Genomic DNA, 57671 nt, shown 5'->3' with positions numbered 1-57671 from the left:
CGTTGGCCGGCACGGCCTTCTTGCGCCCTTCCGCGCGGCCCGAGGCGTAGAACCAAGGATCGCTTTTGAACCTCGTTTGGCATTTTTCGGAGCAGAAATGGAAGGTTTTGTCTTGGAAGTCCGCCTCACGCGTGTCCGTCTCAATCGCGACCGTCATCCCGCAGACCGGGTCTTTGGCCGTATCAGCCCCTTCAGGAATGACCGACTTAGCGTGTTGATGATCGTGATCCATGTTCTGCCGACTTTCTTTTGATTTATTGCAGTATGAAGTATGAAGTATCCAGCCACTGGAAGCTCAACCCCTTTTTCATTGGTGGTCGTGAAGGTCCTCGCGAACCGGGTTGCGTGCGAGAAAGACGCCGACAAACACGAATATCAGTGCCATGCCCATGACGCCAATTAGGACGATCAGCGGATCGGACTGCCATTTCAGGACAGTGAAGGCGATCAGAACCACGGCGTCGAGTGCTATCGCTGTCAACAGAACCCACCCTCGCGCGTCGATCTCTCGACAAAGATTGCGGTAAACGCCCACGTGAATGATAATGTCCATAACGAGGTAGAAGAAAGCGCCGAGCGAGGCGATGCGGCTGAGGTCAAAAAAGACCGTCAGAAAGCCCGCGATCACAACGGTGTAGATCAACGTATGGTCCTTGACCCCTCCCGGCATCCCGAAATGTCTGTGCGGGATCATTTTCATTTCGGTCAGCATCGCCAACATTCGCGTGACGGCGAAAACGCTGGCGATCAGGCCGGAAGCGGTAGCTACAAGCGCAAGCATTATCGTGAGATAGAAGCCGGTCTGCCCGAGAGCGGGCCGGGCCGCCTCTGCCAAGGCATAGTCCTTCGCCGCAATGATCTGGTCGAGTGGCAGACTGGAGCCTACGGAGAAGGCGACAAGCAGATAAACGATCACGCAGATTACGATGGACAAGACAATGGCCTGACCCACGTTGCGGTGCGGATTGGTGATCTCCGCACCGCTGTTGGTGATTGTCGTGAAGCCTTTGAAGGCCAGGATCGAGAGCGCGACCGAGGCCACAAAGCCGGTAGCACGCGTATCCCCGTCCGTTGCTGAGAAGGTGAAGCCACTTGCCCAGAGACCTGCCATACCGAACAGTGCAATACCGCCGACCTTCATCACGGCCATGATGATAGACAAAAGCCCGACCGAGCGGCTGCCGGCCACGTTCACGAGATAGGCAAGGATGATCAGAACAACACCGATGACCGGGACAAGGCTGCTGTTCGGATCACCGCCAAACGCCCGGATCGTGTAGGTGCCAAAAGTGCGCGCTACGAGACTTTCGGCAATGACCATCGACAATGTCATAAGGAGTGCGGCACCCGCCGCGACCGTCGTCCGCCCGTAGGCTTTCTTCAGGATCACGCCAATACCGCCCGCGGACGGAAACGCGTTCGACATCTTGATGTAGGTGTAGGCGCTGAACGCGGTCACGATCGCACCGGCGACGAAAGAAAGGGGGAAAAGTGGTCCTGCAAGCTCGGCAATTTGTCCGGTCAGAGCGAAGATGCCCGCACCGATCATCACGCCGGTGCCCATGGCAACCGCGCCGGGTAAGCTGATGCTGTTTTTCTTATAAGTCTCCGTCATTGCCATGCTTTCCTTAAGTCTCATCGCGTCAACAATCGGGGTCGTGTCGCGAAGGTGGTGGATCGGCGGAGCGTTGTCAGGATCATCCGGCGAATAGCGGCCCAAAGCGGGTCATTCGCGTGTTATCGCCGTGACATGATCTTCTTCATCAGGCTTCCTTCTTTGCTTGTTGTCTTGTCGCAATCCAGAGTAAGGGCAATCCGGTGATCAGGCCGAGACCCAGAACTGCCCAAGTGGCCCGGCCAAAGTCTCCGCTGACCGCCTCGACGCCGAAATGTGCGAGGGCGAAACTCGCCGGAACGATGCCAGCCAGCGTTGCAAGGGCGAAACGCCAGGCATGTAAGCGGCTGAGCCCCGCCGCGTAGCTGATGATGTCGAAGGACACGAAAGGCATCAGGCGGCTGGCAAATACGGTTCCGGTCAGCGCGTTCTGCGACCCAAGCAACCCCGCATCGACCGAGGTGCCGAAAACCCGCCGCAAGACATCATGCCCCAGAACCCGTGCGAGGCCGAACGCAATCAGCGCCCCCAGCTCGGCACCGATCACTACTTGAATGGTGCCCCAGACATGCCCGTACGCAGCCCCCGCGGCCAGAGCAATCGGCGCGCTGGGAATGGGGCTGGCGACCACCGCGACGGCCACGAGCCCGATAATCAGCAACGGGCCCCAAATACCCGCCCGTGCAACCAGCGCTTCAAGCGCTTCGCGGTCCAGAAGCATCCGGGCATCAACCAGCACCGATGGCGCAAACCACCACAGCCCAAGCCCGGCCAGCCCGAGACCTGCAATAGTCATGAGTATACCGGTGCGCAGGCCCATCTCAAATCGCTGCGACGGCTTTAGCCAATAGGTCGCGAACTTGGCCCGCGACGGCATTCAGTTCGGCATTATCGATCGCTTGCATCGAGGCCACCGGATCAATTGCACTGACCTCGACGCCGCCATCGACCTCGCGCAGGATCACATTGCACGGCAGCATCGCGCCCACACGCGGCTCAATCGCGATGGCCTCATGGGCCATTTTCGGATTGCACGCACCGAGGATGCGATAGGCAGGCATCTCAACATCCAGCTTCTTTTTCATTGTTGCTTTGACGTCGATCTCGGTCAGGATACCAAAACCCTTGTCGCTCAATGCAGCGCGGGTCCGGGCATCGATGGCGTCAATATCGGCGTCCACTATCAGGCGGTTGATCGTGTAGTCCATTGTCGTTCCTTTCGGTTCATTTGCGCAGGTATTTGACCAGCGCTGCGATCACAAGCCCGACCAGAACGATGCACAAGATCGCCCCGATCCAGCCGATGCCCATGCCGTAACCCATACTATAGCCGTTCATCATCGTTCCTTCACAAAGTTAACTTGAAGGGTGCCGAAGAGACGATGTGCCATTTGGCTCCCAAAGCGTTGACGCGGATCAGTTAACGAATGCAGAGTCAGGATAAGCGCGAAAACCCTTCGCCTGCCTTCGTTTCCATCAGCGACCTCGACCTCCATTCTTTAGCGCTATCATTCAACATCAGCGCGGGGTGTGCCCGCAGGAGCCTCGCCGTTTGCCTCGATGTCGATGATGTATCTTTTCATCTCAGCGATTTCGCTCCGTTGTGCCTCAATGATCGCGTCAGCCAGTGCGCGAACCCTGGGATCCGAGATCTCAGCGCGCTCGCTGGTCAGGATAGCGATCGAATGATGCGGGATCATCGCCCGCATCCAGGCGAGGTCGTCGACCGTCTCTTGGCTTCGCACAAGCCAGAGCGACAGGGTGAAGGCTACCGCCGCACCTGCGAAGATCGCGAAATTGACTCTTTGGTTGGAATACATGCCCAGCATGAACGCGAGCATGATGACTGCCATCGCCGCACCCATATACATCGCCATCCACATCCGCGTCTGCGAAAAAAAGATGTGGTCCAGTGCGTAGGTGTTCAGATACATCAAGCCAAACATCACGACCGTTGACGTCGCTATCATCGCAAAGAAGCGTCCATAGGTCATCGTTTACTCCTTTTCAAATGAGGTGTCTGGGTAAACTATGTTCGGGCGGCGAAGGTTCCGAAATCCAAGACACTTCCGGCTTTTCCAGCCTAGAGAAGCCCTTACTTGCGAAGGTATTTAACCAGCGCTGCAATAGCGAGACCGACCAGAACGAGGATGACGATCATCCAGAGCCAGCCAAAACCCATCCCCACACCCATACCATATCCGTTCATCATTGTTGCCTCCTGATCGTTGATACGTTTACCCCTGCCAAACGATGTAGATGCCGTTTGGCAGGGGAGCGGCATGCGTCAGTTGTTGCCCATCATGCCCTTGCCCGGCATGCCATCTGGTTGACCGCTCATATGGCTTTGCATCATTGTAGCCATCGCTGACATTTCAGCTTCTGTTACTTGCGCGTCGCCGTCTGGATCGTGCATCTGGAAGGCTCGTACCGTCATTGGCCGGGTATGCGCCGCGTGCATTACGGCAAACTCCTCCAGCGATAATGTGCCATTGGCATCGGCATCATACGTCTTGATCTCGGCTTGAATACCTGCCGTCATTTCTTCGGCGCTGAGCGTTCCGTCCTTGTCGGCGTCAAACTTGGCCATGGCTTGGTTTTGGGCGCCGCCCATCATTGTGGCCATTCCGCCACCCATCATGCCCTCATGACCCCCCATCATACCCATGCCGCCAGCGATCTTCCCGCCATGATGCGCCTCGGCTTGCTGTGCGAACGCGGGTATTGCAGCGGTAGCAAGACCAAGGGCGGCAACGGCTGCAAGGACAAATTTGGTTGAGCGTCTCATTCTGTCTCTCCTAGACTGGTTTGTGATGAGTTCAATCTGGGGGGAAGGTGTCGCAGAGGTTTGTCAAGCAGACCGCCATTTTGTATCAATCTGTCGCAAGCAGCATTATCAACACGGTTTGCGACAATTTTCTGTGCGTGCGGTCTGCGAGTTCCGCTAGGGTCAGAGCATCAGGAGACTACGCAATGACTCAGCCGCCCCACATTCTAATCGTTGATGACCACCGCGAGATCCGCGATGCATTGGTGAAGTATCTCGGAAAGAATGGGATGCGCGCAACTGCTGCCACAGACGCAGTAGCGATGGATGCAGCAATGAAAGGTGGGCGGTTCGCCCTCATCGTGCTCGATGTGATGATGCCGGGCGAAGATGGTTTGTCAGTTTGTCGCCGTCTGCGCGCGCAAGGCAGCATCCCGATTCTGATGCTGACCGCCTTGGGCGATGAAACCGACCGCATTGTAGGGCTGGAGGTTGGCGCCGATGACTATCTGCCTAAGCCGTTCAATCCGCGCGAGTTGTTGGCCCGGATCAAGGCGATCCTGCGTCGGTCCGAACGGGTCGAGGTAGCAGGCGGGCGTTTGTCGGGGCACAGGCTGGCATTCGACCGTTGGGTGCTGGATACCGACCGCCGGACCCTGACCGATGTCGACGGTGCTGAAGTGGCGCTCACGACCGCCGAATTTCGTCTGCTGACGGCGTTTCTCGAACGCCCACGCTTCGTGCTCAGCCGCGAACAACTGCTCGATCTGACCTCGGGTCGCGCCGCACAGGTATTCGACCGCACCATCGACAACCAGATCAGCCGCCTGCGCCGCAAGATTGAGGTTGATCCCACCCAGCCCACATTGATTGCTACCGTTTGGGGTGGTGGTTACAGTTTTGCAGCCGATGTGAGTGAGATGCAGTGAGCCTTGTTTTTCCCATTCTGCGCCGATTGGTACCGCAATCCTTGGGGGGGCAACTTCTGACCATGTTGTTGCTGGCACTGGCCATTACGCAGGGGCTTGGTTTGTTGTTGTTGACGGATGAGCGTAACCGGGCCGTACGGGCGGCTTTGGGGTTGGAGGCCGCCGGTCGCGCAGCAAATGTGGTCCTGCTGCTGGACACTGCCCCGGCCGATCTGCGCCTGTCGATCCTGCGGGCTGCGGATTCGCCACTGGTCAGATTTTCAGTAGGGTCAGAGCCGGAAGCGCCCCACGACAGCGCCGACGCTGACTTTGTTCTGAACCAGATCCGTAAAACTCTCGGCGAACCGGAACGGGAAGTTCGGGCGGATGTCCATACCATCGCGCCAGCATCACTCCAAATGCCCGCCGCGATGCGTCCGATGCACGAGGCGATGATGGCGGGGCAAACCGATCCAATCGAGATGACACTGTCGATCCGTTTGGCGGGCGGCGATTGGCTAAACGTGCGTACCATGTTTCATCGACCTTCCTTACAGTTTTCACCGCAGGCCTTGTTGCCGCTTCTGCTGATGGTGGTGGCAGTCGTTCTTGTGGCCTGGTGGACCGCGCGGCGAGTTATTGGCCCGATGCGCGTCCTCGCTGTTGGTGCTGATCGGCTGGGTCGTGGGCTTGATACGGACCCACTGCCAATGACAGGGCCGTCGGAAGTGCGCGACACCACGCGCGCCTTCAACCTGATGAAAGACCGTCTGACTCGTTTCGTGAACGAGCGCACCCATATGCTTGCGGCCCTGAGCCATGATTTGCGTTCGCCCTTGACGGCGATGCGACTCCGGATCGAAATTCTGGACGAAACCGAAGATAGTATTCGGCTGAAGGCACTGGTTAACGAAATGCAGGCGATGGTGGAGGCCACGTTGGAATTTGCGCGTGGCGTCGCGCGCGCGGAATCCACCGCACTGGTTGACCTCGCCGCCCTGCTTGGCGAATTGGTGGATGATGTGGGCGGGAACAGGGCCATACTTGTCCCGTCACCACCGCTGTTCGCCACTATTCGGCCGCAAGCCCTGAACCGGGCGCTGCGCAACCTCATCGACAATGCTGTCCGGTATGGGGAGGTGGCGACGGTGGATTTGGTGGAAGAGTCGGGTCAGGCCGTCATCACCATTGCAGACAGGGGCGCGGGGTTGCCGGACGATCAACTAGAGGCTGTGTTTGAGCCTTATGTTAGGCTCGAAGGCTCACGCAGCCGCGACACTGGGGGCGTTGGTCTGGGTCTGGCTATTTCTCGAACCATCATTCAGGCGCATGGCGGGACGGTGATGCTCCGCAATCGGCCCGATGGCGGCCTGAATGCAATCGTTTACCTGCCCGTTGGTGAGGGGTTGCCCGAGTGCGCAGTCGTCGCAACCCCCAAACAATCACAAAACTGAAAGCCTATTATAATAGCGGAATTGATGGCACTGGGCGGCACGGCGATGCCTGACGGGAATGAAATGCCGCGGGTTTGCCATCGATACTACCAGTAACGCTCGGGACCGCGGAGGCTGACCAAGTGGATGCGCTACGGCCAAGAAATGACGCAATTTTCACTGGTATGATGATGCGGCTTGTGGTTTCTGCATGATGGCAAACCAATTGGCATCTCAGCATCGCCGGGCAGGCACTTTAGCCAAAGGATACCGCTATGAACAGACGTTCAGTTATGTTCGCAACCTTGGCTTTGGGTCTGACGGCCAAATCGGCGTCTGCGCGCCCGCCGTTCAAGCTGACTGGCAATCCGGCACCATTGTTATCGCCGCCGTTTCAGGATGCTAAAGGTCAAAAGCTTACGCTTTCCAATTTTGCGGGTCGCGTCGTGTTGCTGAACATCTGGGCGACATGGTGCCCTCCCTGCCGCGCAGAAATGCCCGCGCTCGATGCGTTGCAACGAAAACTCGGCGGCCCGGATTTTGAGGTGGTGCCAATCTCGATTGATCGGGGTGGGATCGACGTTGCACGCAGCTTTTACCGTGAGATCGGCATCCGAAACGTCGGGCTTTACTGGGGTGAGGATTTGCGGGTGCAGCTGGCGTTCGCCGCATATGGCCTGCCTACGACGCTTTTGATAAACCGCAGGGGGCAAGAGTTGAGCCGAGCCTTTGGTCCCAAAGCATGGGATGAATCCGCCGCAATCGCGCAAATAGCGCGCGTCATCGATGCGGGGTGATCGTGCTGCTTGACGGTGGGAGGAAATGACATTCCTTGCGGCTTGTGGGCTTTTGCTCTTGTCGGCATTTTTGTCGGCGACGCTTTTGCCCGGCTCGTCTGAAGCCGTCTTGATTGGGCTGCTTGCAAGTGGCACGGGGTCGCCCGCGCTGCTCATCACCGTGGCATCACTGGGCAATATCGCCGGATCCGCCGTCAACTGGGGAATGGGCAGATATTTACTCCATTTCAAGGACAGGCCTTGGTTTCCATTGAAAGACGCCACAAATGCGAAAGCCCAGGCTTGGTTCGCCCGCTACGGAACGTGGTCACTGTTGTTTGCTTGGGTGCCGGTGATCGGCGATCCGTTGACGCTGATCGCGGGTATCATGCAGGTGCAAATTGGTCGTTTTTTGCTACTTGTGGCAGTTGGCAAGGTGCTGCGGTATTCTCTCATTGTGATGACCTGGCAGCTCTGGGCGACGGTGTAGCAAGGGGTGCGTTATAGAATTTACCACCGAGGACTGAATCGGAGCTTTGTGGATCCCAATACCTGCCGCTTGTCGCGCGCAATTGTATCTTCCTACAGCGGCCGCGTTTCGTTCCGGCAGAAACATGTAAAGTGCAATTTCTGAGGTGAAAGCCTGTGAGACACGCATCTGATCTGCAATATCTTTTACGACTGTTTCTGCTTTTGTTGGTAGAGGGGTGTTCACCGATAAACACGCCTGCTTCACAGCCTAGTTTTCAAATTGCCTTCCGTCAAAGGATCATTGCAACCTATGTGCAGCACAGACGATTAGCATTATTATTACAAATCTCTTGAAGACAATGTGACATTCCTCATTGAAAATGATCCGTCGCAAAGTTGTGACTTGAAGGTGACGACTGCGTTGCGATTATTATTTGAATGAAAGGATTGTTCCCGCCTGCTCTGTTGCATGCGGAAAATCGAACAGAGGGGTTAGGTCGCATGAACCGCAGAGGGTTTATTACCGGAATTACAGCTATGTTGGGACTGGCTCGTCCGATTTCCGCCCATCAGCAAGCTGCCTTCGCCCTGCCTGGTGATTTTCTTCCGACACTGGTCAATGTGCCTTCAATCCTTGCGGCAGGTGAAATTCATGTCTTTCCAAACGAGTTTCGGCTTTTTTTAACACTCCCGAATTCGCGGGCTCTGCGCTACACCGTTGGTGTGGGCAAGCCGGGACTCTACCACTCAGGTCTGTTCACTGTCGGAGCAAAGCGGAAATGGCCTAGATGGAAGCCCACGCAGGCCATGATCAAGCGCAATCCGAATGCATATGCGCAATATGCTGACGGGATTCCGGGGGGCGAGGATAACCCCTTAGGAGCAAGGGCGCTCTACCTTTTTGACGCTGAAGGCCACGATACCTATCTGCGTATCCATGGAACCAATAAGCCTCGCACCATCGGCACCGCGGTCTCAAACGGCTGTGCGCGACTGACGAATGACCACGTCGCAGATCTTTATGAGCGAGTACCCGTCGGAGCGCCGGTATTCTTGTACGATCAAGTTGTGGTCTGACTGGGGTCGCCTGCGCGTTCACGGAGAGTTTAACCTAAATCCCTTGCGGTTCCAGCGCTGGAAGGTGCGATCAATCGGATAGACATAAACGGGAAGAGCATCCGAATGATACAGGTCCAAAGCAGGCGGTGTTTTCTTATGGGTTCTCTAGGGATGGGAGCAGCGCTGGTTGCTGGGCGCACGTCGGCGCAGGCACTTGGCGAAGACCCTGTCCGTAACAATATCTCGGCATTTAAGCTGGCGAGTTGGCGCGATCATTTTGACAGCTTGAAAGGGGGCGTGATCCTTTCCGATACAAGCGCGCGGGTCGTGCAGTTCTGGTCAGAAGACGAAAGCATCTACAAGATATACCCTTCAAGCGTGCCGCTGAGCGAAGACCTGACACGGCTGGGCTACACGGAGGTCATTCTCAAAGTTGAAGGCCCAAGCTGGGCGCCAACACCAGCAATGCGGCTGCGCAATCCAGAATGGCCTGCCTTCGTGCCGCCTGGACCTGAGAACCCTTTAGGCACTCATGCGCTTTATCTTTCTTGGCAATACTACCGGATTCACGGCACGCATGACACGCGCAAAATTGGGCGGCGCTCGTCTAACGGCTGCATTGGCCTGTATAACGAACATATTTCGGAACTATTTGGCTATGCAAAAATAGGTACTCAAGTTAAATTAATCTGAAATAATAAAGAACCAGAACGGGCAAAGCAGGCATGAAGATCACGAACGTCGCTGGGGTTACCTCGGCCGCGGCCCATGTTGGGGCAGCGGGCAGGATCTATGCGCGTTCCCACCTGGACAAGTTTCCGGTTCAAACGGCTGAAACTGCGTTAAGGACGCTGCATACAGCGTTGGCCGATGCAAAGTTAATTGCGAGCGCTTCATCAAAAGTGATCGCAGACAAGACTTATTGTGAACGCGTTTGCGTGTCAGGTGACGGGACAAATACGATCAAGCAGGATGAGATCACGCCGCACCAGGTCAAAAAAACTTATAGGCTTTCAGATCATGGCTATACCGCCGTTTTTGTTGCGATGCAATAGGTCACTCGTCGGCATCACTGGTCATTCGCACCCATGATACCATCGGCGAAAAAGTTGACAGATGGCGAAATAGTGGCCGAAATCGGCTGCGCCCGCAAATTGGACAGTAAAGCCGGGATTGTGTGATGCGTAGCGAAGGGTGGTTCATCGGTTTAGCACGAAAGGCGGGCAGCTTGCTGTCAATGCTTTTTGTAATTTTTACGCTAGTTTTGTCGCCGATTACAGTTGCCGGGGCGCATGACGCTCCTCATCAAACGACTTCGGTTACGACCGTTGCGCAATCGCAGATTCCTGTAAATTGTCATAGATACGCGTCTTGCTCGGTTTATGTTGTACCGTCGAATATGTCGCATTTGGCCGCAGAGGCATTGCATTGTCTGAGATTTTTGCGGTCCGAAGCCATTTTATTGACGGGCTTGAATCCTGTGTTTGATACGCCTCCTCCTCGCGTCTGACGTTGTTCCATTTGGGCCATAGGTCCGACAAAGCAGCAATCAGACAGGTGAAGAATGTTCAAAAACAAAATATTGGGCGCAATAGCCCTATCGTCGCTTGGGGCAGCGGCATTGGCGCATAACGGGGCCACCGGCGTTGTGATGGAGCGCATGACGGGAATGTCCGCCATGCGGGACGTCATGAAAAGTTTGGCTCCTATTATGCAGGGGCAGGTCCCCTATGATGAATGGACGGTTCGCGATGCAGCGAGCGTTCTGCAAAGCCATGCGGGCGACAACATGGCGCGTTTATTCCCTAAAGAGCCAATCCCGGCATCCTCCTATGCCAAACCCGAGATTTGGAGCGAGTGGGGGCGCTTCGAAACCTTATCGGAGGAATTGCGTCTCTATGCGGAAGGTTTGGATATCGCCGCAGCCAATGGGCTCAATGTGCCTGCGCCTGTTGCCGTTCCAGATGTGCCGACCGCTGAAATCGTGGATATGGACGTCGTCACAATGCCGGAGGACATGCCGCCTCCTGCGTTTACAGTTGAAGAACTGATGGGTCTTGTTTCGCGCGCAGACAAGTCTCCCCCCACGATCGCCGCCGCAAAAGGCTATGGCCAATTCACGGCGATCGACTTCAAGTTGATGGCCGCAGATGACGTGTTCGAGCGGATCAGCCAGACCTGTGCATCATGTCATTCACTTTTTCGGAAGGGTAACTGATATGCGCGGTCTCATACGTGCGGTTTTCGCTTTTGGTGCGGCCGGATTTGTCGGCATTGCCATTATTGCGAGGTGGTCCATTGCTGAACCGGTCCATCTGGGCATGCAGGCTGGCGATGTATATCGAGGGGCCTATCTCGCGCGGTCTTCTGGTTGCATCGCTTGCCACACTAACACCGCGATGGGTGGTGCGGCTTTGGCAGGGGGAGCGCCACTTGACACGCCGTTTGGTAGTTTTGTGCCTCCGAACATTACCCCCGATCCTGTCAACGGGATTGGAAACTGGACGCTGGATCAGTTTGCAGTGGCCTTGCGGCAAGGGGTGCGTCCGGATGGCAAAGCCTATTATCCGGCGTTTCCCTATGAGTTCTATGCCGATCTGTCGGATCAGGATGTCGCTGATCTTTGGGCCGCCTTCCAGTCTGTGCCCACTGTGCAGGGGGCCGCTGCCGAAAGTGACATCAGCTTCCCATTCAATCTGAGGTGGGGTCTGAAACTGTGGCGCGCGGCATACATGTCACCCGTAAAGATCTCACCGGTTATGGGGCAAAGCCTGATGTGGAACCGAGGGCAGGAATTGGTTACAGGCGTCGCGCATTGTGCGGCCTGTCATACTGGACGGAACGTGTTGGGTGGCCTGAAGGAGAGTGAAGCGCTCGCAGGAAATGACAATCTGCCGGGCGGAAGCAAAGCCCCGCCGATCCGTGGGGCTGAGCTATGGGCCAAAGGATGGACGGTGGCCAACATGGCCTACGCCCTGCGCACTGGCATAATGCCTGACGGCGATGTCTTCGGAGGCAGTATGGCAGAAGTCGTCCATGCTGGAACTTCATTTTTGAATGATGCCGATCGCAATGCAATAGCCACTTTTTTACTCAATGAATCCGACGCCCCGACCGCTGTCGACACACCTGTCGCTGACGCGGGTATGGCAGGAATGGTTCACACATCAGGGATGCAAATGAATGATAATTAAAGCTGTCTGCGCCCTTATCGGGCTACCCGTACTTGCACTCGTGGGGCTGTTTGTATGGGGTGGGCTTCGCTCTGGGCCGGCCCCTCTGTCTGAAAGTGATGCGCTCATACCTGCCGCCATTCTTTCAGAACAACTCTCGGATGGCATGATCGAAGCGCAAGTTTATGTTTTGGGCAACCTTGGTTACCGCATCGAGATTCAGTTCTCGCCGAGTTTCACCTCGAATATCTCATCCACCATGCCACCAGAAGTAAGCTTGTCGATGGAGTCTATGCACATGGATGGGCTCAACCAACCACTTGAACTTGTGGGCAACGGGGCATGGCAAGGCCAGGGCGAGGTGCCAATGGCAGGCATGTGGATCGTGAACGTTGGCTACGGCGATGAGTTCGCCGAAGTACATTTCGCAGCGCGGTAGGAGGCGGACATGTGGAATAGTTATCAACTTTCAATATACCTTGACCGCGTCTATCCGCATAAAATTGTGCGTGGAGTACTGGTTGCAGGACTCAGTTTTGCCGTGATGGGAACAATTACAGCGGTCTGGCACAATCCGTTTTTTACACGAATGACGCCGACAGCAGGATGGGAGCTTCCCTACCTTTTCATCTTTGCCAGCATGGCGGGTATATACGTAGCTATTCGGCAGCCGAAGTGCTCAACCAAGAAAGCTGGAATAGGAAGCATTGCGTCGTTTCTCGGGATCGCCTGCCCGACTTGCAACAAAGTCCTTATGTTGATCTTTGGCGGTGAAGCACTGATGCGTTGGTTTGATCCTATCCGACCGTGGGTTACGGCTGTCGGCCTGATTTTACTGTTCCTAGCCATCCGAACTGAATGGCGTAAACGCAACGGCTCGCGTTCAATTATTGGAGGAAACTGATGCGCCGCTCTGTTCAGGCCACAGAACTTAGCCAGAAACGTATAACCAGACGCGCGCTTGTGATGGGCGGCGCGCAGATCGCGATTATTGGCGTTTTAGGCTTGCGGATGCGCCAGCTGCAAATCCGCGATGCCAAGCAGTATCGCATGCTTGCCGAAGATAACCGGATCAATCTTCAATTGATTGCTCCTGCACGCGGGCGCATCCTGGATCGCTTTGGCGATGTACTTGCCGATAATAGACCTACCTACCAAGTGACAATTGTGCGGGAGCAGGCGGGTGACCTAGCCTCGACGCTCCGCCAATTGCAGTTGGTCTTGCCTATTACTGATGATGATATTGCTGAAATCATGAAAAGTAGTGAAAAGACCAGCGCCTTTGTGCCATTGTCTGTTGCTGAAGACATTACATGGGAAGACTTAGCGCGGGTTGCTGTGAACGCGCCTGCGCTTCCGGGCGTCAACCTTGAAACGGTACTGCAACGCACTTATCCATTTGGCTCCGATTTTGCACATACGATCGGCTATGTCGGGCGTGTCAGTTCAGGTGATTTGGAGGCGGTTGAAACCACAGATCCGCTGCTATCGTTGCCGGGGTTCAAGATTGGCAAAACCAGCATCGAAAAGACGTTCGAGAAAGAGCTGCGTGGCGCGCAAGGCACTTTGGCAGTTGAGGTCAATGCCACCGGCCGCGTTATGCGCGACCTTAAACAAACGGCTTCAATCTCTGGCGAAGACCTGCATCTAACGCTCGACCATCATCTGCAAAACTTCACATTTGCGCGACTGGGGGATCAGAGCGCCGCTGCAGTTGTTATGGATGTTCGCAATGGCGACATTTTGGCGTCGGCTTCAGCACCATCCTTTGATCCGAACCTATTCGTAAACGGGATATCATCCCGTGATTACGGTTTGCTGCGCGACTCTGAATATCGCCCATTCGCGGACAAAACGGTGCAAGGGGCCTATCCTCCTGGATCGACCGTCAAAATGTCGCTCGCTCTTGCCGCGCTTGAAGCAGAAGTGGTGAAGGAACAGGATACCGTCGCTTGCCCCGGCTTCGTTGAAATTGCGGGGCGCAGGTTTCACTGTTGGAAAAGAGGAGGCCACGGTCGCGTGAACCTGCAAGCCGCGTTGCGCGAATCCTGTGATGTGTTTTTTTATGAAATGGCACAGCGTGTTGGTATTGAGGGCCTAAACGCGATGAATACGCGGTTAGGCCTTGGTCAGAAGCCCGACTTGCCGTTCTCGGGGATGTCAGCTGGTGTAAATCCGTCCCGCCTATGGAAGCAAGAAAAACAGGGAAGCGATTGGTTGATCGGTGATACAATCAATGCCTCAATCGGACAGGGCTTTGTCCTAGCGACACCAATGCAGCTTGCGGTTATGACGGCAAGGATCGCCTCGGGACGAGCTGTGATGCCGCGCATTGTAAAGCCAATGATCGGATCGGTTGATCCCGACATGGAACCATTGGGTCTTCGGTCATCTTCGTTGGCCTTGGTCCATCGGGGGATGTTTGATGTCGTCAATTCTGGTCGTGGAACGGCCAAGGCCTCTCGGATCGTTGCAGAAGGACAACCCATGGCGGGCAAGACAGGATCGAGTCAAGTCTTCAGCATCACAGCTGAAGAACGCGCAGCTGGCGTCAGAAGCCAAGCCGATCTGCCTTGGAAACGTCGTGATCACGCACTTTTCACAGCTTTCGCCCCGTTTGACAAACCCGAAATCGCAGTGTCGGTCCTTGTTGAGCATGGCGGCGGCGGCTCAACCGCGGCTGCCCCGATTGCCCGCGACCTAGTGCTGTTTTACCTGAACGGAGGTTTGCCAACTCCCGAGGCCTACCCCGCCGATCAGCGCGGGCGCATCAGCACTGATTTGCAACGGTTGAGCAGCCTGATCCTGCCCCCCGATACAGTAAACGGAGGGCATCAGAGGGGGTGAACAGCGCACGTCTTAGGCCGCCGTTGCTTCATAGCCAACCGTTTTGAGGGCCGCGCGCATCGCATCCGTGATGGCATCACTTTGGACGGCAACCGTGCGGGCGACCATGTCGAAATCAAGTACCGCCGTGGGATCGACCGACTTGATCGCTTTTTCAACACTAGCTTTACAATGAGAACACGACATTTCTGGGATCGAAAGGGTGGTCATGTTTTTTTCTCCAATATGACCCTGCCAAGATCGAGCCTTCCCAAGGTGGAAGGTCAAGTGGAATATTTTCACGAGTTGAATCTGAACTTCTATTCGTGGGCCGCTTGATCTATCGGAAATACTTGGAAATGGGGCCTGCGCGGGCTGTGGTCGAAACAGCCGCCCTAGTCTGTCCGAAGCATGACCTTCGCCCTTTGCCTTGATCGCGAAGAATGGGCGCGCGCACCGTTTGAATTGGCAAGGAATACCTTCCGCTTGCTCGACCAAGCGGGCGTGGTGATGCCCGCTGATCTCATCGCAAACAGCACGGCCGCATGCGGTGGATGCAATTCGTCACGCCTTGTTCATCGGCTGCGTCGGAAGCGAAAATGCAGTCGCCCGAATTCCGTGCCACATACCCATTGGGTCACTCAAGGATGTGCACCATTTCTGTGTAGCCGCGCAATGTCGCATGCTGGAGAGGGCTGACCCCATGGCAATCTCCCCCTTTTTAACGGGGTGCATCCGTAGAATTCACGCAGCCATTCTCAGTTTCATGGCGGGTGTGATGCCGCCGATGCCCATGTTGGGGCGGTCGTTGTTGTAGGTCCATAGCCATTGCGTGGCTTGATCCTGAGCCTCCTCGATGCTTTCGATGATGTATTGGTCCAGCCATTCATGCCGAACCGTCCGGTTATAGCGCTCGACATAAGCGTTTTGCTGGGGCTGGCCGGGTTGGATGTGCTGGATCGTAACAGCATGTTTCTCAGCCCATTTTCTCAGCGTTTCGCTGATGTATTCAGGGCCGTTGTCGACCCTGATCGTGCCTGGCTTTCCCCGCCACTCGATGATCCTGTCGAGGCTTCGTGTCACCCGTTCGGCAGGCAACGAGAAATCGACCTCGATGCCTAAGCCCTCGCGGTTGAAGTCATCAAGGACATTCAGCAGGCGGAACGCACGGCCATCGCCGAGGCGGTCAGCCATGAAGTCCATAGACCAGGTCACATTCGGCGCGTCTGGCACAGCCAAAACGTCGGGCTTCTCCCGTTTCAGCCGCTTACGAGGCTTGATCCGCAGGTTCAGTTCTAGCTCGCAGTAGATCCGGTAGACGCGTTTATGGTTCCACGGATGCCCCTTCACGTTGCGCAGATGCAGAAAACACAGGCCAAACCCCCAGGTCTTCCGGGCATCCGTCAGCCCTGTCAGCAGATCGGCGATCACCTCGTTCTCGTCCTTCAGCTTCGGGCTGTAACGATAGCAGGTCTCACTGACACCAAAGGCCCGGCATGCCAGCGCAATGCTGACACCCCGTCGTTCCACCGCCGTTTCGGCCATCTCGCGGCGCTGAGATGGCCGCGTTACTTTTTTCCAAGGGCTTCCTTCAGCAAATCAGCCTGCATGCTCAGGTCCGCATACATCCGCTTCAGCCGACGGTTCTCTTCCTCCATGACCTTCATCTGGCTGACCATGGACGCGTCCATGCCGCCATACTTCGCACGCCATTTGTAAAAAGACGCATTGCTCATGCCATGTTCACGGCAAAGCTCAGCCACCGGCACACCGCCTTCGGCCTGACGCAGGATCGCAAGGATCTGGGGTTCGCTATATCTGGTCATCTTCATTCAAAATCTCCTCGTTCATCTTGCCGAGAAAATTCTACTTCCGCAGCCCCTTACTTTCGGGGGGGATTACCCCATCGCGATCCGGGATGGATTTATCTGCACCTGCATCGACCAGGATTTGAAGCGTTCTAATGTGGTCGTTGCCGCCGTCACCCAGCACCACCGCCTCCATCAACGCGGTCCATCCGAGGTTGTTGACATGGTCAAGCGGTGCGCCGCCTGCAACAAGCAGTGCCACGACCTCATGATGTCCAAGATGGGCGGCCGCAATAAGGGCGGTGCCATCATAGACGCTGGTGATCAGGTCGGCGCCATTGCCAAGTTCCATCGCCAGAGACACCAATACAGGATTGTTCGCGACAGCCGCGATTGTCAGCACATCATAGACGCGGTTTTCCAAGCCATTCATATCTGCGCCGCCTTTGGCAGGCGCGCTTACGGCGTCATCGTTTGAGGCGAAAGCCGCAATATGCGCCGGGGTCCGGCCAACGCGGTCCCGCGCGTTCAAATCCGCACCCGAGGCGATCAGGCGCTTGATCTCGTCCACATGGCCTTCGTGGGCCGCAAGATGCATGCCAGTATAGCTTGCGATTTCTGCGGCTGACGGTGCGGTTTGTGCTTGGGATGCACCCGAAAATGCCAAGCTGGCGACAAGACATAGAAAGCGAAGCATGGGATCACCTTTCAAAAGCGGTACCCGCCCCAATCCGGGGCGGGCCAAGTCTGGATTATTCTGCGCCGATGGCGTCAAGGCCAGCGCGGGCGCAGGTCTCGTCAATTGCGCCCGAAGGCGCGCCACCGACACCGATGCCACCGACCAACGCGCCACCGATCTTGATCGGCATACCGCCGGCCTGGATCACCAGACGGCTGTCCATATCGCGCAGGCCGTCATTTTCAGGCGCGGAGCCGATAAAGCCCGCCAGGCCGGCGGTGTCGCGCCCAAGGCTTGCCGATGTAAAGGCCTTGCCGATGCCGGATCCAACTGTGTGCGGTCCTGCGTTGTCAGCAACAAGCACTGCTTTGGTCACGCCGCTGCGCGCCACAATTGCGACACTCACGTTATGACCTTCGGCGGAACAGGCGGCAACAGCGGCTTGTGCGGCTTTCGTGGCCAGATCAAGCGGAAGATAGGGAGCGGTAGGCAGGTCTTGCGCAAAAGTGGCAACGGGGAATGCGAGGGCGGCAATAAGTGTAACGGTGCGGATCATCAAAGAATTCCTTTTGTTTGACGGATGCACCATTTCTACAGCAAGCCGACTTGCCCCGATATTCGTAGGGTCCGCAGGCCGGTCCGTAGTTCTACGGATCCGCCTGCGCCTCCAACCAATAGCGGGTCAGTTCCGCCGCGGATGATGTCCCCGCTTTGGCAGCAATGGCCGCGCGGTGGCTTTCAACCGTGCGGGGCGACAGGTGCAACGCATCGGCGATTTGCTTTGTGGTCAGGCCCTTTGCGATCATCCCCAGCACTTCACGCTCACGGGCGGACAGGTGGTTGAGCAAAGTCGTCGCTTCGGCCCGCTCTGCCGATATTTGACGATCGGCTTCCAGCATCGCATGGCCTTTCTGGATCGCATCGATCAGGTCTTGCTCATCCACGGGTTTACTCAGGAAATCTATCGCGCCGTTGCGAAACGCCCGCCGACAGGCCTCGATATCGCCATGGCCGCTGATAATGACGGTGGGCCATGATATGCTTTGCTCCGCCAGTTTCTCTTGCAGTTTCAGGCCAGAGATCGCGGGCATTCTGATATCAAGGATAAGGCAGCCCGGCAGCAGCGTACCGGCCTGGTGCAGGAAGGTTTCGGGGGAGGCATAGCTGCGCACCGCCAACCCGACAGTCTCCAGCAATAAGGACAGCGCATTGCGGACGGCCTCGTCGTCGTCAACGAGATAGACAAGGTTGGTCATGGTGCATCCTGAGGGATAGAGAGGGGTAAAGACAGTCGAAACGTCGTTTCAGCTGCATCGGGCAGCAGTAAAATCTCACCGCCCATTTCCTCGATAAGGCGCTGACACAGCGCCAGTCCAAGCCCGGTCCCATCCGGCCTGCCGGTGACAAAGGGCGCAAATATCCGCGCCTTGATATCGTCTGGCACGCCCGGCCCAGTGTCGCTCACCTCCAATATCGCCACCGCGCCATTGGTCTTGGTCCGGATCGTGATGCGCGCACCGTCCGAGGCATCAAGCGCGTTTCGCACCAGATTGAAGACAACCTGCTCCAGCTCTACAGGGTCGGCATTCACCAAGATGGGTGCAGTCGACAGCGCCAAAGTGACCGAGGCCCTTGCGGTTGTTGCCGCCCGTGCCAGAAGCCGCTCAACACTGCGGGCCGCTTCATTCAGAGGGCAGGCAGTGGCGGGCGAGCGGTTCGGTTTGCTCCACCGCCGCAGCCGGTCCAGAATATCAGCCGCGCGTTGGGCCTGTGAAACGGTATCGTCCAGAACGCTGCCCAACCGCGCGACCTCACCCCGCCGCGCCAAATGACGCCCGGCCTGCGCCAGACTGAGGATAGCGGTCAAAGGCTGTGCCAACTCATGCGCCATGCCGCTGGCCATTTCTCCCAATGCATTGACGCGCGACGCATGGGCGAGCCGGGTTTCCTGCGCGCTCAGGTCGGCGCGGAGTTCTGCCGCTTTCGCGCGGGTTCGTTGCCTCAGCGTGTGGAATGTCAGCAAGAACAGGGCCGTCGCCAATAACGCTGTGATTAGGGCCATTCTTGGCGGCAAAATATCGGCCATGCCGATTGCCATGGAGGCTTCCAAGATCAATGGCTGGGACGCACTGCCCAGAGGTTTGGCAAAGCCCGGTTCAGCTGTCTCAGGGGTGCCGATCAATTGGCGCCCCTTCGGGGTCAGCAGCCGAAGGGATACGGAGGGGCGCGTCCAAAACGGGTCGTCGGTCTGGATGAGCGCGGCCGCGTCAATGACAAGCGCCAATCCATGTTGCGCCGCATCCGTGTTGGGGCTGCGCTTCACCAACAAATAGTGGTCAGGCATTGTCGGCATTTGCTCGATTTGCAACCCGCCTGTGGAACGGCGTGCCATCTGGCGGATAAGGGCCTCATCCTCGGCGGCAAGTCCGGGTGACGCTTGGATCGTTGGCTCTGCAGGGTCAAGCGCGGTCACCGTCACTGAGGCAATGCGTGGATAGAAACGCATGATCGTTGCCCCGACATCCAGCAGCAAATCCTGCCGTGCGGTGCCACCCGCGACGAAAATGGCCGAGAGAGAGGTCAGATGCGCGTCATGCTGATCCGCCCGCTGCGATGCCAAACGGTGCAAGATACCGCTTTTGACGGTGAGTTCGCGCACCAGGCTTTGCCGCTCAAACAGCGCCAATGCCCCAAGCGCCAATGCGACCATGAGAGCCCATAGCAGGACGTATCGCCAGATATGAAGATTGGTCACTTTTGAAGGTTTCATCCGCCTTCATCGCAGGCGGCACGTGAAACGCCAATCCGTATTTCTACGGTCACATTGAAATGACCCTACGACGCGGATCCCAAATTCGTCTGCCTGAATAGCCCCTACGGCAGCGATCCGAGGTTGTAAGTCGAATAACAGTTGGGAGATATGCAGCGCCGAAATAGGCGGATAGCGCGCCACAGAGGCGCGCATCCATCGACTCCGTCACCTTCCCGCTCACTATTCTCTTCTTCGGTACATTTAAAGCTGGGATCGAAATTCTCCGTCTGACCGCCATTGTCACCCAAGCGAAACTCTGAGATCGGCAAGCGCCTCAAGTTGCGCTCTGACATGGGTTTCCAGCGCCCTTTGCATGATCGTGGCATCGATCATCACCGGTTGGCCCGATTGCTTTTCCACCTCTGCAGCCACTTCGGCGGCCATTAACGCCGCCATTCTGCTGGGCCAAGTCACCCAAGTGTCGCGCTCTTGCCGGGCCAAGCGGAATACCAGCGCTTCAGCCCGTGCGCGATCGACCAGCGCACCCTTCTTCTTCTGAATTGCCAGTTGACGTTCCTGCGCCTGGTAAACAGTCAACGCCGTCCGGGCTTTGAGATAGCTGTCAGTTCCGCCACTGCCACTAGTCGGCATGCCAGCATCGCCGCCAAATGAGCGTCGCTGCTGATCGGGGTCCGTCATTTCCATCCGGCGCGCATCGGATGCGACAGCGTTGATCGACCCGTCGGCATAAAACACTAGCCTGCCGCTGCGTTTGGCATTCTGAACCGCCCCTCGCGACATACCAGAATGATTGGAATAGTCCCGCTCGCTCATGCCGTTCATTGCCATCTCCTATGCAATCAAAGCAATGATATCGCTTGTTATTTTGTTGATCAAGGGCTGCTTTTGAGCGACGCTGGCTTAAAGCGCGATTCAGTCTACGACGCGAAACAGCAAGGAAACAGCCATGGCCAACCGCATCGCCACTGACAACGCCAAGGCCATTGACGCATTCGTTGCCGCTAAGCGCGAAATCGACGTCATGCTTGATCGGCTCACCACCCTTAGCGGCAATCATTTCGACATACACCCGGACGAGATAAGCTGGGGTCATGTCGGCACCCTGACCCATTACGCCAGCCAACTGCGCCAGATCACTGACAGCGCGTTCAAGGAAGGCGAACACGCGGAATAAGGTCGGTCTATTTCCCCCAAGCCCCCAGCCGGGGGCTTGACTGGGTAGCAGGCAACGCATCCCGCGCGGCCCACGTGCGGAGCCAGAGATGCCGAAGTTCACCGTGACATTGATCGAAACTCTCACCCACCGCGTGGTGGTTGAAGCGGCCACTGAATCTGCCGCCATGCGCGCTGCTGAAATCTTCCTGACCGAAACGGATCACAATGATGACCATCTCTTTGTGACCAGTGGTTATCACGCCATCAATACGGAAGCCGCTACTGTCGACGCCCAACCCGATGTGAAAGACGATGCCTGACATGCCGATTGACCGCGCCCAGCGCCGTCAGATCGAACAGTAATGCCATCACTGCCGCATGTGACGCCGTACGCTTCGGCTCTTGCGATGATGCCATCGCCCAGCAATTGCGCATCGCGGCATTCCTTGCCCAGAATGACATGTAAGGAGAACCAGTCATGACGAAACTGACCGAGACGCAAACCGTTATCCTGACCGCCGGTGCCCAGCGCCCCGGCAATATTGCCATGCCGTTGCCGAAGGGCCTGCATGGTGCTGCGGCGAAGATGGCCGTTACCAAGATGATCGAACGTGGTTTGATAGAAGAAGTCGACGCCGACATTCGCAAAGGCGATCCCCTCTGGCGTGAAACCGGTGATGGCAACGGCACAACGCTCAAAGTGACCAATGCGGGGCTAACCGCAATCGGGATCGTGCCGGAACCAATGCCTCCGGCAAATCATCTTCTGTCCAATGTTTCCAATCTCGCACGCCCCGTCTCACGCCCGGGCACCAAACAGGCAAAACTGATTGCCCTCCTGAAAGCGCCGGAAGGCGCAACCATGGAGGTCCTCATCGCCGCCACCGGATGGCAGGCTCACACTTTGCGCGGTGCCATATCGGGAGCGCTGGGCAAGAAACTCGGGCTGACCGTGACCTCCGCCAAGGAAGAGGGCAGGGCTCGGGTGTACCGGATCAGCCGGTGACGCCATGCTGTTTGATCACCCTTTCCAACGGATTGACCGAAGGCGCAACAGCCACCGAGGATGCGGGCAGTCGAACTTGACTATGTGGGCCGTGGCAGGTCACAGCGCTGTTTCTAAAGCCGTCGTAGTTCGTAAGTTTGGCAGGCTGGATTTGGTCAAGTGGATTTGACCAAGTGGATTTGCTGGATTCCACAAGAAATCCAGTGGTCCAAAATATAGAACGTTTAAGTTACTGATAATTATGTATTTATTACCACATCTTATCATCAGGTGGATTTGGGTGGATTCCCCCACGAAATCCACTTTCGCTAGCGAAATGCCGCGCTGCGCCCCCCCGCATACGTTCGGGGCCGGGGAGGAACCATGCCGTGGGGGGCTGAAGTGCAGGTGCCCGACATCGGGAGGAAGTGTGCTTGCTTTTTCAGCTTGCTCAAGCAAAAGCTGAATGCAGATCCAACAACATTAGACGGTCAAGCAGCATGTTGCGCATTTCGCAACTCGTCTCCGGGACTAGTAAGCACGCATTGCAGGCGGCACCATTCACCAACGACCCGTCAAAGTGTGCCTGAGGCGTGCTCTCGGAACAAATAGGATCGTTTGAGCAAACCTGCATCTTCTCAACGGCAGCGCCCATCAGGTTAACGATCTTGGGCGCCATTGCTACCAAACCTCCAAGAGACCCCTGTGCGCCAGATGCGGATGTGTAGAGCAAGATGCCAAGTCGGCCGATTGTACCCTGCGTGCCGTCAGTGGGCAGAGCGTACACCCTTTCCTTGATGGAGGTTGCTGGGTAACCGCATTGGAGGGCTATTTCTGACATCAGCGCATGTGAAAGCGAGTGCAGAAAAGTGTACGCACCGCCAGGAAAGCTCGGGGAGTTCTTGAATTTCCCAGTCCAATCATCATAGGCTAAACGAAGTTCATTGACACGGTCAATGTTGAACTTCGACTGCACGATTGCCGAGACAGCCGCCGGATCGAACTGTAAAAAAATGCCCTCGCCGTTTTGTTCGATTGCCGGAAGCCAGTCTGCTTCGCCCAGACTCGCTCCCTCGACGGCAAGTAGGACCTCTTCCAAACTGCCATCTGATGCAACAGGGGCAGGTTCGAGACGAGTAAATCCATACAAACAGGTCACTTCCGTCAGCCGCTTGACCGCTACCACGCGAGTAAGCAACTGCTCGAGGATATCGCCGGTTCTCCACTCATCATCTTTCAGTGTTTTTGCATGCAGCCGGGAGTCGATTGAATTGATACCTATCAGATCTTTTCCAGAGGCCAAAATGTCGAACTCAGCAACTTTCGGAGATCCTGCGACAGGGGTGGCGGGATTGGCCGCCCCTTTGAGCTCTTGAATTCTTGAAAAAATCTGAACCGGATCGACCGCACCAAACATGCTGGATAGCGCTTGGTTGAAGCTCAGTACCCCGATCAGCTGATCTACACTTGTTAGCTTTGCAAGGCTTGCCAGATTTGCCTTGATAATATCCCCGATATGGTCGGCATCGATGGGCAGCGCTATGACGTTTGCAACTTGCGGGAAATAGGCATTTGTTGCACCGCGAACCAGGAGCTTTAAGTTTTCGTTGCAGCCCTTTGGGTCCACCGACTGGTCGCCAAGCCAAGGCTGATGGCCGTTGCATCCGCCAAGAATTCCTTCAGCAAAAAGATACTCGAACTCAACGCGCGCGCCACAGTCACATTCGATGGACAGGTCCTTCGGATCCGCACTGGTTCCTCGATCCAAAAACCACATTGCAGATCTGCAGCCAGTCTGCCCCTGTCCACGATGAACAAGGCCCCGCCAGTTGATATCTTGCATGTGTCCCTTTTTGCATGCAGCGACAAATCGCATCGGCGTGACGCTTACGGTTTTGCTACCGTCTTTGAACCTCCCCGATGACCACTCCATTTCTTTCCATTGAACCATGCGACGTCTCGATCCGCCCGCCGACGGCGTTGTGCCAGAGTCAGGGTCGCAGACAAACCATAGAGGGAACACTAGGGCAGGCACATCGCGCTTCATACGATCGCCATCGTTCGTCGCATACGGTGGCTGACGAAGCGTAAGCCGAACTCCAGCGGGTAGCCGACCACTCTCGGTCAGACTGCGCTCAAGCATTTCTTGCAGTCGGGGTTCAATGATGATCCGAGGCTCGATCTGCTGCCGCCACAAGGGCAGTCCGCCGACAATGATTGACCGAGAAGGAAGGTCGATCATCGCACCTGGCCCGAACCCCATAATCATTTGGCTTAGGCGAATTTCGTTGTCGCTCATTGTCTATCCTCAGCTCTGAAGCGGGCGCGCGTTCGGGCCACAAATGTCTAGCCTGACAACGGGTTCAACATCCCGCATGGATCGCCCTGCCGTGAAAAGCTGCCGCTCTTGATCAAGTGTCTTAGTTTGGGGATCCAGAACGTCTTGAAGCAAACTGTTCTGTCCACGCCGATTGTAGCTCAACCTACCCCCGTTTCCGGTTTGCGACGCGGCGGTCTTGGCCCAGATATCCGCAAGTGACGTGATCTGTGTTTCGAGGTCACTGGACACTTCGGTGAAGGGGGCTGCGCGCTCGACTATGTATGCGAGTGCGCGATCAAAGACAGGTTGAGGCAGTGAAAATACGCCTGCCGCTTCATCACCGCCGTATTGGCGGTCAGCGTGCCGAATGATTGCGACAAGAACAGCAGCAAGAGCCCGATCCAAGGCCCTGTCAGCCCATGGGGTGACGCTAGTGGCTTCTACGCCGCGATAAAAGCTTTCATGGAAATACCCGAAGCGCTCATAGTGCGCGCGGTCACGAGGCTTATGTACGTTTAGGAGAGAAAGAACCAGTCCGGGTCGCTGATGGTCGCGGCCAACGCGACTGGTTGCCTGGATATATTCTGCCGTTGCTTTAGGTTGGCCCATCACCACCATTAAACCCAGGCGTGTGATGTCTAAGCCGACCGAAATCATGTTGGTTGCCAGGGCAACATCAACGGCGTCTTTTGATCCAGCCTTGGAATCCAGACGTCGTTTCGACTGCGCCACCTGGTCAGTGCTTTCGCGGGATGTCAGCTCCACCGGTGCAGCGATCTTGCGATTTGCGAATGGAATGTCGGTAGGACTTATTCTTCGCCGTTCGGCGCCATAGCGTTGAGCGCGGTCGCGCACTTCGTCTTCAACGATCCGTCGAGCGCCACCCAGTTCTCGTAACGCGTTGAAATAGCACATTGCAGTCATGTAGGGGTCCGCAGCATTACCGGTTGCAGCGCCTTGCGCGTCGAACTCAGACTGCGCTGCAGCCTCAAGTGAGACGAGGGCGCGCAAGAAAACGAGCTTCGGCCCGCGCCCAAGGGCGGCTAAGCCGATGTACTTTCTTGCTGGGTTTGCCTCGCTTGCTTGCAGTGTTTCGGCGAAGAAGCTGTTGCGGCGGCTGATACCAGGGGGAGGGAAGATCGCTGTTTCGTTTCTGTCAAACAGAGCTCGGATCTGGGTTTGGGCCCGTCGGACCGTAGCGGTTGACGCGACGATCTTTGGCCTGATCCGATCGTCGCCTTTATGTCTTGTCGCCAGATAGTCAATTGCGGTCTCATACAGCCCCGCGACGGTGCCAAGCGGGCCGGAAATCAGGTGAAGTTCGTCCTGCACGATCAGATCTGGTGGATCCAGCTGCCAGCCGTTGTTCAACCGCGCCCCACTACGAGGTTCGGATGCCCCGTAAAACCCTTGGTTATCGGCTCTGTCGACGTGACCGAAAAACGCACCAGTCTGACCGACCCAAGGCAAAGCCGCGAACTTGTCGATGGTCGCCACGATGAACGCGGGCAAACGCCGGTAAATTTCATCGTCGGTTGCCAAGATGGGCAGAGCACGATCACCGGTGAAGTCGCAGTCAACATTCGGGCAAATGATCAGCATGCGCGTCGGCACCTGTTCGTTCGGCCAGCATTTAAAGCTGTTATGCCCAAGGTTGGAGCCGCACCACGGACAGTTCCTGATCGGCGCTGGCGCGGGTCCACTGCGCTTGCGGTACGCCCGCACCCGCGTGACAGCCCGGTCATCACCGGTATCGCCTTTGCCGCCCAGCCTGTTCGGGGATGCCGCCGATCCGATCCAGAGACCGATCTCGATGTCCCAATCGCCAAGCATGCGTTTGCCCTGCGTGTCCTTCCAAGCGTCTGAACAGCGCATCAATTCCAAGGCGCAAATCACGCCAGCGGCCCGGCCCAATTGGTCCAGTGTCAGCAGGCGCAGTGTATAGCGCATGATCACCGTCACTCCCGCACCCAAAACGCCCGATGCACCAAGGCGCCGAAGCGCGATGGTATACGCAGCTAGGCCGAGGTAGGCTTCAGTCTTGCCACCACCTGTGGGGAAGAACAGCAGGTCGACGATTTCGCGGTCGGGGTGGGTCTTGTCAGTCAGGCCCGAGAGGTTCACCAAGATGAAGGCCAACTGGAAGGGCCGCCACTTTAGTGGACCTATCTGGTCCAACGGCACGCCGCGCTCAGACGCGAAACGGCGGCGGCCTGCGGTTTCCACCGCCTCGTTCATCGCCACAAAGGCTGTCCGGGCCATGTCGTTGGTCAGCAGCAGTTCGATCCCGGCTTCCATCCGTGCCTTGGTTTCAGATTGGGCTTTGATCAACTCTTGCGCCATGTCGCGACGAAGCGGCTCGCTTGCAAACTGATCCGCCAACGGTGACTGGGCTGTGATCCAGTCGCCGTAGTGACGTGGGAGATCGGCCAAGGCGGCGCGCAGCGGATCTGCCCCGGCGCGTGCGGCGTCGCGCAGGGCGATCATGTCGAAAGTGACGCCAGTGATGCTTTCGTTTGGGGCCACTCGTTCGACCTCGGCCACGGGCATCGGTTCTGTGCGTACTCGGCGAACCACGCCATCGGAATCTGTTTCATGCGCGCAAGCGGTGTTGCGGCCAGCGGCGTATTGCGGGACGTCGTGATAATGTAGGTCGTGCGTGCGCAGGTCGGCGTCGGTGGAACGATAGCCGGTCAGATCATAGCCCGCCACGATGCCTTGCGCACATTCCACTGTCATCCGCACTTGGAACGCATAGGACATTTCGGCAAAGCGGCGGTTGCGGACCACGGCACGGCGGTTCACGACGAATACCGAAAGCGACCAGATGTCCACATCCGGCCCCTCGGCCTGACGCATCTTGGTTTTGCGGCAAATCATCGACAGGACCAATGCACCGGGTCGATTGATCAGGGTTTTGCTGCCGGGCAGAACTTCGTCCCACTTGCCTTCCTTCAGTACCAGCTTGTGGGTCACGTGTCGCGGTTTGCGGCTCCAGCGGACGTCGGGCATTGCGGTGCGACCCTCGGCCTCCAGGATCGCTTCGGGTGGCATTGGTTCAGCGATGTAGTCGCCCCAGTCGAGTGTCACCGTCACCTCGGTCGCCGTGATCGGCAGGGCGGTGGACAGGCCGAGCGAGGTGGGCAGAAAGCGTTTGCGGGCGGTGTGGTCTTGGGCGGTGCCTTCGTCGTCGGGGGCGGTGCTTGGGGCTTCCAGCCCGGCGAGGGTTTCCTCGGCCGGGGCGTCAACGTCGTCTTCGTCCAGCGGCGATGTGCCGTCCTGCGTGGGGGCGATCCAGCCGGTCAGATACCATTTCGAAGGTTCCTCGGGCAGGATTTCAGTCGTCAGATCGGCATCTTCCGGGGTGGGATTGGGGCCGATCAGGTCACGGCGCAATTTGGTCAATATGGTTTCGCGGACTTCCAAACTCGTCGTCATTTAATCGTCCTGTCAAATAGGGGGCCGTCACCAATATCCAGTGTGCTCTGCTTGGGCCGTTTGCCGGATTGGGCGCCAGAGTGCGGCGCATCCGGTGCGGTTGCAACGGCGATGCCTTCATTCGCCTCTGCGGCAAAGCGTTCGCGGTTGAGGTCGAGCAGGCGCGCAAGCACCTCATCGCGAAAATCCGAAGGCCAAAACAGGCGGCCCTGATAGGTGAATTCCGTCTCGGTTTCCTCGTTCAGGAAGACTGGATTGGCAGCATCGGCCAGATCGTCCCAGCCATAGGCGCGCAGCACGGCGCGATCCATGTCGGCGTGGAGGTCACGCAGGCGCTGGATTTCGGAGTCGTCATCGTAGGAGTCGTGAAAGCGGTTGTAGGTGGGGGTCAGGCCCTTGTTGGTGGCGATCATCAGTTGCGCGCGGTGATCGTGGTAGGCTTGGCCAGCGGCTTCGAGGTCTGGATTGGTGTTGTAACCTTCGGGGAATGGGAAGGTGGCGAAGCAATCTGTCACTGTGTACGTTAAGCGGTCTTCTAGCGAAGACCCGAAGAATCGAGACCAAAGCTCGTGTGCGGCAGTCTGTAGAGATGCGAAAAGACCCCAAGAAAGTGGCGTCACGACATTGATTCGCTGTGAGAATATGTATTTGCTATCCGATTTCGCAAAAATCATGTGCTTGCTAACTTGGACATTAAGCAAGACATGATCTTGCGTAGAAATGGCTCGATATAGTTCACCCCGGCGGCGTTCATAGTGCCACCAATGGGCGGTTGAATGACTAGCTCGTTTTCCTTTTAGAAATCGCTCTACGATCCCCAATAGCTCGGGCCAATCTGCCGCGACCGAATCCGGATAATCTGCCGGGACAATTCCGGATTGGAGCAGTTCACGTTGCCGCTTGTCGGATGAACCGAACCAAGGCTTTAGATTAGGGTCCCGACGTAGCGGGAAGTCCTCGAAGTCAATCACGTACCGATGATGCAAGTGTCGGGGGTGATCGTTTACTTCTTCGCCACCCAGATATGGCTTTATCCTTTCAGTGTTTCGGTGATTTGAAGCAATCAAATCTTCCATGTCGGCTATCGAGTTTGCGGTGCCCTTTGCAGCAGCCGCATCATCAAATGTGAACCCCATTCCCAGTACGATGGAGCCCTGAAATGCCATATCCTCATTCACCGCCAGCGCGATCGGGCTATCGTCATTGTCACCGTTCACAAGGAAGGCCGAAATCCGCTCCACCGGGCGCCCGTCGATCCTTAAGGGCGGCACTTGCTGAGGTCGCTTCACGCCATGCACCACCGACACGACCACCGCCGCCTCGCCCGGCCATTTCAGCCGCCGCACCGCCCGATACAGTACCGTGCCATGGGCGATCATCTGCCGCAGCCCGCTTTCGCGGGTATCGCCCTGCGCGATGGTGTTCGACGCGATCAGGCCAAAGCCACCGCCTTTTCGCAACAACCGCTCGGCCCGGCGAAAGAAATGCGCCACCAGATCGGCATTGCCATGGGTCTTGTCATGCCGCCACTGCAACCACTGACCGTACCCGGCGCGATTGCCCTTGGCGATCGTGTTCTTGCCTGCAAAGGGCGGGTTGCCGACGATCAGGTCAAACCCTGGATTGTCGCGCCCGAACACCTCTGGGAATTCGATCTGCCAGTGGAAGGGGGCGATGGGATGGTCGCCGGTGCGAAGTTCGGCGGCCATGATTGCCGCCAATTCCCAAGCATCGGCGCGGCGTTCAGTAAAGGCGACCTGAAACGCCTCCAACTCCTTTCTGCGCACCGTGGCTTTTGCAGCGGCGAAGAAGGTCGACACCAGCGCATCTCCGACGTTGCGGATGGTAGAGAGCGAGCGTTCGGCGTCACGCAGCCGCACCTCTTGCAGAGCCAGCGCCACATCGTCGGGCGCAGAACGGATGGCCTGCCTTCCCTCGCGCCAGGTGTCGACGCGCTCCTTGATATGGCCGATCAGCAGGGGTTTGGAGATTTTGGCATCCCAGGTCAAAGTGCCAATCTCGGCCTCGGTCAGGCCGACAAGGCTGTCGCCAGACTTCAGGGCATGGTCGAGGAAGGTGAATTCATGATCGCGCGCCAAGGTGGCGAGCCACAACGACAGCCGTGCCAAGTCCACGGCCATCGGGTTGCGGTCAACGCCATACAGGCAGCGCTGGGCGACAAGGCGGCGGGCGTGCAGGTCCTCATCCTCATCCTGCGGCAGGGTGGGGCGCTGGGTGGGGTTACGCTCCCACGCGCGGGTCAGATGGGAGGCTAGGGCGCGGCAAGTTTCCACCAGGAAGGCTCCCGAACCCATGGCCGGATCGCAGACCTTGATATCAAGAATCTGATCGGGCGTCGGGGTATCGCCGAGGTGGAGGAGGACAGGCTCCAGCGCCTCGGCCACGATGGGCTGGGTCAGGCTGCGCGGGGTATAGTGCGAGCCGCTTTCACGGCGTTCATCGGTGGGCTGCAGGATTGGTGTGCCCGCAGGGGCGGCACGTTTATGTGGCGAGGCGCGTTCATCAACAATGCCATCAAGGGCGGCGGCCAAGGTTTCTACCGAGGTGGCGTCCTTTAGCGCGTCTTCCTGCCGCTTGGTCAGATTTGAGCGCTGGCATTCCTCTTTGAGGTATTTCTTGCGGTCAGCGGGCTTGCGGGCCAGTAAAGCGTCGAGGTCGACATAGACCGGTGTCTTGTTGTTCTTGCCTGCCTTGATGGCCAGCATAGGGCCGCTGGCCCGTTCAACGCGAAACCCCATGACGGTTTCATAGACTGAGCCGATCTGTTCGACATCGAGCGCCTTGTAAGACAGGCGTTCGCCTTTCAGGGACAGCAGGCCTTCGAGAACGTTTAGGATGCAGTTGTCCGAGATGCGTAAGACGCGGGCCTTGTCGTCCTTGGTCTTGCGGCCTTGCAGGAACAAGAACACGTCCGGGTCGAACAAGCGCCCACCGCGCGACCGGATGAAGCCACTGCGATGGCCGCTGTGGATCATTCCAAATAGAGCAAGCAACCGGCCCCAGCCACCAACCCGTTCATCCATCGTGTCAGGGTTCAAAGCGCGATCTTCCAGCAGGCGGTCATAGAGGCCACGGGCGGAATAGTTTTCGTCGTAGAGGATGCGAGCAGAGTCCTCGGTCATCGAAGGGAGAAGCTCGCGGTCCTCGGCAAACAGGACGAATACGAGCCGGAGTAGGACGGTCAGCAGGCCTTCATAGAGTTGTTCAGGGTCTTCATCCGCCAGGATTTCGACCAATTCACGGGCATCGTCGTCCGCGAGGAAACCGCGCAGAAGTTCGTGCAGGGCCCCAAGGACCTGTTCGGCAAGGGTGATCGAGACAATGGCCTGTGCATCACGCGATGCTTTCAGAACGGCGTTCAGCCGCATATTTTGAGGGGCAGTAAACAGGCGGTCTGTGCCCAGCGCCGACTTGAGGCCACCCAGCATGGAACGACCAGCGACTGAGGTCAGATCATGCAAAGGCCAGCCAATCCAGCCTGCTGTTTCTCCCCGTGGTGCATAGACAAGTCGAAGCTGCAGGTCGGAAAAGAGTATGCCGACCTCGACACCGCTCTCGCGCAGCAGGCGCTCAAATCGCTGCTGGGGGGATGCCTCCCATCCGTCAAGGGCACCGCGAGCATCCGGGTCAGTTTCCGCATCCTCGGTGCGCACAAGCAATAGGACGCGATCCTCCGCCCGGGTGTCTATCAGAGCCAAGTCAGCCGAAAGCACCGTGTCCAGTTCGGGAAGTGCCAGCGTCGCAAGGTCCGGCAGCGATGGGCCGCCAGAAGCGCCAGCAATACGGCTGATAGGCCAGCCAAGTACGGACTGTAGGAAACCCAATGGATCAGCAACCGCTGGCTCATCGCGGGTGGTGGCCAGATGGGCGGCCACATCTTGGCTGTCAAAGCGCGTCTGTTGAACGGGACTGATGCCAAGATCTTCAAGGATAGGCCTAGCGAAAACCAAGCCTTCGCGCTGGACGTGGTCAAGCCATTCAAATGGCGCGTATTTTAATGGCTCGGCAATGATCATCAAGTCGTCTCCGGCCACAAGTAAATCAATCCAACTGGTTCCAGACGGCACGCGACGACGTCAAAGCCTTTGCGGATTTTCGCCGGCTCCACATCGATTTCGGTCAATAAGCGGTCCAGCTTCTTCTGCCAGTGCCGACGGTCAGCATCTACCTGGCGTTGTTCTTCAAAGTTGAATTCACTCTGTTCCGGTTCGTGCGCTCGCTTCTGGAGGCGCGCGCGTTGGTCGATCAGCAGCCGACGCATGCTCGCTTCTTCCTTCTTGCCAAGCTCTTGAAGCTGTTCTGTTACAGCTTTGATAATAGGGGCAGAACGCAGTTCGAACTCAGATCGCAGGCTTGCAACATCGCCCCTTCTGCGGCTCAGGGCCTCGGTGGAAATAGCGTCACTCGCTGCTTTCCCGTCCCGGAGTGAATCATCTAGGCTTGCCAAAGTGAGTGCTTCAGCATCCAGTCCTGGGCGCAGCAGGCGCAATTGACCATCTGCACCAATGCGCGCCGTGATCGGGATGACTTCCTCGTGCAAACGCACCCCTTTGGGCCCGTAAAGCGACATGCGACCGAGTAAGACTACACGCCGCTGTGCGTTTGGAACCATTAGAACACAAGCGCGATTCAGGCGGGTACGAAAACCTTGCGACACAAACCGAGCTACAAGACGCCGAACCAGACGATGCTCCACATGCAGATGGCAAACCTCGGGTGCATCTCTCTGATCAGGCAAGATAACAGGATCAAAGGATAAGCGCTTTAGCGGTTGCGCTGCCCGCCACTCATTCAGCTTTTGGCCTTTGGCAGGTGGAGCAAGACGCAGATCATCCAAGATTGGAGCCCATCCTGCTCCAGAAAATACCGGATCGTTCTCGTGGATCGTGAAGACGGTGGCGCTGGGCACAGACGACACCGACGAATGCGTCAGATGCCCACCCGATTGCGAAAGCGCGATTCCGATGACCTGCTGAAGATCGCTGCCCAGGATGCCAACACGTCGACGTGAATCCTCAAGCGTCTTGCGCAGTTTGGCGTTTTCTTCGCCAACTGCCTTGCGACGTTTCTCCTCGGTGCCGTTCAATGCCCGAATCTCGGCGCGATAGGTCGCGGTTTCGTCGTCATTCTCTAGTTCAGCCGCCAGCGCCACGGCCCTGTCTCGTCTGATACCCTCGGATGTCAGCCGTTTCATCAAGCGATCTTCGATGACCCGACCAACGGCACCAAGTTCATTCCTGATTCTCTCTGTCTTGCGAACCAAGGCAGCCTGCACAATGTCCGTGGGACGCTGTGCGTACCTGAAGTAGCGGCAGAACACTGTAGGAGCTGGCTGCAACTTTCTGTCGATGCGGCCATTCCGTTGTTCTAGGCGTGATGGGTTCCACGGTAAGTCGAAATGGACCAAGTCATGACAGCCCTTTTGAAGGTTGATCCCTTCGCGCGCAGCGTCAGTACAAATCAGCAATCTCAAAGGGCTTTCGGAAGGGTTGCAGTTAAAGGCGAATTTGATGCGCTCCCGATCTTCCTGAGAAGTCATGCCAGTCAGACTTGCAAAGTGATTGTCGGGGTCGAGGTCGTCAAGAAGTTCAAGCAATCGGTTTTGCAGCCACAGCCGTGTATCCTGGTACTCTGTGAAAACTATCAGCCTTCGGTCGTTCCAATTTCCGTCAGATGTCATGTTCTGACGAATCCAAGATGCCATCCATCTGACACGAGCATCGGGTTTCAGGCTGGCCTTGCGTGCTTCCTCCAACATCAATTTGACGAATGATTTTTCGTCTTCGACTGCAGGCTCTGTAGCCCCCGCCAGACCTGCCATTGTTGCCGCTGTGACAAGGCTCGCATCATCGTCAACGTCATCGGTCATGGCAGTGGAATAATTGAGGTCATCTTCGTCAAGACCGTCAACTTCCTTCCCATCTGCAAAGGCCGTCGCCAACGAACTGAGCTTTGCATGCTCAGCCGTGGTTGGAGCTTTCATGGCTCGCAAGTGCACTTCAAGCGTCTTTCTGAATGCTTCCGGCGATGATAGCAGGCGCTGTTGTAACCCAGAAAACACCAGTTTTCCTTCTGCCCGCTCGCGGGCGGTCATCGCATGAAGCCGAGCGTCTCTCATTGCGCCATAGGATTCCAGCATTTCCGAGAGCCGCAAATCGGCATCATCAGTTGCCAGGCCATCAATTTTCACTTCTTCGACTATTCTCTCTGGAAAATGCTCGCCCAGTGCACGTAGGTCCGATTTCAACCGCCGCACCATTACCGGTTCTAAATCCGCCGTCTCGACGGGAACTCCACGTGTAAAACGGTGTGGATCGAGAATTTCTAGGAGCGCGGTAAAACTGTTTGAATGACCATTGTGCGGGGTCGCGCTGAGGAACAGACGATGTTCAAAACCCTGCGCAATATCGCGTATTGCCCGGGTGAATTGGCTGTCTACCGCATAACGACTTCCGCTGGCTGGGGCGGCATGATGCGCTTCATCAAGGATCAGCATCGAGTTTGAGCGCATAGGGCCGAGGATCTCTCGCAAGCCCGAAGCGTAGGTCTCGTCAGCAAGAAGCCGGTGAGAGACTAGAAAGCAAGATCCAGAAGCCCATGGATTGGTGCCAAAGCCACGCCTGCGACGAATCTGAGCCAAGTAATTTCTGTCCAGAATGGTGGCCGCTATCCCGAACTTCTGACCAAGTTCTTCATGCCATTGCATAATCATTGAAGGTGGGCATGCGATCACCACAAAGTTAACTCGGCCGCGAAGCAGCATTTCTCGCAGCACAAGCCCAGCTTCGATTGTTTTGCCTAAGCCAACGTCATCGGCAATCAGCATGTTGACCCTTGGAAGGTCTAATGCTTTTTGAAGCGGCGCGAGCTGGTACGGATCAAGTCGTATTCCCGCGCGAAATGGTGCCTGAAATAGACCTTTGTCCGCAACCGAAGTTGAATTCCAATCGACGGTCTTTAGCCACGCGGAAAACGTAGATGCGGTGTCGGTTCCCGTCGATCCTATTGCACCCCAAAGTGAATCGGTCGCAGAATGTGCAGCAATCTCGGCATCCCAGATTACCGTTGCCTCTTCTCCTTGCGCATCGTCTTCAATGCAGGAAAGCTGCAAGACGTTCAGATCTTTCGCAAGGAGATTGGCACCTTGAGACAGCCATTTTCGCCCCCTGAGTTCGACAAACTCACCAAACTCAATGTGGTCGAGGGTTTCTTCGCTCAAATTTCAACTCCAAAGCATTAGGCTTTTGTTTGCGGCCTACGGCCTCTAATCGCTGAGGCCACTGTTTAAAAACAAAATTGCAGTATGCTGAGCCAGATGCAATGGGAACGTTCGTACAAATCAGGGTTGAATGGCGGGCGATGTCGAATACGGGAGCGATTACTTCCATGGGCGCAACTTCGGCATCGCCGTCGTCACCTCAACCTCCCGCAGCATTCCCCCTACAACTAGGCCGTCGCGCACCCAATCCAGCGCCTCCCACCAATCCTCATAGCCGCGCCGTGCAGATGCAATCTGCTCCGGATGCGGACGCCAAGTGACCGGACAGGCCAAAACCTTGACCGTCCGCCATTTGCCCCGCGTCAGTACCCGCTCGGTGCCAACTACAATCGTGGTCGCCCGTTCGCCATGTTGGTTGCTCTTGGTCTCCATTGGCACGCAGCGTGGCACAACACTGGGCATCCAGTCGGGTGTTATCCCTGCGCGTGCCAGTTCGGCCACGCTGATCGCCATACGGATGCCGCCGAGCCGTTCAGGCATCCCCGCGACAGTGGCGGCAACTACCTCGGCGTCTGCATGGGTGTAGCTGCCTATCTTGTGCTGACCTCCGTCCACCTTGCAGCCCAGCGCGGCGCGCTGCAGCAGAACATATTCCAACCCAAAGCCAAAACCCTCATCTGACACATCCTTGCGCACCGGAAGCTCCAGCTGCGCTTTTTCAACCCGGAACGCCCATTCCAGCACCGCTTGCACGCCCAGCGCGCGTTTTGTGCGTGCGCCGCGACTATTGATCGGCCGTTGCAGGGTCATCGCACACCCCGCATCCGGAGCCGTTCGGCTGTTACCAGCCCACGCCCCAACATGGCATCGCGGACGGTGTTGTTGATGGCGCTGACGGGCAGGTAGCGGTCAGAATTGATGATCTCGGCGTAGAACACCGGCAAGTCGACGATGGGCTTCGCGGTTGACACCGGATCGGCCTTGCGCCTCCGGCGCTTCCGACCAGCATCATCCGTCTTGCGCTGGGCGGCGCGCTGCATGGCGCGGTCGAGCGCCTTGGGGCCATCAGGCGGCTCGGGATGGTCGTTGCGGCTGTCCTTGGCCGCAGCGACGATCTCGGCCGCGGTCAGCCTCAGCTCTGTGCGCCAGCGCTGAACGTGCAACCGGGGTGACGATCCTTGCCACCAGCCGGGCAGGGCGTCTGGGTCCAGGCCCAGCGCCAAAATCAGCTCTTCGAAAAACTGATCAAATTCGAAATCGCGCGCTTGCGCGTCCTCCTCCTCCTTTACTGGTTTACTTAGTGGTTCTCTTACAAGGTTAGTGTCCGGATTTCGGACACGGCTTTGGTCATTTTCCGGACACGGCTCGGGGCAAAATCCGGACACGGGCTTAGCGTCAATTCCATGTCCGGAATCTGGACACGGCTCGACCGAAACGGAATCGATTTGGTCGATTTCGGAAGCAGTTTCGGCGTAATGACCGAAGGGCGAACACCCGTGTCCGATTTCCGGACATGGAATCACATCAGCGCGTGTAAAGCCTGGCTCGAACCCCAAGATGTAGCGGGTCGGTAGCTGTCGTTTGGTCACTGGATCGACGCGCGACACACGGCGCAGCAGGCCTCCGGCTTCCAGCTGGCCGATGTGATCGTTCAGCGTTGATCGGCTGATCTCGCAATCATGGGCCAGTCGCGCTTGTGAGGGGAAGCAACCGTAGTCCGGGTTGAACCGATCACACAGATGCCAGAGCACGATTTTGGTGGTCGGTTTCAGCCCGCGCTGTTTGATGGCCCAGTTGGTGGCGTCATGGCTCATGGCGCGGACCTTCGGACAGGGGCCGCAATGCGCGTGGTGAAGCCGTGATCAGCCAACGCGCCCAGCGCATCGTCGAGACTGCGCACCAGCGCCCAGCCAAAATCCTGCGCGAGAACCGCATCGCGAAACCCTTCTTGCTCGGGACGAAGGCGGCCCTTGGGGGCTTTCAGCTCGAGGAACAACACTCGGGCGTCGCAAATGACCATCAGATCCGCAAAGCCCGCATGAACGCCCATGCCGACCAGGATTGCCTGGCGCTTGGCACCGCGAGGTCCGGGTTCGGTCACTTCATTGGCGCAGTGATGGATGATGGCTGTTCGGGGCAGAACAACGCGCAACGCTTGCACGACCGCACGCTGCAGATCGGCCTCGGGAGTACCACGGCGGTTCATTGCCCGACCTCCCGGTTTCCCTCACGCTGGGCCTGCCGGATCGGTCGTCGCGCATCGATCACCAGCAGCAGTGCGCGCGCGTCCTTGCGTTCACCGGCAGTTTCGCCATGCGAGACCAGAACATTGCAGGCGAGCCGGATCAGATGGTCGCTGTGATGGGCGACATTGGCGATGACGGCGCGGGCTTCGGCCAACCGATCAGCGGGCCAAGGGGCGGGGAGGCGGAGGGGCAGGGTCATGACCGCCCCCGTGATTTGCGCACTGGATGCACCTGCTCCTGCGCGCGGATCCAGTCTTGAACGGCGATCCGGCGGTAAAGTGACTTTCGCCCTATGCGTGTACATGGCGGCCCCTGGCGACGCGCTTCCCATCTCGCGAGGGTGTCCGCTGTGATGCCAAGTTCGCCTGCCAACTGATCGCGGCTGATCCAGTCGGCCAGTAGGTTTAGCGGTTCATATGGTGCGTCAGTGTGGGGTTGTTTCATGGCTGCTCCATTTGCCTCATGCCCCTCGCGCGGGGGCAGGGACAGCGAAGCAGACCGCGAGGGGCGGAATACAGGCGGAAGGTGGAATTGAAATCCGCTGACCAATTCCGGCCCTTGTTTTATTGAGGATTCAGGGAAACTCCCCTGTGGTTGAGAGCGGGTCAGGACCCCTGACTTGTCCAATACCGCAAGGGTTCAAGCGCCGGTCACTGCGTGACGCTGCTCAATTCTTCTGGCAGGCCGCATTGACCGGCATCGATGGGGGGCGCGCGGGATGTGCGCGGTGCGGAATGGCCGGAATTGGCATTTCCGGTCGTGTTCCGCCGATGTTCAACGGCACTCGACAGCTTGTTGTGGAAACCCGCTGGATAGACCGACTATCACGGTTTCGTGATTGCCAACTCGCCCACAGGATGCGTATTCTCACCGTGAGCAGCAAATAAGAATCGAATAAGACGAACACAGTCAGACGCCAGCATCCCGAGGGACGCGGCTCTGGCCCTCAGGCGGTTTTCCTCGACCTAAAGCTCATAACCCAGTTCGCCCGCATGCTTGGCATCGCGGGTTTTTTTACCCGCATCCCAACGGCTTTGGCCGAAGGAAGCCGCATGTTTGAAAGGATGTTTTTATGCCTCTGCCACCGATAGCTTTCTACTCGATTTACGAACTCTCTGCGCGCTGGGGCTGTCCTCCGGCCGATGTGGCAGGCTGGGCGGCAGCTGGACATTTTCAGGTTCTTGCGGGGATCCCGCCAGTTAGCTGTGGTGACGAGACCGTTGCGGGGCTGGTCGAAGTGCCAATTGCAGAACTGATGCCGATGTTTCGTCGCTATGGCCCAAGCGATGAGCTCTGCCGCCTGAAGCGTGTCCTGCCGCCTGGAAACAAGGTCTGGCTGAAGGTGACCGATCCACCTGACGGGCTGCCCATCCGGTCGTCGGACCTGCTGCTGGCTGCCTTTTCTGTGCAGCAATTTGAGGAGGAACGTGACCTGATGCGCCGCCCTGCGTCGAATACAGGGACAACGCCGCGATATGATTGGGATGCGATGTACGCGTGGTTGACCTGGTTCCTTTTCGAGAAGGGTGTGCCCGAAACGCAAACGGCGCTGGTAGCGTTGGTACAAGACTGGTTCGTACAAAACTCAAAGTCAGGCGACGTGCCGGATGAAAGTACGATCCGCAAGCGTCTGACCGCACTCTGGCGCAAGCTGCGCGGCGAAGAACCGACCTAAGGGCTATGCTGACTTTGTCAGGTCCGCCTCATCCTGCGCTGCATCGTGCACAAGGCGCGGTCGCGGGCGCAGGATGCTGGCCACGGTGTCGACTCCAGCGCGCAGCGGAGAATCCATCAGATGGGCGTAGCGTTGTGTCGTTTGCATCTGGCTGTGACCCAAGAGCCTGCCGATCATTTCCAGCGAGGCACCGCCGCTAACCAGCAGGGATGCGAAGGTGTGGCGCAGATCATGAATACGAACATCTGGCAGATCCGCCTCTTTCTGGACGCGTGCCCAGAAGCGGCGGATTTCCCGCACCGGCTGGCCGATGGCCTCGCCGGGAAACAGCCACGGGTTGCCCTTCGGGACGACCAGTTGGCGCTGGCGGACGATGGTTACCACCTCCTGCGAAATCGGGACGCGGTGGATTTTGCGCTGCTTCGTGGTCGCGGCGGGTTTCGACCAGATGACATAGTCGAGGTTGAATTGCTCAAACCGTGCGGTGCGCACCTCGCCCACGCGTGCGCCGGTCAGCATGCACATGCGGATGATCGCCGCGCCGCGCTTATCCTCGGCGTTGTCGAGCACCGCCGCGATCCGCGTCAGTTCCTCGGGCCCCAGAAACCGCTCACGGGCCTGCTCAACGCGCCGGTGGAACCCCTGCGCCGGATTGTCGCCCCGCCATTCCCATTCGATGGCCAGCGTGAACATCTTGCGCAGAACCTCGCCCATGCGGTTGGCGCGGATCGGTGTTGGCTTGTGGCCTTGCAGCTTGCGCGCGCGGTTATTTGGCTTGGCCTTACACGGACGGGGGCGGCCCTCGGCCACGAAATCAAGGAACCGCGCGACGTCGGACTTGGTGATCTCGGTCACCAGCTTGTTGCCCCAAGCGGGTTCCAGCATTTTCCGCAGCATCGAGACCTGATCGCCCGCATTATTCTTGGCCAGCTTGGGCAAATGTTCCGCGATATAGCGGTCGATCATGTCTTTGACGCGCGGGGCTTCGCGGAAATCCTCCCGCACGGCCAGAGGGTCGCGCCCCTCGTCGATGGCGCGGCGCAGTTCCTTGGCGCGTTCGCGCGCGGCGGTCACGCTCCATTCCGGCCAGCGTCCGATGTTCATGCGCCGCTGCCGCCCGGCATGGCGGTAATCGATCGTGAAGGTTCGCGCGCCCGAGGACTGGACCCTCACGGCAAAGCCGATCACCTCGGTGTCGAAAATCTGATAGCTGACGCCCGCCCGCAGTTCAGCGTCTCGCAGATTTTTCTCGTTCAATTTCAGTCTGTTGACCATGTGTCCTGTCTCCTTGCCCGACGATACAGGCGTAGTTCCACGCCCTTATCAAGTCAGAGCATGGGGCAGGGGGCGGAATACAGGCAGAAGGTGGAACTGAAGAGGGTTGGGCAATTCCGGACAGCCAGATCAATGGGTTAGCGGCTGGAGCCCGCGCTCAGTCTGGGTGGACACTAGGATGAGCTGGATGGGTCAGAAATGGCCCGAATTCTTGCCCATCCTAGTGCCCACCAGTCCTGGTCCACGCCTAACCAATTTGCGTGATCATGAATTCAGGTCGATTTCAAATATCTTCGGTGATTGACATGGAGTGTCGGCTGTTCAACATACAACGTATTTAGCCTATGGGAGAAAGCTTTGTTTGTGTCAGTTGTGTTTCCGTTGGTCGACTTTCGTGGACTACATTCAAATGCCCTAGGAAGATTAGATAAGCCAAAATGGGGCGAGCAAGACCCTCAGGCTAAGTTTATGCGCGGATTTGGAAGCATTCACTATAGAAACAAATCTGGAAACGGGTTCATAGGGGAAAACTACTACTCAGACTGCGAAAATCTTATTAAATATCCAAGCCAGACCTTTGTATCTGCCCTGGATCAATCGGAAAGGCCAATATTAGCCTACCCAATCTATCGGCGATTTTTCTTTGATGGCCAAATGTCCGGTCGATTTGAATTTGGATTCAGACTTAATGAACCGTCAATATACGACGTCGCACAAACTTCTAAATACAAAGGGTTGGCATATAGCTACAGCGCGGAAAAGGTAATTTCTCAATTGCTCGAGAAGGACGTTTCGATAAATCTCCCCGACGGCCGAATTGAAGATTGTGTCCTTTTTCGGGCTTCGAATGCTCTGCGAGATTCATATCTCAGCAGCAGCACGAAGAGCAGTATGATCAATCAGTATGATATCGCGAGCGTAGGTGTCGACTATGTCAGCGTAGGAAGTCCATATGCCTTCCTACGATCCGGAAATGAAGCGCCGCTCTCATTTTCAAAAAGTTGCCGCCCTCTGTATTCCGGCGATTATGAGTTTCTCGGGTCGCGCAGCGGACTCCAAGGGCGCGAGATAGATGCGACCATCATTATGTCGAAGCTGTCAATGAATGAAGAATCTGCTGAAGAGCGATTTGTACGCCTTTTTTATACGCAGTTGCGAGCACTTGCATTTGGGCATTCTTTTTACACGCGCCAAATTGATAGCAAGAAATTTTCCGGCAGCAGCCCTCTCATGCTCTCTACAGCAGCCATGATTGATCGGCTGAGCAATCTAATACCGATTGAGGGAAGCGATCGTGATGCAGAACTTTGCCAAACGTTGAAGACGATAGTTGCCAATTCGGACATTGATCCATCGAGAATGGCTTCAGAAATCGAGCGCCGTCTTAAGAAAACGATGCTGTCGCGTTTTGGAAGTTGGCTCTTTCGCAACATCGATAGAAAATCAGATGTCGCTATTGAGGCCGCCGCCAGCACGTTGACAAAGCATGTGCTTACGGGCGGCCTCTGAATATATTGGGCAGCACCTAATGCTTAGCCCGTCTATGCCGGTGAGGTATTCCCTCTTAGAGAAATAGATAGTGTGTTTTGAAAAGATGTTCAAGTGATGAAGTAGTGAACGCGGATATCTGCCTAGACCGACCGGAAGGTTTGCAAGCACATGATCATGAGGTGACGCTGGACGATTGCATTTCGGATATGGTTACCACTGCTCTTGTCAACGCCTGGTCAACACGCGAATACAGTTTCGAGCACTTGGTGAGACTTCGAAACTCGGCGAAACACGACCGGACATGGCGAAGTCAGTTTGTGATATCAGTGATTTGCCGGTAAGCTATTGAAAAGGCTAGTGTTAGCCTAATCGGTGAATTACGGCTCATAACCTGAAGGTCGTAGGTTCAAATCCTACCCCCGCAACCAATACTAATTCCTCAATATATTCAACGGCTTGAGTTTTGCAGCTCAGGCCTTTTTGCGTTTTGGACCCCAAACTCAGCAAAAGCAGCGCCGCCAAAGCGCCTTCCAGGTGGATGCTCAGCTTGCCGCCCTCGGCCTGTGGTTTGAGCACAATCCGGTCAATCAATCCTCGTAATGCTTCCTTGGCTTCCAGCATCCCGTCAGGCTGCTGAAGTTGCTCAACCAGCATGCCCACATGCGCGCGGTAAGTCCCGGCCATCTTCGGGTGAATTCTGATAGGGGAGGGGGCAGGTTCGCGACTGAGCTGCGCCTCCAGTTGGATCCGCTGTGCATCCAGTGCGATCATGCGGTCTTTGACTTGCTCGGCGGGGACACCGGCAATGATCGCATCGATCAGTTTGGAATGGTCGCTTTTTGCCGTTGCCAGTGCGCGCTCCATTGCGCCCCGATTGGATGAGGCTTCGGCCTGCAGCCGGTTGCGCTCGCGGGCGTATTCCTCGCAGAAGACCGTCAGCGCTTCTTGATCCATTAGATTGTGTTGCAGCGCGTCGAGCACGCGCCGCTCCAGTTCGGACTGACCAATCGTTGCCATGTTGCTGCACACCGCTTTGCCCTTGTTGCGCGCGGTTGAGCAGCCAAATTGGCTTTGCGATACTTTGGCAAAGCCGCCGCCGCAGCATCCACGGTAATCGCCCCCTTTTTAACGGGGTGCATCTGTAGAACTTACGCGGCCATTTTCAGTTTCATAGCGGGTGTGATGCCGCCGATGGTAATCCCCCCCGAAAGTAAGGGGCTGCGGAAGTAGAATTTTCTCGGCAAGATGAACGAGGAGATTTTGAATGAAAATGACCAGATATAGCGAACCCCAGATCCTTGCGATCCTGCGCCAAGCCGAAGGTGGTGTGCCGGTGGCCGAGCTTTGCCGTGAACATGGCATGAGCAATGCGTCGTTTTACAAATGGCGTGCGAAGTATGGTGGCATGGATGCATCCATGGTCAGCCAGATGAAAGCCATGGAGGAAGAGAACCGCAGGCTGAAGCGGATGTATGCAGATCTGAGCATGCAGGCGGACTTATTGAAGGAAGCCCTCGGAAAAAAGTAACGGGGCCATCTCAGCGCCGCGAGATGGCCGAAACGGCGGTAGAGCGACGGGGCGTCAGCATCGCGCTGGCGTGCCGGGCCTTCGAGGTCAGCGAGACCTGCTATCGTTACAGCCCGAAGCTGAAAGACGAGAACGAGGTGATCGCCGATCTGCTGACAGGGCTGACGGATGCGCGCAAGACTTGGGGATTTGGCCTGTGTTTCCTGCATTTGCGCAACGTGAAGGGGCATCCGTGGAACCACAAGCGGGTCTACCGGATCTACTGTGAGCTGGAACTGAACCTGCGCATCAAGCCGCGCAAGCGGCTGAAACGGGAGAAGCCTGACGTTCTGGCGGTCCCGAACAGACCGAATGTGACCTGGTCCATGGACTTCATGGCGGATCGCCTCGGCGACGGCAGGGCTTTTCGGCTTTTGAATGTGTTGGACGACTTCAACCGCGAAGGGCTGGGGATCGAGGTTGATTTCTCGCTCCCTGCCGAACGGGTCATCCGCAGCCTTGATCGCATTATCGAATGGCGCGGAAAACCGGGCACGATCAGGGTCGACAATGGGCCGGAATATATCAGCGAAACACTGAGAAAATGGGCTGAGAAACATAGTGTTACGATCCAGCACATCCAACCCGGACAGCCCCAGCAGAACGCCTATGTCGAGCGCTACAACCGGACGGTTCGGCATGAATGGCTGGATCAATACATCATCGAAAGCATCGAGGAGGCTCAGGATCAGGCCACACAATGGCTCTGGACATATAACAACGACCGCCCGAACATGGGCATCGGCGGCATCACACCCGCTATGAAACTGAAAATGGCCGCGTAAGTTCTACAGATGCACCCCGTTAAAAAGGGGGCGATTACCACACCATCACGCAACCAGTCGGGCGAACGCGATGTCTCAGGCGGCATCACCAAGGCAGGTGATGTCAACCTGCGTCGCGCGCTATGTCAGGCTGCGACCGTGATGTTGCACCGCGGGCGTTCGACCTGGCTGAGAACATGGGCAGCGCAAGTCTCCCGCCGCAGAGGTGGTAAGCGCGCCATGGTCGCGTTAGCCCGGCGCATCGGGGTGATCCTGCACCGGATGTGGGTTGATGACACAGACTTTCGATCAGACACTGCCGTGCCCCATGCGGTCTAAAAAATTGCTTTTCCTGCCGTCACGCGCCTGACTGCAGGCCTTCGAGGTCCCCTAGGGACGTGGTTCCGATGATGCCGTGCTCCGGACTGTTGCCGACCAACATCGAGCACGCCTATGAGATGGGCACATCGGAATTGCATTTGAACCAGCATCATGTTGGCAGCCATCGCGCTGACCACGGACCGAAGCATGCACCCGGGGTGATCTCAAAAGAAGGCTGTGGCGAAAGCAGAACGGCTCAGAAAACAACTGTCATCAAATCCGCAACTATGCGGCCGGATGCGTATGTCAAAAAGCACTTGACTGAGACGTCCCCGTTACCGAAGTCCTGACCCTAAGCGCGTTCAGCGCGCTAACCCTCTGGGCCACCTTAGCGTGTTCATCACGCTTACCTTCAAAGCCACACCATAATTCGGAATTAGGGTGTCCCCGCAACGGATGCTTGGTAACCTAAATGAAACCGTTTCACTCAGCTAAAGGTCACCAAAGATAGCCTGACTAACTCAGCCCGAGGCTCTCACGATCATATGGCCAAAAACACTTGGTCAATAACGGTGGTCAATGATGGTCAATGCCACGCCCTAAGTCATTGATTTATAATGAAAATAGGTAAATGGCGGAGAGACAGTCCTTAGAAGGATTCAAGTAGGCTTTTGAAATATATAATAATATTTATAGTAATTATAAATTATACCACATAAAGTACCACGTTAAAAAATAATCTCTGCATTTTTTGAGGTCACGTCTACCGCTGTCAATATCCGTAGCCGCGCGCCCCGATGTTTCGACATTGTGACTGTCAAGATGTACACTCTACAGGATTGGGCAGCCAGCAAATTTCAGAATCTGAAAGATGTTGTCGAAGTCGGACGGGCACCGGGTTAGATCAATAGCATCACCGCGCAGTGCTTCAACCGCCACATCTGATTTGAACTGGTCTGAAAAGTTCCGTTACTTTGTCATTCTTGTATTCGTTCGTTTGGGTTGCCCCCCGATTTTAACTAGTTAATTAACCAATCCAGACCTCGTTGCACAAATCGGCTATTTGGATGTGCCGCGAGCCCCCGCTTTGCGAGGGTTTTTGCATCCGACACCCGGTTGAGGCTTACCAAGAGCTTTGTCAGCTCCACGACCTCGTCCTCATGGGTTGCTCCGGTCGCCAAATATGCGTCTATGGTTTTCTCGGCCGCCGCCTTTATGCCACGTTTGAACTGCAATATTGCCAGTGGGCCAAGAAATTTGGTTTTGCGGCCACCCACTTCGAGAGTGGTGCCGGCAAATTTTAGCGTGATTGCTTGTGCATCGAGGTACATACCGACTTTGCACAGGCAATGCGCCTCTATGTAGGCGGCTGCATGGTGATCGGGATCAAGTATTTGCGCTTGCCTCAGGAACCACAGGCTTTGATCGTATTTCCCCAACCTATACAACATCTTCCCTGTTCGATAAGCCGAAGCAGCCCGGCCCGGGTTCAGGGAAAATGACGCCATATAGGCCGTAAAGGCCTCCTCATAATTGTTCAGATCCTCCTGAGCATACCCCAAGGTATCAAAAAGCACCCACTTGCTTGGCCTGTTTTGTCGTTTGTATTCATCGGGCAGTTCAATCGCGCGCGTTGCAAATTTTACGGCATCGTCTGGTAGGCCCTGCTTTCTTGCGACTTTCGCAAGATGCGTTAAAATCGCTGTGGAATTCGGTTCCTGAGCCAAGGCTTTCTTGGCGTGTTCCCGGGCCTGTTCAAGGTCCTCTTTTGCGAATGAGAGGATGGAGTTTGCAAAGTCGGCGGGCGCACCGGTTTCCGTTTCGTATTCCAAGACTAAGTTAGCAAGCTCGCCCGCATCTTTGTTTTTTGCCGTTGCCGCCACGACATAGGCAGCCAGCGTACGACCCAAAGCCAGCGTTATCCGGTCTTTCTGCGCACCAGAAATAGATTTTATGTCACTCAGCAACGCGTCCTTTGCTTCTAGATAGGAAAAGCGTTTTTGGCCGTGGGAGAGCAACAGACAGGTGTTTTTCTCGCTTGCTTTTTCTGTCCTGAACGGAGCAATTTCAAAATTTCCTGAACGTTTAACGGACGTACAAAGAAGTCCCTCCGCACAATAATACTTGTGATGTCTTGACCCCTGATCGTATTCTTTCCACAGATCAGGAATGTTGCGAAATGTATCGCAAGCAATGTCCATTTGCGGGGATCCCCCGTAAAAGTACTGATCAGACATCTGAAAATTTGCGTCAATATTTCGGATGCGGAAATGAATTTTTTCTAGATCGTTTAGGTGTGATTCTGGAATTGGGTTTCCAATAGATAAGTCGGGTCTAAGCCGAATTACCAAATCGTAAGTAAAGCCCCCTTTTAACTCAGCAGCTTTCTTAAGTTCATTGCACTTCCAGATTTTATAGAAAAGTTGCCGAGACCACTGCGACTTTATTTCCGCATTCAATAGTTTTTCCGGCACGGAGAATCCGAAAAAATCATCAAAATCTTCAGGTGCAGGTGAGTCTTCTATCACTGCCGCAACAGGATTATACAGTGTTTCCAACCTGTTGCAGTCTACTTTCCCTGACTCGGAAATACTGGCTGAATATGCAGGAAACATAGCGTCAAACTGAGGGCGTTTATGTTGGATTTTTCCTGGTATGTATTCTGGAAATGGTACGGGCAGCGTTCGCCGGTGTTCGTTGATCGAGCTGCCAATGTCGCTCCATGTATGGATGAATACATCCGCGTCCAGTGGCTCGATGAGGTTTTTCAAAACAGATGGGGCCGCCTTTTCATAGCCGCGCATCTGGCCGGCAATGCAAAGCGCTACCCGCAACTTGCCTTTCTTTTCGGGCGCGGCTTTACCGCCCAAAGTTCCTGTGACCTTCTCCAATGTCCGCTTCATGGTCTTTCAGCCTCCCAGCCGTTTTGTGCGACAAATTGTGCGTATTCATCCGGTGTTCCGCTGAATTGAACGCTTTGCGGGTCAATTACCCTATAAAATACTTGTTTGCCGTTCTTGATCATCCGGTCGTAAAACGGTGCAATATAGCGCTCGTTTCCTTGCAAATCTGATGCTGGAACATCACGAATTGCTGCGAATTCCTGTTGGAAAAGTCCGGCGGACCTAAAGTGGTAAAGCCCCGTCGAGCACAGGTTCGAGATGCGGCGCTTTTCGGTAACCTCAACGGCGCGTCCAAATTGCTCGTCGGGGTGTTGGGGGCGCACAAATGACCAATGCTCACCCGGCCCCTCAAACACATCGAGATATCCCGCGACATCAGGTGCGTCAGGCAATACGGGATGCTGGAAGCTGGAATAGATTGTATCAATATTAAAGATTGTTAACGGCTCGGCTTCCGCCACGCCGATATCCGCGAGGCCGCTGGCGACAGTTGTTGCTTGCCCATCTGTGGGGGCGTCCAGCTCGGCAATGATGATGTGGTCATCGGGCAAGCCCTGACGCCGACATTTCTCGCGAATGAATGTGGGGTCAACTACCCCTTTCAGCGAGATGAACAGAAACGGCTCCGTCTTAAAATAGGCAGAGAAACCCGCAATTGAATGTTCAAACAATGTCATGCCGCCAGCATCAAGCATATATTTTGGCTTTTTGTAGCCCGCTTTGGTAAACCTGCTGCTGAGCCCGGCCATTGGAAACACAAACATCGTTATTCCTCCATCTGTAAGAAGAGCCGTGCGGCATTGGCCAAAAACGCAACCTGCCGGTCGGGGTGATCGGCGTGGAGCGGGAGCATGGACAAAAACAGCTGCACCATTATTGCATGATTAACTTTTCGGCTTTCACTGTTCGCGAGAAACCCCGCTTCATGAAACGCCTCTTCAATTTGCTGCCACGTAGACGTATTCAGGTCGCCGCTGTTCAAGGTGAAGTGATGGCCGTTCTGGCCGGCCGTAACGTGGCCAGAAATAATGGCATCGTATCGCCCCAATGCAGAGTGAGACAGCTTGGCAACATCGTAACGCGGGTCGCCGAAGGCTGTAATTTCGCCGCTCGGTGCGATCCCTCGCGGATCGATAACTTTGACCAGTCGGCTTCGGAAATCGAAAAATATGTTGGAAAAACAGAAATCGCCGTGCATGAGTGTAGGGCTAGGGGCCGATGACGCCAGAATAATTGTGCCGGTCTCACGGCTCATCTGAACTGGCGACGGCGCGGTAAGGCCGTTGACAGTAATGGCCTTGGTCGTGTCAAAGCCCGTTTCGTCGGAGAACCGCTTTAGCCGGGCATCTGTTTTGGGTTGATAATAGCCTTCCAGATCGATGGGCATTTGAGCTGGACCCGCGACTTGGGCGGTTTCATCCAAGAACTCTTTGCAGGCTGCAAAAATACTGCTCCAGGTGTTTTTGTTAAGCCGTCCGAAGGTTGAAAGATTTGCCAGCGTGGAAAGATAGGTGTTCTGCGTGCGGTAGCCGGTCGTTTTTCCGTCAGTTTCTATTCGGCCAAGAAACGTGGGGGCGTATACGCGCATTTCAGCAGGCAGAGCTTCGAACCAGCTTGCTTCCGCTTCCATTTTTCGAATGTCATCGCTGCTTTTTTCGACGCTTTGCCGCGTTATCTTCAATGAGTTGAAGGATCTCTGTGTCGTAATAAAACCGCATGAGGTGTAGTAGGTTTGCGCATGTCCGAAATCAAACCAGCTCCCTTGGGTCAGCATCTGAAGGGGCGAGGATTGATCATAGATTTTAAGGGCTTCTATGATGTCGCCGTAACAGTTTAACAGCGCGTCGGATAATATTCTTGTGGATGAAAATGAATAGAGCCCTGAAACGACGAGCCCAGGCTCGTTCTGAGCGTCGGCACCGCTGATCATTGCGGCAGGTGTCCACTTATACTCATCAACGGCAACATGTGCGCTATAGAAGTCGGGTGGTAACGCGGCTTGATCCGAGAACAATGTGTCACCGTACAAGACAATCAATGGGCCGTCGAGCGTCGGGATACTCGATATGCCATCAAGGAGGGCCTCAGCGATGGTGCGTGACCGATCACTGGGCAAAACCTGCACGCCCAATTCAGCCAACGCCACGACATCCTTCTGCGGTAGCTCAAAATCGTCAGGCACTGTCAGAAAAACCTGATCGCAATGGGATTGCAGCATTGCGATTTGATGCCAGTACAGTCGCCTATTTCCGAGCGGCAAAAACGATGGGGGAATTTTTCCGAATTCTGCAATGAGACCGGTCTGAACATACGTCCCGGACATGATTATTCCAGTTGTCATTGCGGAGATGTCTCCCCGATCAATTCATAGATTTCCTTTAGCGAAAGTTTTGCAAACTCGTCGGGTCTGATTGATTTATCATCCACATAAAAACCGCCATCCTCGCACCAAGGCTTTCCAACGAATATTTCGTCGTATGGCACCTGGTTCTTATCCAGCCAGCGGATAATCAGCGGCAAGGTGTCGGTGTTGATCTTCCCTAGATTTCCAGAGTGGGTACGCATATTGCGTGCTGTATGGATGGCAATCGTAAACCCTTGCTGTTGATATTCTTTGAGCTTGGCGACCACAGCCGTGTTACACGAGGCATTTTCGTATGTTTCGCCTGGTTTCGGAGCCGTTATCGTTTGATCCAAGTCAATAACAATCTTCATAATAAGATACTCAATTGTGAGGATGGGTTTAACACGCTAAAGGCCGCGCTATGTTTGAAGCGAAAGTATTATATATGTGAATCCAAGGATATACCTATAGTGGAAAATTTGTTCAACTGCTTCCCGTTTTGAGCGATCTTGAACACACCCCACCGACCTTGTTGCACATGTCCTCGAATGGCCGAGCTTCCCTTTTGCCCTGATTGAGCGCGCGCGTCCAGCGTGTTGGGTGCGGGGTTTGCTTGTGGTACATAATGACGAGGGTAACCTTCGGATTGTCTCGTCCTCATTGGCAATGGCCTCGATCTTGGCACTCCACACCCATGGAACCACATGGCGTATTCAGAGGGACAGCTCTCGTGCTACGCTACAGCATTCATCATCTATGGTCGGGAAGGTGGGCATCACGCGAGCCGCAGCCGATGCAAAGGCAGCCTTAGGCAACTGAAAATATGTCGGCAAATCCTTGGCAAGACGCGAGAAGTCATCCTGCTTCAAACACCACTCGAAAAACGAGATGAGATGCGACGCGCGGTGTTTTACCGTCGAGGTAGATAGGTTGTCATCTTCATCCTTGCGCACCCGCCGTTTTAGATCATCGCGAACCCGTGCGGCGTCCTCAATTATAAAATCCTCAAACCGCTTTCCCTCACAGATTGCCTCGCAATACCGGATCGCCGAGAGATGGCTGTCGATTGTTTTCTCGTCAAATCGCCCCGCATAAGTTTGCCACTTGTAGAGGGTCCGATCATTGGAAAAATAGAGCTTTGGCGTAAACACACCGGCTTCAATCCCAATACCACCTGAAATTTGATCTTTCTCTTCGTATGGAATGGCCTTTGCGATTGCGCCGCTGCGACGCGCTATTCTACCGGCTTGCCAATGATTTCCCAACATGCCTCGCGAAAGGCTGCGCCTATCGGACGGTTTAGATCACCGAAGGCATATTGGCGCACTTCTTCTCGCGTTTCGGCAACCGGGTCTTCGCTTAAGGCCAGCCTCAAAAGCTTGCCGACATTGCCAACATCTTGTTCACAAAGATATCCTCCGGCAACAGATGGATACTTCTTCAGTTCCTCGTTCGAGAAACCTTGTGGATTCGTAACTATGTAGGGTTTACCTGCATAAAGATAGTCAATGATCGTTGAAGATATGTCCGAAATTAGTACATCCGCTTTAGCATAGAGTTCAAAGGGACTCTCATCATGTTCAGCCCATCTAATTTGGATTTTGGAGTTCTTTGCCAATTCCGAGAAACGCTGACGAACTGTTTCCCAGTTAGAATCTTTATAGGATACAGGATGCGGTTTAAATATAACTTCATCAACACCATCACACTCAGAAGCCGCTCTTAGTATGTCGATGGCCTGGGTAAAGGATGAAAAGTTGGTGTCCTCAAAGTTACCCGCCCATGTCGTCATGTAAACCACTGTCGTTGCATCTTTTTTCGTAGTTTCAAAGGGTTTTAGTTGCGGGCGCCCGACAACCACGAATAGATCATCTGATACTTGAACTCCATTTCGAGCATACCGGTCGATGGCCATCTTTCCAGCCACAAAAAGTCGGCTATACGCCTTGGCAACTGGGTTGAAGCTTGGCGGTTTGTCACTATCACCATGCAACAATTGTATGTGCTCGAGGGAAGGGTTTCTCCGGATCACATCAATGTTAGTCATTGAGTTATTTGCATAAAACACGGCGCGGCACGACAAAGGAAGCACTCTCTGATTAATTGATAGACCGGCGAAAGAAATACGATGGTATGCCTCAGAAGGAGGAATGTTCGCCAGGTGCTTCTGTTCCGCCACAACAACTACAAACTTGTGTCCGAGCGAAGTGAGTGGCTCAAGCCACATTGTCACGTGGTAAGGGTCCAGCATATGCGGGCCAGAAAAAAAGAATGCGAACCTAGCCGTTGCTGTTTCCGGAGCAGAAAGTGCTTCCAGCAATCGCAAACTCTTAGTTTTGCGGGCATAGCTCACGTCCTGAAGCGCAATACTAATGCGAATTAACAGATATACTAGTAATGTGGCGATAAGTGACCAAAACCCCTGATCCAAAGATGCCGCGACGATCACTAAACAGGCTGTTCCTCCGCCCACCGCAAGAACGAGAATCTTAGAAATCGGAAGCAAAGTATGGTCGGTGCCTTGGACGTCAGATACCCGAGTCGCCCGTACCCCCCGCTTGTGAATGGCGACACAAGCGAGTTCGACCAATAGTATGAAGATTAGCGCAGAAAATATATCAGTCATGATTGCAGACCCTCAGGATGCTTGGCCTTCAGCACGCCATCTATCACCGACTCAAGCGAGTTATATCGGCGGCGTCTAAATGCGGTTGGGGCAAGGATATAAGCGCCCTTACTGGCCGCATTCAAACTTTTAGTAACTTCCTCATTGCTGCCCCAAAGAGGTCCAATCCCATCGGTCATGCCTTGAGATCCAATCATGAGCACTGGTTTCTCTGATTGAGCAAAGTTCCACAGATCATCGGCCCCCGTGGCAATTAATATGTCGCTCTCTGTGTGCGCTAAAGTATCCGCGTTTTCTAAAATAGTGACTCGTTGTGAAGCCTCGGCCGCGTTTTCTAAGACTTGCTGAAAGGCTCGAACGCTAACGTCCTTATCTGCGCCACGAATTGAGACTGACAAGTGTCGGGATTGGTCGGATGCGATCCAGGAAAGCAATGCGCGGATCACTTTTACACCCTCATAGGTATCTTGCATCGCCAAGAAATTTGGTTTCAACGACAACGAAAGGCTGGAAAATGGTTCGATGTTTCTTTTTGCTTTGGGGAGTGTCGCCGTGTTGCGATCAACAACAACCACGCGCGATGCAACCTCGGGTTCTGATGTTCGACACCACAAGTCAGCTGTCGCGATGTTTGGAGCAATGATTGCATCATAGACTGCCATATTGTGTGTCAGTCGTTTCAGTTTGGAGACCGGCCCTCTTTTGGTGAGCAAGATATGCGCCATTGTATTGAACCGAATGAAATGCGTATTTTTAGCGGCGTCATTTATGTATATTGCTGCCTTTAGTGAAGGCTGTGCGAATGCGTCCAGCGTATCGATGGTCGACGCGCGCCATAAGTAGTCGGGTTTAGCCGCCTTGCATGCTGCCACCGAGTGCGGCTCTCGACTTAGTAGCGCGGCCGGAATGCCTGCATCCGTAAATTCTTTCACTGTAGGCTTCAACTGAACGTGACGCGCGGACTTCGAGGACGAGTAATAGATCACGCATTTGGGTGGATTGCCTACGACTGAGGTAGCAATGCCTTTTGCAGCGGTGCTTGCAGCGTGTTCCGCCACAGTTTTGAGATTGAAGCACATTGCGGCAGCCGCAAGAAACGAGAGCACAGGTGCCAGAACGGCTGGCGGGAGCCACCAAAAAGAGTCCTGTCCCTGCGCCAAAAACGTCCAAAACACCACAAGGGATAAAAGCGCTGTCCCCGCCCTTGTGCCAAAACACATTCTCTTTAAGCCTGCTAACAAGCTAGTAGCCTCAAAATTCGGGTTATGACTCCCGACAAAGTTTGTCCCTTTTGCCACCATGTCAATTGCTCTAACGACACCGAGTTGCACGCCGACCGAGAGAGCGAAAGTAACTCCAGCTATCAGCGCATATCGTATCGATCCATGAAGGCCCGCGACGGCCACCCACCCCAATAAGATGAAGACCGGGAATACCACTTCCGGATAACGCCCCAATTTAATGCCCGAAAAACGACGAGCTACGCTTACAGGAATAAGCGAGGGCAAATGCAACAAAAGAACTAAGATTAAGAGCCCGACTACGTCGAACCCAATTCCAAGAAACTGAGCCAAGGTCAAAAGACCTGCGATTAGGACAGACACACCATACAACACTAAATTCATCCCAGTATCTCGCGGCAATTTTACTAGTTGTCGTCCTTAACCCACCCCTATGGGAAATGCGATGGCAAACAGAACGACCATTGGTCTTTTTCTTATTCCCCACGGCGCTGATGATGTAACCGCCCCCTGACGGCATCTGTGTGCCAAGGTGGGTCACTTAGGATCCACAAAGGGGAGCGGTCATGTCGGAGATTATCACGGTCGGGCTCGATTTGGTCTTGTCACGGTTACGTTCCGGCCTCTCAACTCATTTATGCGGCCTTTCGTTCGAATGCCAAGGGGCTTTTCCCGCCGAGCGATGAGTGACGTCGGCGTGGATTATAGAAGCCATGTGTGGATGCCCCTTTCAATGCAAGAAGTTTTTCAGATTGCTTGGAACAAGTGATCAGTGCAGTCGTGTGTCCGGCCTTTGAATGCGGCTTTCACACGCCGCTGGCCTGTATGGTGTCCGTGGATCGGGTCCAAATCGTTGATGCGAGCACAAGGCTCCTGGCTTCTATCTGGTTTTCCCAACCCCGTCTTATGACCGTTGTTCCTTACTCTCCTTCGCCCTTCTCACATTGCCGGTTTACTCCAACGCATGGTGCAAAGCTTATGTAGCCAGCGGTGGAATTCGATAGTTCTCTTTTGTGGTTGTTAACGCCCAAACGGTACGGGCAAGCTTGTTTGCCAGGGCAGTCGCCACCAGCATACGAGGCTTGCGCGCCAGCATCTTGGCAAGCCATGATCCAGGTGGTGGACCTTTCCGGATGGCCCAACGGATGACGGCCATTGCGCCTGTGATCAGCAATCGCCTTATATCGCGCTGCCCCATTTTTGAGGTTCTACCCAGGATTTGTCGCCCACCGGTCGACTTCTGCCTTGGTACAAGCCCGCACCAAGCTGCAAACTCACGCCCATTAGAAAATTCTTCCATTGGTGGCGCGAAGGCCTGAATGGTCGTAGCACACATAGGCCCAACTCCGGGGATCGTCATAAGCCGTGATGTTGCTTCATCTGTTTTTGCTCGGCCTTTGATCTCGTGATCCAGCACCACAATCCTTTCGTCAAAAAGAGCGATCTGATCAATGTATGCTTGGCAAAGGCTTAGAATTTGCGCGGGCAGGTCAACCGCGACTTCATCAAAGCTGGCTATTATTCGTCTAAACTGAACCATCCCTTGAGCGACGACGACACCGTATTCTGCTAAATGACCCCGCAAAGCGTTTACCAACTGGGAGCGTTGGCGGACAAATAAATCGCGTGTTCGAAAGACCATGCCCTGCGACTGTTGTTCTGCGCTTTTGACCGAGACGTAGCGCATCGTCGGGCGCGATGCCGCCTCAGCGATCGCTTCTGCGTCATTTGCGTCGTTCTTTTGACGCTTCACAAACGGCTTAACGTAAACAGGTGGAATAAGGCGCGCCTCGTGGCCAAGCTTGCCAATCTCACGCCCCCAATAATGGGATGTAGCGCAAGCCTCCATCGCAACAACGCACTTTGGAAGCTCACTCAGGAACGCGGTAAGCTGAGGGCGCGACAATTTCTTGCGGAACACGACAGAACCATCAGCGGCAGCCCCGTGCAGCTGGAAGCTCCGTTTTGCTAAATCAATTCCTACTATGCTAACATTCTCCATGGATGCTCTTCCTTTGTATGACAGTTTAAGCTGCTATCATTCTGGCACATTGCGATGCCGCCGGGTGGGGCATCCACCCCATCATTGATATACTGGAATATCGCGCCTTCTGCCTGACGGCGTGTGTCCCAACGATTGCGCCAGATCAGCTCTGCCTTGATGGATTTGAAGAATGTCTCCACCATCGAATTGTCGTAACAATTGCCTTTGCCGCTCATCGAGACCTTGAAGTCGTGCTTTGACAGGCGGCGCTGATACTCGTTGGAACAGTATTGCGACCCGCGATCCGTATGGTGAATACAGCCTTCGGGCGGTTGCCGTAGCGCCACAGCCATGTCCAACGCCCGGATTGCCAGGTCCCGCTTCATGCGGTTGCTGACTGCCCAACCGATGACGCGGCGAGAGTAGAGGTCGAGGATGACAGCCAGATATAGCCAGCCTTCGCTGGTCCAGATGTAGCTTATATCACCGGCCCATTTCTGGTTCGGACCATCCGCAGTGAAGTCCTGATCCAACAGATTCGGCGCGATGTTGAACGTGTGGTCGCTATCTGTTGTGGCCTTGTATTTCTGGGTCCTGATGACCTTGATGCCGTTCTCGCGCATCAAACGACCCACACGCCCGTGACCGACCTTCAGCCCCAGCTCCTGCAGTTCTTCAGTCATCCGCGGTCGCCCGTAGCTTTGCAGGCTAAGCCGATGCTGCTCACGGATGTGGGCGAGAAGGACCATATCATCTCGCTGCCGTTGGCTCATTGGGCGTACCCCCACAACCGATCTCAACCACATCTACAAATGCACGGATCGTCACGTCCCGTAAGCCATAAGTACTCGGCACAGAGTAATCATTGGTTCTATAGCGCACCAGAGATTGAGAACTCACCCGGCCCGTTGCCTTATGGCAGGCTTGGTAAGGCGTTGCGGGAAGGGGCGACATTGCGGCCAGATCCCGTTCCAGACGTTCCCCAATTGTCTCTCGGTGGCCATGTAAGATTGCCGACTGGCGCGCGCGACATTGCTCTTCAAGCCAGGCGTTAAAACCTTCCAGATCCGGGAACTCCGGTAGCGGCACCATCAGGTTGCGTCTCGACCACCCCACCAGACCTTCGACGTTCCCTTTATCATTCCCCTTGCCCGGGCGGCCGTAACGGTCATCGAAGAGATAATGAGATAGCATCTCGGTGAACATCTGTGTGCGCCGACGCCGTCCGCCGGCTTCGATCTTCGCAACAAGGCAGCTGTCATTGTCATATACCACCGAGAGCGGTACGCGCCCGAAGAAATCAAAGGCGTGAACGTGGCCGTCCATCCAAGCCTCTGTTGTCGCCGCATGATAAGCACGCACATAGCATGCATCGCTGTAGGGAAGATCAAAGGCAAAGAAGTGGATCTTCTGTTCTACGCCACCGAGAATGACAACGGCCTCACCGAAATCGGCCTGCCCGTGACCCGGCGGATGTGCGAGTGGTATAAACATCTCCCGCGACTTTTGACGATGCCCCCGAACATAGTCCTTCACGGTCGTATAACCGCCAGTGAACCCTTCTTCGTCCCGGAGCCGTTCGAAGATCCGCTTCACCGTGTGACGTTGCTTCTTCGGGCCGCTCTGATCATCCTGTAGCCATTGGTCTATTGTATCGGTAAATGCTTCGAGCGTCGGCCGCCGAACCTTCTGGCTCCGGCGATAACCAGGTGGAACCGAATACGCACACATCTTATCGACCGTTCCACGCGCCAATCCAAAATCCCGGGCAATTGAACGCTTGCTACGTCCCTCATCAAAATGCGCAC

General features: G+C 55.7%; 50 protein-coding genes and 3 pseudogenes (2 of these 53 only partly in view). 19 read left to right on the top strand and 34 right to left on the bottom strand.

All coding sequences use genetic code 11. The features are described from left to right. The 7 genes from EOK75_RS07170 to EOK75_RS07145 all read right to left on the bottom strand — a co-directional run. Positions 1–232, bottom strand: partial view of a heavy metal translocating P-type ATPase gene (locus EOK75_RS07170; protein WP_137193215.1) — the 5' end (the start) only. 2102 nt of this gene lie to the left of the window's left edge; the window shows 232 of its 2334 coding nt (coding positions 1–232); the start codon lies at positions 230–232; its stop codon lies beyond the left edge, outside the window. 75 nt (positions 233–307) lie between these two features. Then, on the bottom strand, positions 308–1615 hold the full coding sequence (locus EOK75_RS07165) for an APC family permease (RefSeq protein WP_137194324.1): 1308 nt from the start codon (positions 1613–1615) through the stop codon (positions 308–310). A gap of 148 nt (positions 1616–1763) precedes the next feature. Then, the gene (locus EOK75_RS07160; protein WP_137193214.1) at positions 1764–2435 is read right to left on the bottom strand and encodes a TVP38/TMEM64 family protein; all 672 of its coding nucleotides are present in this window, start codon (positions 2433–2435) and stop codon (positions 1764–1766) included. Between the two features lies 1 nt (position 2436). Further along, positions 2437–2823, bottom strand: coding sequence for a DUF302 domain-containing protein (locus EOK75_RS07155; RefSeq protein WP_137193213.1), 387 nt, complete (start codon positions 2821–2823; stop codon positions 2437–2439). A gap of 300 nt (positions 2824–3123) precedes the next feature. Continuing rightward, complete coding sequence (locus tag EOK75_RS07150) at positions 3124–3609, bottom strand: DUF305 domain-containing protein (RefSeq protein ID WP_137193212.1); 486 nt, start codon at positions 3607–3609, stop codon at positions 3124–3126. A 101-nt stretch (positions 3610–3710) separates the two neighbouring features. Further along, entirely contained in the window at positions 3711–3827 is a 117-nt protein-coding gene (locus EOK75_RS21940; protein ID WP_476705431.1) for an SHOCT domain-containing protein, read from the bottom strand. 75 nt (positions 3828–3902) lie between these two features. Then, complete coding sequence (locus EOK75_RS07145) at positions 3903–4403, bottom strand: EF-hand domain-containing protein (protein WP_137193211.1); 501 nt, start codon at positions 4401–4403, stop codon at positions 3903–3905. A gap of 185 nt (positions 4404–4588) precedes the next feature. Here EOK75_RS07145 and EOK75_RS07140 point away from each other — a divergent pair, with 185 nt between their 5' ends. The 12 genes from EOK75_RS07140 to mrdA all read left to right on the top strand — a co-directional run bounded on the left by EOK75_RS07140 (position 4589) and on the right by mrdA (position 15049). Further along, positions 4589–5311, top strand: coding sequence for a response regulator (locus EOK75_RS07140; RefSeq protein ID WP_137193210.1), 723 nt, complete (start codon positions 4589–4591; stop codon positions 5309–5311). Further along, positions 5308–6744, top strand: coding sequence for an ATP-binding protein (locus EOK75_RS07135; RefSeq protein ID WP_240793940.1), 1437 nt, complete (start codon positions 5308–5310; stop codon positions 6742–6744). The genes EOK75_RS07140 and EOK75_RS07135 overlap by 4 nt, the downstream gene beginning before the upstream one ends. 254 nt (positions 6745–6998) lie before the next feature. Then, on the top strand, positions 6999–7520 hold the full coding sequence (locus tag EOK75_RS07130; protein WP_137193209.1) for a TlpA family protein disulfide reductase: 522 nt from the start codon (positions 6999–7001) through the stop codon (positions 7518–7520). Between the two features lie 25 nt (positions 7521–7545). After that, a complete protein-coding gene (locus EOK75_RS07125; protein ID WP_137193208.1) occupies positions 7546–7989 on the top strand; it encodes a YqaA family protein in 444 nt (147 codons plus the stop codon). Positions 7990–8471: 482 nt separating this feature from the next. Beyond that, the gene (locus tag EOK75_RS07120; RefSeq protein WP_137194322.1) at positions 8472–9047 is read left to right on the top strand and encodes a L,D-transpeptidase; all 576 of its coding nucleotides are present in this window, start codon (positions 8472–8474) and stop codon (positions 9045–9047) included. Positions 9048–9200: 153 nt separating this feature from the next. After that, the gene (locus EOK75_RS07115; protein ID WP_240794042.1) at positions 9201–9722 is read left to right on the top strand and encodes a L,D-transpeptidase; all 522 of its coding nucleotides are present in this window, start codon (positions 9201–9203) and stop codon (positions 9720–9722) included. Between the two features lie 32 nt (positions 9723–9754). Then, positions 9755–10084 (top strand): hypothetical protein, encoded by a 330-nt coding sequence (locus tag EOK75_RS07110; RefSeq protein WP_137193206.1) that lies wholly within the window; start codon positions 9755–9757, stop codon positions 10082–10084. Positions 10085–10593: 509 nt separating this feature from the next. After that, the gene (locus EOK75_RS07105) at positions 10594–11247 is read left to right on the top strand and encodes a c-type cytochrome (RefSeq protein ID WP_137193205.1); all 654 of its coding nucleotides are present in this window, start codon (positions 10594–10596) and stop codon (positions 11245–11247) included. After that, entirely contained in the window at positions 11210–12223 is a 1014-nt protein-coding gene (locus EOK75_RS07100; RefSeq protein WP_205965442.1) for a c-type cytochrome, read from the top strand. Before EOK75_RS07105 ends, EOK75_RS07100 begins: the two co-directional genes overlap by 38 nt. After that, a complete protein-coding gene (locus EOK75_RS07095; RefSeq protein WP_137193204.1) occupies positions 12213–12641 on the top strand; it encodes a hypothetical protein in 429 nt (142 codons plus the stop codon). Before EOK75_RS07100 ends, EOK75_RS07095 begins: the two co-directional genes overlap by 11 nt. Positions 12642–12650: 9 nt before the next feature. Next, entirely contained in the window at positions 12651–13106 is a 456-nt protein-coding gene (locus EOK75_RS07090; RefSeq protein ID WP_137193203.1) for a hypothetical protein, read from the top strand. A 59-nt stretch (positions 13107–13165) separates the two neighbouring features. Next, positions 13166–15049, top strand: coding sequence for a penicillin-binding protein 2 (gene mrdA / locus EOK75_RS07085; protein WP_276612489.1), 1884 nt, complete (start codon positions 13166–13168; stop codon positions 15047–15049). A 12-nt stretch (positions 15050–15061) separates the two neighbouring features. On the opposite strand, the gene EOK75_RS07080 is transcribed toward mrdA, so the two are convergent. The 7 genes from EOK75_RS07080 to EOK75_RS07050 all read right to left on the bottom strand — a co-directional run bounded on the left by EOK75_RS07080 (position 15062) and on the right by EOK75_RS07050 (position 21110). After that, complete coding sequence (locus EOK75_RS07080) at positions 15062–15259, bottom strand: heavy-metal-associated domain-containing protein (protein WP_137193201.1); 198 nt, start codon at positions 15257–15259, stop codon at positions 15062–15064. A gap of 513 nt (positions 15260–15772) precedes the next feature. Continuing rightward, positions 15773–16860 (bottom strand): IS3 family transposase gene (locus tag EOK75_RS07075; RefSeq protein ID WP_137193200.1). Its coding sequence is split into 2 segments (ribosomal slippage): positions 15773–16599 and positions 16599–16860, totalling 1089 coding nucleotides; the frame shifts between segments, so codons are not numbered across the junction. Positions 16861–16894: 34 nt separating this feature from the next. Continuing rightward, positions 16895–17533 (bottom strand): ankyrin repeat domain-containing protein, encoded by a 639-nt coding sequence (locus tag EOK75_RS07070; protein WP_137193199.1) that lies wholly within the window; start codon positions 17531–17533, stop codon positions 16895–16897. A 55-nt stretch (positions 17534–17588) separates the two neighbouring features. Next, positions 17589–18071, bottom strand: coding sequence for a GlcG/HbpS family heme-binding protein (locus EOK75_RS07065; RefSeq protein ID WP_137193198.1), 483 nt, complete (start codon positions 18069–18071; stop codon positions 17589–17591). A gap of 91 nt (positions 18072–18162) precedes the next feature. After that, positions 18163–18771: a response regulator transcription factor gene (locus tag EOK75_RS07060; RefSeq protein ID WP_137193197.1), complete on the bottom strand. Its 609-nt coding sequence runs from the start codon at positions 18769–18771 to the stop codon at positions 18163–18165. After that, the gene (locus tag EOK75_RS07055) at positions 18768–20285 is read right to left on the bottom strand and encodes a sensor histidine kinase (RefSeq protein WP_137193196.1); all 1518 of its coding nucleotides are present in this window, start codon (positions 20283–20285) and stop codon (positions 18768–18770) included. Before EOK75_RS07055 ends, EOK75_RS07060 begins: the two co-directional genes overlap by 4 nt. Before the next feature lie 282 nt (positions 20286–20567). Continuing rightward, the gene (locus EOK75_RS07050) at positions 20568–21110 is read right to left on the bottom strand and encodes a hypothetical protein (RefSeq protein ID WP_137193195.1); all 543 of its coding nucleotides are present in this window, start codon (positions 21108–21110) and stop codon (positions 20568–20570) included. Between the two features lie 124 nt (positions 21111–21234). Between EOK75_RS07050 and EOK75_RS07045 the strand changes: the two genes are divergently transcribed. From EOK75_RS07045 to EOK75_RS07035, 3 genes are all read left to right on the top strand, one after another. Continuing rightward, a complete protein-coding gene (locus EOK75_RS07045; RefSeq protein WP_137193194.1) occupies positions 21235–21462 on the top strand; it encodes a hypothetical protein in 228 nt (75 codons plus the stop codon). An 88-nt stretch (positions 21463–21550) separates the two neighbouring features. Next, entirely contained in the window at positions 21551–21763 is a 213-nt protein-coding gene (locus EOK75_RS07040) for a hypothetical protein (RefSeq protein ID WP_137193193.1), read from the top strand. Between the two features lie 158 nt (positions 21764–21921). Further along, the gene (locus EOK75_RS07035) at positions 21922–22449 is read left to right on the top strand and encodes a DUF3489 domain-containing protein (protein WP_137193192.1); all 528 of its coding nucleotides are present in this window, start codon (positions 21922–21924) and stop codon (positions 22447–22449) included. A 430-nt stretch (positions 22450–22879) separates the two neighbouring features. Here EOK75_RS07035 and drmB read toward each other — a convergent pair whose 3' ends face one another. The 8 genes from drmB to EOK75_RS06995 form a co-directional block, all read right to left on the bottom strand. Next, positions 22880–24727: a DUF1998 domain-containing protein gene (gene drmB / locus EOK75_RS07030; RefSeq protein ID WP_137193191.1), complete on the bottom strand. Its 1848-nt coding sequence runs from the start codon at positions 24725–24727 to the stop codon at positions 22880–22882. Positions 24728–24736: 9 nt separating this feature from the next. Then, positions 24737–28186 carry a DISARM system helicase DrmA gene (drmA, locus tag EOK75_RS07025; RefSeq protein WP_137193190.1) on the bottom strand — a complete coding sequence of 1150 codons (3450 nt, stop codon included), beginning with the start codon at positions 28184–28186 and terminating at the stop codon, positions 24737–24739. Then, a complete protein-coding gene (locus EOK75_RS07020; RefSeq protein ID WP_137193189.1) occupies positions 28183–32223 on the bottom strand; it encodes an Eco57I restriction-modification methylase domain-containing protein in 4041 nt (1346 codons plus the stop codon). Before EOK75_RS07020 ends, drmA begins: the two co-directional genes overlap by 4 nt. Beyond that, positions 32223–35426 (bottom strand): DISARM system SNF2-like helicase DrmD, encoded by a 3204-nt coding sequence (gene drmD, locus EOK75_RS07015; RefSeq protein WP_205965441.1) that lies wholly within the window; start codon positions 35424–35426, stop codon positions 32223–32225. Before drmD ends, EOK75_RS07020 begins: the two co-directional genes overlap by 1 nt. Before the next feature lie 159 nt (positions 35427–35585). Continuing rightward, the gene (locus EOK75_RS07010) at positions 35586–36236 is read right to left on the bottom strand and encodes a hypothetical protein (protein WP_137193188.1); all 651 of its coding nucleotides are present in this window, start codon (positions 36234–36236) and stop codon (positions 35586–35588) included. Next, positions 36233–37240: a helix-turn-helix domain-containing protein gene (locus tag EOK75_RS07005; RefSeq protein WP_137193187.1), complete on the bottom strand. Its 1008-nt coding sequence runs from the start codon at positions 37238–37240 to the stop codon at positions 36233–36235. The genes EOK75_RS07010 and EOK75_RS07005 overlap by 4 nt, the downstream gene beginning before the upstream one ends. Beyond that, positions 37237–37632, bottom strand: a complete 396-nt coding sequence (locus EOK75_RS07000) for a VRR-NUC domain-containing protein (protein WP_137193186.1) — start codon at positions 37630–37632, stop codon at positions 37237–37239. Before EOK75_RS07000 ends, EOK75_RS07005 begins: the two co-directional genes overlap by 4 nt. Then, on the bottom strand, positions 37629–37871 hold the full coding sequence (locus EOK75_RS06995; protein WP_137193185.1) for a hypothetical protein: 243 nt from the start codon (positions 37869–37871) through the stop codon (positions 37629–37631). The genes EOK75_RS07000 and EOK75_RS06995 overlap by 4 nt, the downstream gene beginning before the upstream one ends. 873 nt (positions 37872–38744) lie before the next feature. Between EOK75_RS06995 and EOK75_RS06985 the strand changes: the two genes are divergently transcribed. Further along, positions 38745–39347, top strand: a complete 603-nt coding sequence (locus tag EOK75_RS06985) for a hypothetical protein (protein WP_137193183.1) — start codon at positions 38745–38747, stop codon at positions 39345–39347. A 3-nt stretch (positions 39348–39350) separates the two neighbouring features. Here EOK75_RS06985 and EOK75_RS06980 read toward each other — a convergent pair whose 3' ends face one another. Next, positions 39351–40622, bottom strand: a complete 1272-nt coding sequence (locus tag EOK75_RS06980; protein ID WP_137193182.1) for a tyrosine-type recombinase/integrase — start codon at positions 40620–40622, stop codon at positions 39351–39353. A 468-nt stretch (positions 40623–41090) separates the two neighbouring features. Here EOK75_RS06980 and EOK75_RS06975 point away from each other — a divergent pair, with 468 nt between their 5' ends. Beyond that, positions 41091–42131, top strand: a complete 1041-nt coding sequence (locus tag EOK75_RS06975) for a hypothetical protein (protein WP_168199174.1) — start codon at positions 41091–41093, stop codon at positions 42129–42131. Between the two features lie 366 nt (positions 42132–42497). On the opposite strand, the gene EOK75_RS06970 is transcribed toward EOK75_RS06975, so the two are convergent. Then, entirely contained in the window at positions 42498–43130 is a 633-nt protein-coding gene (locus tag EOK75_RS06970; protein WP_137193180.1) for a hypothetical protein, read from the bottom strand. Positions 43131–43377: 247 nt separating this feature from the next. Between EOK75_RS06970 and EOK75_RS06965 the strand changes: the two genes are divergently transcribed. Both EOK75_RS06965 and EOK75_RS06960 read left to right on the top strand, forming a co-directional pair. Further along, a protein-coding gene (locus EOK75_RS06965; protein WP_137192138.1) for an IS3 family transposase occupies positions 43378–44465 on the top strand; the annotation gives its coding sequence in 2 pieces (ribosomal slippage) (positions 43378–43639 and positions 43639–44465; 1089 coding nt in all). 39 nt (positions 44466–44504) lie between these two features. Then, positions 44505–44783: pseudogene (locus EOK75_RS06960) on the top strand (transposase); the annotation flags it as partial. A gap of 1001 nt (positions 44784–45784) precedes the next feature. Here the strand turns inward: EOK75_RS06960 and EOK75_RS06955 are convergent. The 10 genes and pseudogenes from EOK75_RS06955 to istA all read right to left on the bottom strand — a co-directional run. After that, on the bottom strand, positions 45785–47668 hold the full coding sequence (locus EOK75_RS06955) for a tetratricopeptide repeat protein (RefSeq protein WP_137193179.1): 1884 nt from the start codon (positions 47666–47668) through the stop codon (positions 45785–45787). Then, a complete protein-coding gene (locus EOK75_RS06950; RefSeq protein ID WP_137193178.1) occupies positions 47665–48432 on the bottom strand; it encodes a glycosyltransferase family protein in 768 nt (255 codons plus the stop codon). The genes EOK75_RS06955 and EOK75_RS06950 overlap by 4 nt, the downstream gene beginning before the upstream one ends. Before the next feature lie 2 nt (positions 48433–48434). Continuing rightward, positions 48435–49991 carry an NTP transferase domain-containing protein gene (locus EOK75_RS06945; protein WP_137193177.1) on the bottom strand — a complete coding sequence of 519 codons (1557 nt, stop codon included), beginning with the start codon at positions 49989–49991 and terminating at the stop codon, positions 48435–48437. Positions 49992–50005: 14 nt separating this feature from the next. Next, the gene (locus EOK75_RS06940; protein ID WP_137193176.1) at positions 50006–50383 is read right to left on the bottom strand and encodes an HAD family hydrolase; all 378 of its coding nucleotides are present in this window, start codon (positions 50381–50383) and stop codon (positions 50006–50008) included. Between the two features lie 342 nt (positions 50384–50725). Then, positions 50726–51280, bottom strand: a complete 555-nt coding sequence (locus EOK75_RS06935; RefSeq protein ID WP_137193175.1) for a hypothetical protein — start codon at positions 51278–51280, stop codon at positions 50726–50728. Then, positions 51247–52638 carry a CDP-glycerol glycerophosphotransferase family protein gene (locus EOK75_RS06930; protein WP_137193174.1) on the bottom strand — a complete coding sequence of 464 codons (1392 nt, stop codon included), beginning with the start codon at positions 52636–52638 and terminating at the stop codon, positions 51247–51249. The genes EOK75_RS06935 and EOK75_RS06930 overlap by 34 nt, the downstream gene beginning before the upstream one ends. Continuing rightward, a complete protein-coding gene (locus tag EOK75_RS06925; protein ID WP_137193173.1) occupies positions 52635–54263 on the bottom strand; it encodes a hypothetical protein in 1629 nt (542 codons plus the stop codon). Before EOK75_RS06925 ends, EOK75_RS06930 begins: the two co-directional genes overlap by 4 nt. 592 nt (positions 54264–54855) lie before the next feature. Beyond that, positions 54856–55881 carry an IS110 family RNA-guided transposase gene (locus EOK75_RS06920; RefSeq protein ID WP_137192924.1) on the bottom strand — a complete coding sequence of 342 codons (1026 nt, stop codon included), beginning with the start codon at positions 55879–55881 and terminating at the stop codon, positions 54856–54858. Positions 55882–55964: 83 nt separating this feature from the next. Then, a pseudogene (locus EOK75_RS06915) lies at positions 55965–56642 on the bottom strand (IS3 family transposase); the annotation flags it as partial. Positions 56643–56649: 7 nt separating this feature from the next. Beyond that, positions 56650–57671, bottom strand: a pseudogene (gene istA / locus EOK75_RS06910) (IS21 family transposase) (its annotated part continues 25 nt past the right edge of the window); the annotation flags it as partial.

This window comes from Pseudorhodobacter turbinis (genome assembly GCF_005234135.1).
GTDB lineage: Bacteria > Pseudomonadota > Alphaproteobacteria > Rhodobacterales > Rhodobacteraceae > Pseudorhodobacter > Pseudorhodobacter turbinis.
Note: the sequence above shows the minus strand (reverse complement) of the source record. Positions and strands in the feature narration are given on the sequence as shown.

What these genes read in the sequence shown, in the direction of transcription:
- EOK75_RS07005 (WP_137193187.1), bottom strand. Translation starts at nt 37,240, where the DNA reads ATGAGCCATGACGCCACCAACTGGGCCATCAAACAGCGCGGGCTGAAA.
- EOK75_RS07020 (WP_137193189.1), bottom strand. Translation starts at nt 32,223, where the DNA reads ATGATCATTGCCGAGCCATTAAAATACGCGCCATTTGAATGGCTTGAC.
- EOK75_RS07155 (WP_137193213.1), bottom strand. Translation starts at nt 2,823, where the DNA reads ATGGACTACACGATCAACCGCCTGATAGTGGACGCCGATATTGACGCC.
- EOK75_RS07130 (WP_137193209.1), top strand. Translation starts at nt 6,999, where the DNA reads ATGAACAGACGTTCAGTTATGTTCGCAACCTTGGCTTTGGGTCTGACG.
- EOK75_RS07110 (WP_137193206.1), top strand. Translation starts at nt 9,755, where the DNA reads ATGAAGATCACGAACGTCGCTGGGGTTACCTCGGCCGCGGCCCATGTT.
- EOK75_RS06920 (WP_137192924.1), bottom strand. Translation starts at nt 55,881, where the DNA reads ATGGAGAATGTTAGCATAGTAGGAATTGATTTAGCAAAACGGAGCTTC.
- EOK75_RS07160 (WP_137193214.1), bottom strand. Translation starts at nt 2,435, where the DNA reads ATGGGCCTGCGCACCGGTATACTCATGACTATTGCAGGTCTCGGGCTG.
- EOK75_RS06935 (WP_137193175.1), bottom strand. Translation starts at nt 51,280, where the DNA reads ATGTTGGGAAATCATTGGCAAGCCGGTAGAATAGCGCGTCGCAGCGGC.
- EOK75_RS07060 (WP_137193197.1), bottom strand. Translation starts at nt 18,771, where the DNA reads ATGACCAACCTTGTCTATCTCGTTGACGACGACGAGGCCGTCCGCAAT.
- EOK75_RS06955 (WP_137193179.1), bottom strand. Translation starts at nt 47,668, where the DNA reads ATGAAGCGGACATTGGAGAAGGTCACAGGAACTTTGGGCGGTAAAGCC.
- EOK75_RS07040 (WP_137193193.1), top strand. Translation starts at nt 21,551, where the DNA reads ATGCCGAAGTTCACCGTGACATTGATCGAAACTCTCACCCACCGCGTG.
- drmA (WP_137193190.1), bottom strand. Translation starts at nt 28,186, where the DNA reads ATGACGACGAGTTTGGAAGTCCGCGAAACCATATTGACCAAATTGCGC.
- EOK75_RS07090 (WP_137193203.1), top strand. Translation starts at nt 12,651, where the DNA reads ATGTGGAATAGTTATCAACTTTCAATATACCTTGACCGCGTCTATCCG.
- EOK75_RS07050 (WP_137193195.1), bottom strand. Translation starts at nt 21,110, where the DNA reads ATGAACGGCATGAGCGAGCGGGACTATTCCAATCATTCTGGTATGTCG.
- EOK75_RS06930 (WP_137193174.1), bottom strand. Translation starts at nt 52,638, where the DNA reads ATGACTGATATATTTTCTGCGCTAATCTTCATACTATTGGTCGAACTC.
- EOK75_RS06970 (WP_137193180.1), bottom strand. Translation starts at nt 43,130, where the DNA reads ATGGCAACGATTGGTCAGTCCGAACTGGAGCGGCGCGTGCTCGACGCG.
- EOK75_RS07010 (WP_137193188.1), bottom strand. Translation starts at nt 36,236, where the DNA reads ATGACCCTGCAACGGCCGATCAATAGTCGCGGCGCACGCACAAAACGC.
- EOK75_RS06950 (WP_137193178.1), bottom strand. Translation starts at nt 48,432, where the DNA reads ATGTTTGTGTTTCCAATGGCCGGGCTCAGCAGCAGGTTTACCAAAGCG.
- EOK75_RS06980 (WP_137193182.1), bottom strand. Translation starts at nt 40,622, where the DNA reads ATGGTCAACAGACTGAAATTGAACGAGAAAAATCTGCGAGACGCTGAA.
- EOK75_RS07115 (WP_240794042.1), top strand. Translation starts at nt 9,201, where the DNA reads ATGGGAGCAGCGCTGGTTGCTGGGCGCACGTCGGCGCAGGCACTTGGC.
- EOK75_RS07065 (WP_137193198.1), bottom strand. Translation starts at nt 18,071, where the DNA reads ATGATCCGCACCGTTACACTTATTGCCGCCCTCGCATTCCCCGTTGCC.
- EOK75_RS06985 (WP_137193183.1), top strand. Translation starts at nt 38,745, where the DNA reads ATGCCTCTGCCACCGATAGCTTTCTACTCGATTTACGAACTCTCTGCG.
- EOK75_RS07120 (WP_137194322.1), top strand. Translation starts at nt 8,472, where the DNA reads ATGAACCGCAGAGGGTTTATTACCGGAATTACAGCTATGTTGGGACTG.
- EOK75_RS07150 (WP_137193212.1), bottom strand. Translation starts at nt 3,609, where the DNA reads ATGACCTATGGACGCTTCTTTGCGATGATAGCGACGTCAACGGTCGTG.
- EOK75_RS21940 (WP_476705431.1), bottom strand. Translation starts at nt 3,827, where the DNA reads ATGATGAACGGATATGGTATGGGTGTGGGGATGGGTTTTGGCTGGCTC.
- EOK75_RS06995 (WP_137193185.1), bottom strand. Translation starts at nt 37,871, where the DNA reads ATGACCCTGCCCCTCCGCCTCCCCGCCCCTTGGCCCGCTGATCGGTTG.
- EOK75_RS07045 (WP_137193194.1), top strand. Translation starts at nt 21,235, where the DNA reads ATGGCCAACCGCATCGCCACTGACAACGCCAAGGCCATTGACGCATTC.
- EOK75_RS07165 (WP_137194324.1), bottom strand. Translation starts at nt 1,615, where the DNA reads ATGACGGAGACTTATAAGAAAAACAGCATCAGCTTACCCGGCGCGGTT.
- EOK75_RS07105 (WP_137193205.1), top strand. Translation starts at nt 10,594, where the DNA reads ATGTTCAAAAACAAAATATTGGGCGCAATAGCCCTATCGTCGCTTGGG.
- EOK75_RS07080 (WP_137193201.1), bottom strand. Translation starts at nt 15,259, where the DNA reads ATGACCACCCTTTCGATCCCAGAAATGTCGTGTTCTCATTGTAAAGCT.
- EOK75_RS06975 (WP_168199174.1), top strand. Translation starts at nt 41,091, where the DNA reads ATGCGCGGATTTGGAAGCATTCACTATAGAAACAAATCTGGAAACGGG.
- EOK75_RS07140 (WP_137193210.1), top strand. Translation starts at nt 4,589, where the DNA reads ATGACTCAGCCGCCCCACATTCTAATCGTTGATGACCACCGCGAGATC.
- EOK75_RS06945 (WP_137193177.1), bottom strand. Translation starts at nt 49,991, where the DNA reads ATGTCCGGGACGTATGTTCAGACCGGTCTCATTGCAGAATTCGGAAAA.
- EOK75_RS07000 (WP_137193186.1), bottom strand. Translation starts at nt 37,632, where the DNA reads ATGAACCGCCGTGGTACTCCCGAGGCCGATCTGCAGCGTGCGGTCGTG.
- EOK75_RS06925 (WP_137193173.1), bottom strand. Translation starts at nt 54,263, where the DNA reads ATGAATTTAGTGTTGTATGGTGTGTCTGTCCTAATCGCAGGTCTTTTG.
- EOK75_RS07095 (WP_137193204.1), top strand. Translation starts at nt 12,213, where the DNA reads ATGATAATTAAAGCTGTCTGCGCCCTTATCGGGCTACCCGTACTTGCA.
- drmB (WP_137193191.1), bottom strand. Translation starts at nt 24,727, where the DNA reads ATGAGCGACAACGAAATTCGCCTAAGCCAAATGATTATGGGGTTCGGG.
- EOK75_RS07035 (WP_137193192.1), top strand. Translation starts at nt 21,922, where the DNA reads ATGACGAAACTGACCGAGACGCAAACCGTTATCCTGACCGCCGGTGCC.
- EOK75_RS06940 (WP_137193176.1), bottom strand. Translation starts at nt 50,383, where the DNA reads ATGAAGATTGTTATTGACTTGGATCAAACGATAACGGCTCCGAAACCA.
- EOK75_RS07070 (WP_137193199.1), bottom strand. Translation starts at nt 17,533, where the DNA reads ATGCTTCGCTTTCTATGTCTTGTCGCCAGCTTGGCATTTTCGGGTGCA.
- EOK75_RS07055 (WP_137193196.1), bottom strand. Translation starts at nt 20,285, where the DNA reads ATGAAACCTTCAAAAGTGACCAATCTTCATATCTGGCGATACGTCCTG.
- EOK75_RS07145 (WP_137193211.1), bottom strand. Translation starts at nt 4,403, where the DNA reads ATGAGACGCTCAACCAAATTTGTCCTTGCAGCCGTTGCCGCCCTTGGT.
- EOK75_RS07125 (WP_137193208.1), top strand. Translation starts at nt 7,546, where the DNA reads ATGACATTCCTTGCGGCTTGTGGGCTTTTGCTCTTGTCGGCATTTTTG.